33 protein-coding genes and 1 tRNA gene are annotated in these 42417 nt (G+C 59.7%); 21 read left to right on the top strand and 13 right to left on the bottom strand.

Going from position 1 to position 42417, the window contains the following annotated elements; translation table 11 throughout:
- Positions 1 to 40: 40 nt before the first annotated feature.
- The 3 genes from A6D6_RS16510 to A6D6_RS16500 are packed head-to-tail and all read right to left on the bottom strand — an operon-like array spanning position 41 to position 3317.
- Positions 41 to 460: a Zn-ribbon domain-containing OB-fold protein gene (locus A6D6_RS16510; protein ID WP_159661322.1), complete on the bottom strand. Its 420-nt coding sequence runs from the start codon at positions 458 to 460 to the stop codon at positions 41 to 43.
- 26 nt (positions 461 to 486) lie between these two features.
- The gene (locus A6D6_RS16505; RefSeq protein ID WP_159661321.1) at positions 487 to 1656 is read right to left on the bottom strand and encodes a thiolase C-terminal domain-containing protein; all 1170 of its coding nucleotides are present in this window, start codon (positions 1654 to 1656) and stop codon (positions 487 to 489) included.
- Positions 1653 to 3317, bottom strand: a complete 1665-nt coding sequence (locus A6D6_RS16500) for an AMP-binding protein (protein WP_159661320.1) — start codon at positions 3315 to 3317, stop codon at positions 1653 to 1655. The genes A6D6_RS16505 and A6D6_RS16500 overlap by 4 nt, the downstream gene beginning before the upstream one ends.
- 724 nt (positions 3318 to 4041) lie before the next feature.
- On the opposite strand from A6D6_RS16500, the gene galE reads away from it, so the two are divergent.
- The 4 genes from galE (at position 4042) to A6D6_RS16480 (ending at position 10091) form a co-directional block, all read left to right on the top strand.
- Positions 4042 to 5052, top strand: coding sequence for a UDP-glucose 4-epimerase GalE (galE, locus tag A6D6_RS16495; protein WP_133493103.1), 1011 nt, complete (start codon positions 4042 to 4044; stop codon positions 5050 to 5052).
- An 807-nt stretch (positions 5053 to 5859) separates the two neighbouring features.
- Positions 5860 to 6474: an acetyltransferase gene (locus tag A6D6_RS16490; protein WP_133493102.1), complete on the top strand. Its 615-nt coding sequence runs from the start codon at positions 5860 to 5862 to the stop codon at positions 6472 to 6474.
- Between the two features lie 18 nt (positions 6475 to 6492).
- Complete coding sequence (locus A6D6_RS16485; protein ID WP_159661319.1) at positions 6493 to 7269, top strand: ElyC/SanA/YdcF family protein; 777 nt, start codon at positions 6493 to 6495, stop codon at positions 7267 to 7269.
- Between the two features lie 848 nt (positions 7270 to 8117).
- A complete protein-coding gene (locus A6D6_RS16480) occupies positions 8118 to 10091 on the top strand; it encodes a polysaccharide biosynthesis protein (RefSeq protein ID WP_159661318.1) in 1974 nt (657 codons plus the stop codon).
- 92 nt (positions 10092 to 10183) lie between these two features.
- On the opposite strand, the gene A6D6_RS16475 is transcribed toward A6D6_RS16480, so the two are convergent.
- Positions 10184 to 11575 (bottom strand): aminotransferase-like domain-containing protein, encoded by a 1392-nt coding sequence (locus A6D6_RS16475; RefSeq protein WP_159661317.1) that lies wholly within the window; start codon positions 11573 to 11575, stop codon positions 10184 to 10186.
- 291 nt (positions 11576 to 11866) lie between these two features.
- Here A6D6_RS16475 and A6D6_RS16470 point away from each other — a divergent pair, with 291 nt between their 5' ends.
- From A6D6_RS16470 to A6D6_RS16420, 11 genes are all read left to right on the top strand, one after another.
- Positions 11867 to 13027 (top strand): MFS transporter, encoded by a 1161-nt coding sequence (locus A6D6_RS16470; protein WP_159661323.1) that lies wholly within the window; start codon positions 11867 to 11869, stop codon positions 13025 to 13027.
- A 314-nt stretch (positions 13028 to 13341) separates the two neighbouring features.
- A complete protein-coding gene (locus A6D6_RS16465; protein WP_133493098.1) occupies positions 13342 to 14223 on the top strand; it encodes a UTP--glucose-1-phosphate uridylyltransferase in 882 nt (293 codons plus the stop codon).
- Positions 14213 to 15493, top strand: a complete 1281-nt coding sequence (locus A6D6_RS16460; RefSeq protein WP_133493097.1) for a UDP-glucose dehydrogenase family protein — start codon at positions 14213 to 14215, stop codon at positions 15491 to 15493. The genes A6D6_RS16465 and A6D6_RS16460 overlap by 11 nt, the downstream gene beginning before the upstream one ends.
- A gap of 2 nt (positions 15494 to 15495) precedes the next feature.
- Positions 15496 to 17133, top strand: a complete 1638-nt coding sequence (pgi, locus tag A6D6_RS16455) for a glucose-6-phosphate isomerase (RefSeq protein ID WP_236564139.1) — start codon at positions 15496 to 15498, stop codon at positions 17131 to 17133.
- Positions 17134 to 17144: 11 nt separating this feature from the next.
- A complete protein-coding gene (locus A6D6_RS16450; RefSeq protein ID WP_159661316.1) occupies positions 17145 to 18518 on the top strand; it encodes a phosphomannomutase/phosphoglucomutase in 1374 nt (457 codons plus the stop codon).
- 14 nt (positions 18519 to 18532) lie between these two features.
- Positions 18533 to 20026 (top strand): ABC transporter permease, encoded by a 1494-nt coding sequence (locus A6D6_RS16445; RefSeq protein WP_236564138.1) that lies wholly within the window; start codon positions 18533 to 18535, stop codon positions 20024 to 20026.
- Positions 20023 to 20658, top strand: coding sequence for an ABC transporter ATP-binding protein (locus A6D6_RS16440; protein ID WP_133493095.1), 636 nt, complete (start codon positions 20023 to 20025; stop codon positions 20656 to 20658). Before A6D6_RS16445 ends, A6D6_RS16440 begins: the two co-directional genes overlap by 4 nt.
- A gap of 14 nt (positions 20659 to 20672) precedes the next feature.
- Entirely contained in the window at positions 20673 to 21764 is a 1092-nt protein-coding gene (locus tag A6D6_RS16435; protein WP_159661315.1) for a hypothetical protein, read from the top strand.
- A 131-nt stretch (positions 21765 to 21895) separates the two neighbouring features.
- Positions 21896 to 23521, top strand: a complete 1626-nt coding sequence (locus A6D6_RS16430; RefSeq protein WP_159661314.1) for a glycosyltransferase — start codon at positions 21896 to 21898, stop codon at positions 23519 to 23521.
- A 13-nt stretch (positions 23522 to 23534) separates the two neighbouring features.
- Positions 23535 to 24680 carry a UDP-galactopyranose mutase gene (glf, locus tag A6D6_RS16425; RefSeq protein WP_133493092.1) on the top strand — a complete coding sequence of 382 codons (1146 nt, stop codon included), beginning with the start codon at positions 23535 to 23537 and terminating at the stop codon, positions 24678 to 24680.
- A 13-nt stretch (positions 24681 to 24693) separates the two neighbouring features.
- Positions 24694 to 25668 (top strand): glycosyltransferase, encoded by a 975-nt coding sequence (locus A6D6_RS16420; protein WP_159661313.1) that lies wholly within the window; start codon positions 24694 to 24696, stop codon positions 25666 to 25668.
- On the opposite strand, the gene A6D6_RS16415 is transcribed toward A6D6_RS16420, so the two are convergent.
- From A6D6_RS16415 to A6D6_RS16405, 3 genes are all read right to left on the bottom strand, one after another.
- On the bottom strand, positions 25646 to 26962 hold the full coding sequence (locus tag A6D6_RS16415; protein WP_133493090.1) for a sugar transferase: 1317 nt from the start codon (positions 26960 to 26962) through the stop codon (positions 25646 to 25648). The genes A6D6_RS16420 and A6D6_RS16415 overlap by 23 nt on opposite strands.
- Before the next feature lie 274 nt (positions 26963 to 27236).
- Positions 27237 to 27312: transfer RNA gene (locus A6D6_RS16410), tRNA-Asn, on the bottom strand.
- 68 nt (positions 27313 to 27380) lie between these two features.
- On the bottom strand, positions 27381 to 28571 hold the full coding sequence (locus A6D6_RS16405) for a pyridoxal phosphate-dependent aminotransferase (RefSeq protein ID WP_133493089.1): 1191 nt from the start codon (positions 28569 to 28571) through the stop codon (positions 27381 to 27383).
- Between the two features lie 272 nt (positions 28572 to 28843).
- Here A6D6_RS16405 and uvrB point away from each other — a divergent pair, with 272 nt between their 5' ends.
- Positions 28844 to 30859, top strand: coding sequence for an excinuclease ABC subunit UvrB (gene uvrB, locus A6D6_RS16400; RefSeq protein ID WP_159661312.1), 2016 nt, complete (start codon positions 28844 to 28846; stop codon positions 30857 to 30859).
- Positions 30860 to 30952: 93 nt separating this feature from the next.
- On the opposite strand, the gene cysZ is transcribed toward uvrB, so the two are convergent.
- Positions 30953 to 31729, bottom strand: a complete 777-nt coding sequence (cysZ, locus tag A6D6_RS16395) for a sulfate transporter CysZ (protein ID WP_159661311.1) — start codon at positions 31727 to 31729, stop codon at positions 30953 to 30955.
- Positions 31730 to 31861: 132 nt separating this feature from the next.
- Between cysZ and A6D6_RS16390 the strand changes: the two genes are divergently transcribed.
- The gene (locus A6D6_RS16390) at positions 31862 to 32152 is read left to right on the top strand and encodes a hypothetical protein (RefSeq protein WP_159661310.1); all 291 of its coding nucleotides are present in this window, start codon (positions 31862 to 31864) and stop codon (positions 32150 to 32152) included.
- A gap of 6 nt (positions 32153 to 32158) precedes the next feature.
- Here the strand turns inward: A6D6_RS16390 and A6D6_RS16385 are convergent, their stop codons facing one another.
- On the bottom strand, positions 32159 to 32647 hold the full coding sequence (locus A6D6_RS16385; protein WP_159661309.1) for a GFA family protein: 489 nt from the start codon (positions 32645 to 32647) through the stop codon (positions 32159 to 32161).
- A gap of 133 nt (positions 32648 to 32780) precedes the next feature.
- Between A6D6_RS16385 and A6D6_RS16380 the strand changes: the two genes are divergently transcribed.
- Positions 32781 to 33398 (top strand): hypothetical protein, encoded by a 618-nt coding sequence (locus A6D6_RS16380; protein ID WP_159661308.1) that lies wholly within the window; start codon positions 32781 to 32783, stop codon positions 33396 to 33398.
- Between the two features lie 11 nt (positions 33399 to 33409).
- Here A6D6_RS16380 and A6D6_RS16375 read toward each other — a convergent pair whose 3' ends face one another.
- The 4 genes from A6D6_RS16375 to A6D6_RS16360 form a co-directional block, all read right to left on the bottom strand.
- Positions 33410 to 33844 (bottom strand): putative toxin-antitoxin system toxin component, PIN family, encoded by a 435-nt coding sequence (locus A6D6_RS16375; protein ID WP_201303820.1) that lies wholly within the window; start codon positions 33842 to 33844, stop codon positions 33410 to 33412.
- Positions 33841 to 34071: a ribbon-helix-helix protein, CopG family gene (locus A6D6_RS16370; protein ID WP_133493527.1), complete on the bottom strand. Its 231-nt coding sequence runs from the start codon at positions 34069 to 34071 to the stop codon at positions 33841 to 33843. Before A6D6_RS16370 ends, A6D6_RS16375 begins: the two co-directional genes overlap by 4 nt.
- A 100-nt stretch (positions 34072 to 34171) precedes the next feature.
- Positions 34172 to 34477: an addiction module antidote protein gene (locus tag A6D6_RS16365; protein ID WP_159661307.1), complete on the bottom strand. Its 306-nt coding sequence runs from the start codon at positions 34475 to 34477 to the stop codon at positions 34172 to 34174.
- On the bottom strand, positions 34464 to 34889 hold the full coding sequence (locus A6D6_RS16360; RefSeq protein ID WP_159661306.1) for a type II toxin-antitoxin system RelE/ParE family toxin: 426 nt from the start codon (positions 34887 to 34889) through the stop codon (positions 34464 to 34466). The genes A6D6_RS16365 and A6D6_RS16360 overlap by 14 nt, the downstream gene beginning before the upstream one ends.
- Positions 34890 to 35186: 297 nt before the next feature.
- Between A6D6_RS16360 and smc the strand changes: the two genes are divergently transcribed.
- From smc to ligA, 3 genes are all read left to right on the top strand, one after another.
- Positions 35187 to 38690, top strand: coding sequence for a chromosome segregation protein SMC (gene smc, locus A6D6_RS16355; RefSeq protein ID WP_159661305.1), 3504 nt, complete (start codon positions 35187 to 35189; stop codon positions 38688 to 38690).
- Positions 38691 to 38940: 250 nt separating this feature from the next.
- On the top strand, positions 38941 to 39882 hold the full coding sequence (gene zipA, locus A6D6_RS16350; RefSeq protein WP_133493530.1) for a cell division protein ZipA: 942 nt from the start codon (positions 38941 to 38943) through the stop codon (positions 39880 to 39882).
- Between the two features lie 178 nt (positions 39883 to 40060).
- Positions 40061 to 42376 (top strand): NAD-dependent DNA ligase LigA, encoded by a 2316-nt coding sequence (gene ligA, locus A6D6_RS16345; protein WP_159661304.1) that lies wholly within the window; start codon positions 40061 to 40063, stop codon positions 42374 to 42376.
- Positions 42377 to 42417 lie beyond the last annotated feature (41 nt).

Genomic DNA, 42417 nt, shown 5'->3' with positions numbered 1-42417 from the left:
TACGGCCTTCGGGGTTGCCCCATTCGCTTGCAGGGGGCGATCAGCACGTGGGCACCCACCGCAATAAGCAGACACCGCTGTCCTCATCGTGCTGGAAGTGCGCCTGCACGCGCTGGCCGCATTGAATCTTCTCCACGTCTTCGCCGAAGGCGTTGCCGAGCAGCCGCAAACCGTTTTCCAGCTCGGCGACGACAATGGCGTAGGGCAAGTGGTCCTTGAACCAGGGGTGCGGCGCGCGGTACACCACGGAGTAGGTGTAGACCACCGCCTGATCCGGCATCACCGGCCAGTGGAAGCGATCACCGTGGCACTGTTTGCACAGATCCCGGGGCGGCCATTGCAGTTGACCGCAGGCGTCGCACTGCTGCACCCGCAGCTGATTGTCTTTCAGGCCCTGAAAGTGCATTTGATAAAGCGGGTCGTTGACGTCGGGCAGGGGGCGTTGAACGGGGTTACCCATGGTGTCCTCGTTGGGTCCTGTGAACATTAGTTATGCAGGATGGCGATGGCGCCGTCGCCGAAATCGCCGTAGCCAGTGACCAGGCCAAGGTGAGCGCCGGCCACCTGGGCCTGGCCGGCGTCGCCGCGCAGCTGACGCACCGCCTCCACCACGTGGTTCATGCCGGAGATATGCGCCTGGGAGAGCAGCCCGCCGTGGGTGTTCAGTGGTAGTTCTCCACCCAGGGCGATGCGGCCGTTGGCGACGAAGTCCGGTGCTTCACCACGCTGGCAGAAGCCGATTTCCTCCAACTGCCGCAGTACGATGAAGGTGAAGCAGTCGTAGATCTCGGCGAAATCCAGCTCGTCCAGGTGGATGCCGGCGATGTCCAGCGCCCGTGGTGCCGCCTTGCCGATACCCATGCCGAGAATGTCCGGGCGGTTGCTGAGGTCGTCCGGCGAGTCCGGATGGCCTTCGGCGGTGGCCGCCACGTACACCGGCGGTTTGCCACCGGCGTGGCGCGCGGCGTCGGCGCGGGTCACCAGGATGGCGGCGGCGCCGTCGGTTTCCAGGCACACGTCGAGCAGTTTGAACGGCGTCACCAGCATCGGAGAGGCGTCGTAGTCTTCCCGGCTCATGGGGCGATCGCGGAACCAGGCGCGTGGATTGAGATGGGCGTGATGGCGGGTGTTCAAGGCCACCGTGGCCATGCCTTCGCGGCTGGCGTTGGTTTCATGGAACCAGCGGTTGGCGTGCAGGCTGTACCACTGCATCGGCGCGATCATGCCGTAGGGGTATTCCAGGTTGCGGCGGATGTCATCGCCGGGCCAGACCACCCGGGGACCGGCGTCGGTGGCGCCCAGGCGCATGCTGCTGTAGGCGTTGCGGCCAGCGCTGACCAGCACGCGTTCGGCGATGCCCGAGGCCACCGCGTGGCAGGCGAGGTGCAGCCCGGCCACCGGGCTGGCGCCGCCGATCTTGATGTGGGCGTGGAATTTCAGGTCGGTGATGCCGAGGCTGGCGACGAAGTCTTCGTTGGTGCCCACTCGCGAGGTCATTACCAGGCCGTCCACGGCGCCGCTTTCGATGCCGGCGTCGGCGCAGGCTTTCAGCGAGGCTTCCATCAGCAGTTGCAGGCCGCTCTTGTCGGTGCCCCGGGTGTATTCGGTTTCGCCGATGCCGGCGATGGCGGCGGCGTCCGGTTGATAGCCACTCATGAGGCGGCCCCGGTGTTCAGTCCCAGTTTGCGGATCGCCAGGGTGCGCAGGGCCGGCTTGTCGAACTTGCCGGTGAGCGTGATCGGCCATTCTTCCCGCGTTACCGGTACCAGGTGTTTGGGGATTTTGAAGCCGGCGATGCGTTCCTTGCAGAAGGTTTTCAGGGTTTCCAGTTCCAGTTCCTTGCCGGGGTGGGTTTCCACCACCGCGGTCACCGCTTCACCCCAGCGGTCGTCGGGGACGCCGACCACTTGCACGGTGGCGATGTGCGGGTGCTGTTCCAGGAACATTTCCACTTCCCGCTGGGACACGTTCTCGCCGCCGGTTTTCACCATCTGCTTGAACCTGCCCCGGTAATACACGTTGCCGGCGGCGTCTTTCCAACCATAGTCGCCGGTGTGGAAGAAGCCTTCGTCGTCCATGCTCTCGGCGGTTTGCTTTGGCATCTTGTAGTAGCCGAGAAACAGCGACCAGCCGCGCACGCAGATTTCTCCGGGCTCGTCGGCGCCGCATTCGCGGCCGGTTTCCGGGTGCACAATTTTTACTTCACAACCGGGGAAGGGGCGGCCGTTGCTGTTCTTGCGCACGACTTCGTCGTTTTCTTCCGGCGGCACCGCCACCGAGGTGCCTTCGGTAAAACCGTAGTGGTGGGTGACGGAAGTATGGCCAAAGCCCAGCTCACGGACTTTGTCGTACCACTCGGGGCCGCAGGCCAGCATGATGCGGTCGACCTTGCTGACGTCGGTATCGGCGAAGTCCGGGTGCGCCGACATGGCGCGGTAGTGAGTATCGAAGCCGCCCATGCAGGTGATGCCTTCCTCGCGGATCAGCTTCAGAGCGTGGCCGGCTTCGAAGTAGTCCATCAGCACCGTGGTGGCGCCGAACAGGGCGTTGCCCAGAGTGGTGTAGATGCAGCCGCCGACGTGGTAGAAGGGCGACATGCCGAGCTGGCGGTCGCCGGGTTGCAGGCGGAAGGTGGACTGGTAAAGGTGCCCGGCGATGGCGACGTTGCTGCCGTGGCTGCGCAGTGCTGGTTTTGGAAAGGCGGTGCTGCCGGAGGTGAACAGAATATAGGAGGGCGCGCTGGGCGAGAGCCGGGCGAACCAGGCTTCCACTTCCGCTGGCCGCACATGGGCGCCGGAACGCATCACGTCGTTGAAGTCGAAACAGCCGTCGTGGGTGCTGCCCGCCGGGCTCAGCGTTACCACGGTTTTCAGATGGGGGAAGCGTTGGCTGTGCAGGAAACCCGGCGCGGCGCCGACCCGTTCCGGCAGCAGTTCGGAGAACAGGGCCAGGTAGTCCACGTCGCGGAACTCATCCATGGTCACCAGCGCCTTGACGTCGGCGCAGCGCAGAACGTGTTCCAGTTCCTGGCGGCGGAATGTCACGTTGATCGGTACGATCACCGCCCCCAGCAGGGTGATGGCGTAGGATAGATAGAACCATTCCGGCCGGCCGCCGATCAGCGTGGCCACGTGATCGCCGGGCCCGATGCCCAGATTGCTCAGCCCCTTGGCCAGCGCGCAGGCCCTCTGGTACTGCTTGGCGAAGGTGATCGACTCTCCGTGATAACGCAGCGCGACGCCGTCCGGCCATTGCTCGGCCGCGTTCCGGGCTACCTCGGGAATGGTTTTGTTCAACAGAGACGGCTCGCTGGCCATGATCGGTTCTCCTTGTTGGCGGGGAGGGGCTGGCTCGACTGACCGGTCAGCCTAGAACGGGCGACACTCCTGTTCTTGCGTCAACTGGCTAGACGTTGTTGTGGGAAGCTTGCTGGCAAGCGAATTCTTTTACCCCCAAACCGGTACAACAATTCGCTTGCCAGCAAGCTTCCCACAGTGGCTTTGTGGTGCGGCTTTCCGTGGGAGCGGGCTTGCCAGCGAATACGGCGTTCGGTACTGCGCATTCGCTTGCCGGCAAGCTTCCCACAGTGGCTTTGTGGTGCGGCTTTCCGTGGGAGCGGGCTTGCCAGCGAATACGGCGTTCGGTACTGCGCATTCGCTTGCCGGCAAGCTTCCCACAGTGGCTTTGTGGTGCGGCTTTCCGTGGGAGCGGGCTTGCCAGCGAATACGGCGTTCGGTATTGCGCATTCGCTTGCCGGCAAGCTTCCCACAGTGGCTTTGTGGTGCGGCTTTCCGTGGGAGCGGGCTTGCCAGCGAATACGGCGTTCGGTATTGCGCATTCGCTTGCCGGCAAGCTTCCCACAGTGGCTTTGTGGTGCGGCTTTCCGTGGGAGCGGGCTTGCCAGCGAATACGGCGTTCGGTACTGCGCATTCGCTTGCCGGCAAGCTTCCCACGGCGGCTTCGTAGCCCTCTCCGTGGGAAACGATTAAGGTAGCAGCGACTCCAAGCATCCAGGACGTGTACGAAGGAGAAGGAATCAGTATGGCGACGGTATTGGTCACTGGCGGTGCCGGTTATATCGGCTCTCACACGGTGTTGCTGCTGCTGGAAGCGGGCCATCGGGTAGTGGTGGTGGACAACTTCAGCAACAGCAGCCCGGAGTCGTTGCGTCGAGTGGAAGCTCTGACCAGCCAAAGCGTGACGCTGGTGGAAGGGGATATCCGCGACGGCGAATTAATGGAACGTATTCTGCGGGATGAGCAGGTGGAAGCGGTGGTGCATTTCGCCGGCCTGAAGGCGGTGGGCGAGTCCGTGGCTCAGCCACTGCGTTATTACGACTGCAACGTGGTGGGCACGATCCGCTTGCTGGAGGCGATGGAGAAGGTTGGCGTGCGCCGTATGGTGTTCAGCTCCTCCGCCACCGTCTACGGTGATCCGGCCACGGTGCCGATCCGTGAAGATTTTCCGCTCAGCGCCACCAATCCCTATGGCGCCACCAAACTCCACATCGAGGACATGCTGCGGGATCTTTATCGTGCCGAGCCATCCTGGGGGCTGGCGTTGTTGCGCTATTTCAATCCGGTGGGGGCCCATGAGAGCGGTCGCATCGGTGAGGATCCCAACGGCGAGCCGAACAATCTGATGCCTTATATCGCCCAGGTGGCGGTGGGCAAGCGTGAGAAACTGCGTGTTTTCGGCGGCGATTACAACACGCCGGACGGTACTGGCGTGCGGGACTACATTCATGTCATGGATCTGGCCCAGGGCCATCTGGCGGCGCTGGAGGCGCTCACTGGTCCGGGGCTGATCACCACCAATCTGGGTACTGGCCAGGGTTACAGCGTGCTGGACATGGTGCGGGCCTTCGCCGGCGCCAGCGGCCGGGATATCCCTTATGACATCGTTGAACGCCGGCCTGGTGATGTGGCGGTGTGCTACGCGGACCCGGCCCACGCGGAGCGGGTGCTGGGCTGGAAAGCCACCCGTGGCGTGGACGCCATGTGCGCGGATCATTGGCGCTGGCAGGAGAGTAATCCCGACGGCTTTCGCTAGGGTATTCGCCAGCAGGCTGTCTTGTATGGTTTCCCGGCAAGTCTCCCACGCGTTCTATGAAGCCGCTGTGAGAAGCGGCCTTGGCCGCGAATGCGCCCCCAACTGCTGACATTCGCTTGCCAGCAAGCTTCCCACAGCGGCTTGTATGGTTTCCCGGCAAGTCTCCCACGTGTGCTATGAAGCCGCTGTGGGAAGCGGCCTTGGCCGCGAATGTGCCCTCAACTGCTGACAATTCGCTTGCCAGCAAGCTTCCCACAGCGGCTTGTATGGTTTCCCGGCAAGTCTCCCACGTGTGCTATGAAGCCGCTGTGGGAAGCGGCCTTGGCCGCGAATGTGCCCTCAACTGCTGACAATTCGCTTGCCAGCAAGCTTCCCACAGCGGCTTGTATGGTTTCCCGGCAAGTCTCCCACGTGTGCTATGAAGCCGCTGTGGGAAGCGGCCTTGGCCGCGAATGTGCCCTCAACTGCTGACAATTCGCTTGCCAGCAAGCTTCCCACAGCGGCTTGTATGGTTTCCCGGCAAGTCTCCCACGTGTGCTATGAAGCCGCTGTGGGAAGCGGCCTTGGCCGCGAATGCGCCCCCAACTGCTGCCATTCGCTTGCCAGCAAGCGTCCCACAGCGGCTTCGTGGTACGGCCTTCCCTGGGAGCGGTCTTGCCAGCGACTACAGTGTTCGGTATTGCGCTTCACTTGCGAGTAAGGCCCCCCACGGAACGCAATGGTGACGCCGTGATGTAATCCCCCTGGCGTGTGATGCGGGTCGGTGATACAAGGAAAGGACGCTTTGACCAGAGCAAGGAGGTTGCCATGACACGTTCGTTGGGGATTCTGGGAGCCGGGGGACACGGCAAAGTCATCGCCGATACCGCTATCGCGTCCGGGTGGCGAAAAATCGCTTTCTATGACGATGCCTGGCCCAAGAAACAGGACAACGGTCGTTGGCAGGTTTCCGGGCGCAGCGGCGAGCTGCTGGAGGAAATCAGCGCCATGGATTCGGTGACCGTCGGTATCGGGCGAAATAACATCCGCTTGCGGAAACTGTCGGAGTTACTGGAGTCGGGGGCGACCCTGGCGACCATCGTTCATCCCCACGCGTCGGTGAGCAGGTTCGCGGAAATGGGCGCGGGCAGCGTGGTTTTCGCCAACGCCGTGGTCAACGTGGATTGCGTGCTGGGCATGGGCTGTATCGTCAACACCGGGGCCACGGTGGACCGGGATTGCCGGCTGGCCGCCGGTGTCCATGTCTGTCCCGGCGTGCATCTGGCCAGTGATGTGACCGTGGGGGAGGGCAGCTTCATTGGTATCGGCGCGGTGGTGAAGGAGGGGGTCACCATTGGTGCGAACGTGGTGGTGGGCGCGGGGGCGGTGGTGCTCCACGATGTGCCCGACGGCGTCACCATCATGGGTGTGCCGGCACGATAAGGAGTCTGCTTTCCCCCGATGAATCTGGATACTTTTCAGTGGGCCAAGGTGGTGGCCTCATTGGCGATGCCGGTATCGCCGGTATTGCTGCTTCTGATCTGTGGCACGGTGTTGCTGTGGTGGGGCCGGGCGCGCCGCCTGGCGCTGGCCCTGGTCACCACTGGTACGGTGCTGTTGCTGTTGTTCACCCTGCCGGGCACCGCCCGCTGGCTCGGCGGCCCCCTTGAGCATGCCTACCCACCACTGACCGTGCCGCCACCGGCTCCCTGGGTGGTGGTGCTTGGCGGGGGGGCTCTGGACGACCCTGCCTTGCCGCCGCCTTCCCGATTGCGAGCCCATTCCCTTGCCCGTTTGGCCGAAGGGGTACGCCAGTTCCAGTTGCAGCCCGCGGCCAAGCTGATTGTGTCGGGAGGCGCACCGGACTCGACGCCGGAGAGCGTGACCTCGGCGGATGCCATGGCGGAGCTGGCGGTGGCTTGGGGGGTGCCGGAGGACGCGATCTGGCGCTCCCGCGATGCGCTGAATACGGAGCAGGAAGCCCGGGCGGTGGCCCGCTGGGTGCCACCGGAAGAGAAAGTGATCCTGGTGACATCGGCATTGCACATGCCCAGGGCGTTGGCGTTGTTTCGCCAGCATGGCATCAACGCGGTGCCGGCGCCGGCCGGGCCCTACTGGACGCCGGGGTTGGGGCGGGCGCACTGGGGAGACCGCTTGCCGGGAGCGGAGCCGCTCTATGTGCTGGAGATAAGCTGGTGGGAGAGACTGGGTGCCTGGTGGCAGGGTGACACGCCTTAAGGCGATGCTGGTATGGTTCGCTGCCAAGCAGAGCTGCCGTGGGGGCTTGCTTGCAAGCGAATCGCCAACGGCTGGGGAGTATTCGCGAGCAAGCTCGCTTCCCACAACGGCTTCGTGACAATCCCTGTGGGAAGCTTGCTTGCAAGCGAATGGGGCAACGCCGGAGGCTGTATTCGCTAGCAAGCTAGCTCCCACGGATCGTGCTACGAAGCCGCTGTGGGAAGCGGCCTTGGCCGCGAATGCAATACGAATTCGTGCTCCCATTGAACGGGTTGGCTATGGGCAATTAGCGGTGATATATCTACGGAGATATGAAATAAAATGCGCCTCTGGAAGAGGCGCGGAATGCGAAATCAAAAGGAGATAATGTCGTAAAGAAAGCTTTGATCATCACGCTCCGGCCACATCCATGTTGTTGTTCATCCATTGCGCGATGATTCGAGCATGCCGTGTCGCCTTGCTGATTACAATTACCAAATGTTGCGGAGTGTTGCTTCATGAGCCGAAGTTGCTCTTTCCCGGTTTACAAAAAAGTCGTTTCCGTGCGCTTCCTTTGGTATTAAACCTGCTATTATATCGCCCCTTCGCCGGAGGGATTCGGTCAGATGTTGTCAATCCCCTGAATGGGGTATTTTCCTGTTCGGCCGGTCGCTGTAAAAACGTTAAATTATTGCAAAAACAGCAGGGTGCCGTGGGTGCGTCACAATGAGTGTCATGCATTCACATTTACACTCGGTTTACCTAACGCGCGGGCTATAAAACGTTACGCGCGGGCCTGGAAGTGTGATTTGCATCACACGATAATGGCTCTCTTTTATTGACATTGAGACGACTAAGGACAGGGTCCTATGCATACCGCTTCTTCATCGCTGCAAAGTGCCGTGGCTCGGGTGCTCAAGTGCTCCCGCTGGCAAAAAAGGGCCATCATGCTGATGGCGGACGCGGTGGCACTGCCGGTAATGTTGTGGACCGCCTACGCTTTGCGCTTTGGCAATCTGTTCCCGCCGATCGAGGATCCCTGGTTATTTCCCCTGACCGTGCTGGTGGGGCTACCCGCGCTTTATCTTCTTGGATTTTACCGCTCCATCGTCCGTTATCTCGGCGCCGAGGTGGCCTGGTCGGTGGTGCTGGGCATGACCGCCACGGTGGTGGTTTTAGCGAGCCTTTCCTATATGGTGCCGGCGATGGTGCCGCGCTCCGTGTTTTTGATCTTCTGGGCCCTGGGTGTGCTGTATCTGGGATCCAGCCGGTTTTTGGCACGCCGGTTCCTGTATCGGGTCATGTCCGGCTATTTTACCACCGAACCGGTGGCGATTTATGGCGCTGGTGGTGCCGGCGGACAATTGGTGACCGCGTTACAGCAGGGGCGGGAACTGCACCCGGTTTTAGTGGTGGATGACGACCCGGGCAAACAGGGTACCTTGCTCTCCGGGGTGCCGGTGGTGGATCGCCTGACCTTGAAACAGGCGGTGGTGGATGAGCGTATCCGCACCGTGTTGCTGGCCATGCCAAACCTGTCCCGGCAGCGCCGCATGGCGGTGGTGAGCTGGCTGGAGAAGCTGGGAGTGCGGGTGCAGACGGTGCCGGCCTTTGCTGATATCGCCAGCGGCAAGGCGCGCCTGGAAGAGATTCAGGATGTCGCCATCGAGGATCTGCTCGGCCGTGACGCGGTGCCGCCCCGGCTGGATCTGTTGAGCCGCTGTATCAGCGGTAAGCATGTGATGGTGACTGGTGCCGGTGGCTCCATCGGTTCCGAAATGTGCCGCCAGATCCTGAAGCTGAACCCGAGCCGCCTGGTGCTGCTGGAGCAGAGCGAGGTGGCGCTGTACGACATCGAGCGGGAGTTGGGCGGCGTGCTGCGGGAAAGCGGCAAGGACATCGAACTGGTGCCGATGCTGGGCTCGGTGGTTAACCGTGGTCTGGTGAAGAGCCTGTGTCTGGAACACCGCATTGATACGCTCTATCACGCTGCTGCTTACAAGCACGTTCCCATTGTCGAGGCCAACCCGGACGCCGGGGTGCGCAACAACATTATCGGTACTCTGGCCGCCGCCGAAGGGGCGCGCGATGCCGGGGTGCGGCATTTCATTCTGATTTCCACCGACAAGGCGGTACGGCCCACCAACGTGATGGGGGCCACCAAGCGCTTCGCTGAACTGGTATTGCAGGCACTGGCCAGCACCAGTGACGGCACCATCTTTTCCATGGTGCGGTTTGGTAACGTGTTGGGGTCTTCAGGCTCGGTGGTACCGTTGTTCCGCAAACAGATCATGCAGGGCGGCCCGGTGACGGTGACCCACCCGGACGTGATTCGTTACTTCATGACCATTCCCGAGGCGGCCCAGTTGGTGATTCAGGCCGGCGCCATGGCCAAGGGTGGCGAGGTGTTCGTGCTCGACATGGGCGAGCCGGTACGGATCATGGATCTGGCCACCACCATGATTCGTTTGATGGGAATGAGTGTCCGTGACACCACCAACCCGGACGGCGACATCGAAGTGGTGTTCTCCGGCCTGCGCCCCGGTGAGAAGCTGTATGAGGAACTGTTGATCGGGGAATGCTCGATCCAGACCGAGCATGAAATGATCATGCAGGCCCATGAAGAGAAACTGGCGCCGGCGGAGATCAACCAGGCGCTGGATCGCTTCCGTACCGCGCTGGAACGTGGCGATCAGGATGCCTTGCGGGCGCTGCTGCGTGCTTATGTCAATGGCTACCAGCCGCGCCAGGACTACAATGATGCGCTGATTCTGCAGCCCACCGCCGATCAGCCTGCTCAAAAGGAAGCCGCTCCCTACAAGGCCCCTTCCCCGACACACTGATGCCGCACGCCGCTTCGCTGCCAAGGCAGCTTCCCACAGGGGGCTACGGAGCCGCCGTGGGAAGCGAGTTTGCTCGCGAATATAACGCGAATTCACATTCCCAGCGGATCGTTCAAAAAACGTATCGCCCGCCGATCCCGTGTATAGGCGACGTTGAGCCGCAGCCAGGGCGAGACTGTTTCATCGGGCAGGAACAGATGGCCCGGTGACAGGCTGACGCCGGATTGCCGCGCCAGGTCCACCAGTTTTTGCGAATCCGCCACGCCCGGATAGCGGGCCCAAATGAACATCCCTCCCGCCGGCTCGGAATGCACCTTCCAGCCCGCCGCCCGCACCAGATTGAGGGCGGTGACCATTTGCGAGGAGAGTCGCGTGCGCAACCGTTCCACCAGTTTGCGGTAGGCCCCGTTCTGCAGCATGGTCGTGACCACCTGCTCAGAGAAACGGGAGGCCGAAATGCTGGTCAGCATTTTGATGTCCACCAGCGGCTTGATTCGCGCCGGCGCCGCGGCGATAAACCCCACCCGCAAGGAGCTGGACAGGCTTTTCGAGAAGCTGCCGAGGTAGATCACTCGCCTGAGACCATCGAGCGAGGCCAGACGAAGTGTCGGTTCATGCTGGAAGTCCGCGTAGATGTCGTCCTCGACAATCTGGAAATCGTGCTGCTCCGCCAGTTGCAGGATACGGTGGGCAAAGGTCGGCGCCAGTGTGGTGCCGGTGGGATTCTGAAACACGCTGTTGGTGAAAAACAACTTGGGCTTGTGCTGTTTCAGCAGGTACGCCATGTGTTCCGGATCCGGTCCGCCGGGGAGGCGCGGCACGCCCACCACATGCACCTGTTGCAGCTTCAGCAGGCCGAGCAAATTGTAATAGCCTGGTGATTCCACGAACACAGTGTCGCCGGGTTTCAGTAACAGTCGCACCAGCAGATCCAGGGCATGACTGCCGCCGCCGGTAAGCAGGATCTGCTGCATGCTGGCGTCAATGCCAAGCAGGCGAATTCGCTCCCGTATCAGTAAGCGCAACTCCGGGGTGCCCATGGGCGTGCTGTAATCGAGGATGCCGGCGCTGTCCTGGCGGGTGACCTGGCGAATCGCGTAGGACAGGTCTTCCACTTCCAGCCAGCTGCCCGGCAGCCAGCCGCAACCGAGCTTCAAGGTGGAAGCGTCACTCTGGAACAGGCTCCAGCGATCATCGGCCACCTCTTCCTCACAAACCGGCTCGGTGCCGGTCAGCATTCTCACGGCGCCGTTGGTTACATAGAAGCCGGAGCCGGGTTTGGAGCGCACCAGTCCTTGGGCCATCAGACGTTCATAGGCCTCAATAGCGGCGTTGCGGCTCACGTGCAGCTCGCTGGACAGGCGGCGTATGGACGGTAGACGGCTGCCGCCACCGGCGCCGTTCCGCACGATCCAGTGGCGAATCCCGTCTTCGATTTGTTGTGCAATGGGCAGCCCCGAGTCCGGGTCCATATCCAGCTTCATGCCAAGTCCTTAAGGCCGCTGTGGGAAGCTTGCTTGCAAGCGAATTCTTGTGGAACCCCGATTCGCTTGCAAGCAAGCTTCCCGCAGCAGCTCCGCGGCCAGTGCATGACAGACCGCGATGCCCGCGACCGTTACCGGAAAACCCGGAACAGTTCATCAATAACCAGACCCAAGTGTACCTTACCGCCGAATCCGGCGAATACGACCATGGTGTGATCCCGCCCAGGCCGGGGCGCGCGCGTGCGTGCCCCGGCGAGGCGCCCCATGTATTCCTCTTTTTCAAGGTTCGTTATGCGCTGTTTCGACGCCCTGCGTTTGGCTTTTGCTCTGTGCATTATCACATCCGCCTCCAACCTCCAGGCGCCCCTGTACAGCGCACTGGCCGCCAAGGACGGCGTGGGCGTGGGCGTCACCACGGTGGCCTTCGCCTGCTACGTATTCGGCATCATTCCGGTGCTGCTGTCGTTGAACGGCTTGTCGGAGCGGGTAGGGCGCAAATCGCTGATCCTGACGGCTCTGGTATTGTGTCTGGTGGCAACGACACTGACCCTGGTCGCCCCGGGGATTCTGGCCCTGGGGATAGCCCGCTTCCTGGTTGGGGTGGCCACTGCGCTGGCCTCCAGCGTGGCACCGGGCTACATGCATGATCTGTTCTCCGGCGGCGACCATCGCCGTGCCGCCAACTGGGTGACCGCCGCCACCTCCCTCGGGTTCGGCCTGGGCCCGGCGGTGACCAGCCTGTTTTTGCTACGGGCCAGCAGCCTGACGCCGCCCAGCTTCCCGCTTTATCTGCTGGCCGCGGTGGTGGCTTTCGTGCTGGCCGCCGGCTTAAGGGATGACGCGCCCAGATCATGCCGGGCACCGTTGGCCCGATTACCGTTCTTCCCGGCGGGTTCGCTGATCTTCGGCTGGGCGATTCTGCTGGCCTGGGGCACGGTGGGCCTGGTCATCGCCATCCTGCCCTCGGCCCTGCAAAAGCACGGTCTGAGTGAGTGGTCCGGCTTCGCGGTCCTCGCCACCTGCAGCTGCGGCGTTCTGTTCCAGCCCCTGGCGCGGTTGCTGCCATCACGGACCTCCACCCGTATCGGATTGCTGATTCTGCCGGTGGCCTACGCTCTGATCGCCTGGGGGGCGCTGCACGGACAGTTTGCTGGCGTGTTAGCGGGCGCGGTGCTGGCGAGCAGCGCCTGCTATGGCTTCATTTACCTGGGCGGCCTCAGCGCCGTGCTGGCGCTGGCTGAAGAACGCCGCGCCGCCGCCAGCGCCGGGTTCTTTCTGATGGCGTACTTCGGCTTCATTCTGCCGGTGATGGTGACCGGGGTGCTGGTGGATTGGTTCGGTCACACGGTGGCGCTTTCCTGGTACGGTGGAGGTCTGATCTTCGGGGTAGTACTGGCGTTGGTCGGATTGCGGCGTAGCCGGCCGCGGAGCCAATACGCACAGGTGCGCTAAGGAGGGGGGGCTCTCCAGCGTGGATGCACTGCCTTTCTTGTTTTGTGATCCGTTTCAAAGAAAAAAACGCTCGCCGGTTTTTCATGTCTTTGTTTTAGCCGCCGGGACGGTCCTTTCGTGACAAACAGTAAAACTTGTTTGAATTGGTCGACTCGTTCCGCAGAGCTCGAGCGACAGCGTGAAATTTGTATGGTTAGAATCTGTTCATGCCTTGGAATCGGGGGGAGGGAAGTTGGAAGACTTCGAGACGTCTGTCGAAAATAAGGTGATGGATCCCGGATTCTTGCAGTAGCCATGATGAAGGACGGTGCCAGATGATTTCGAAAGTAGTGATCCCGGTCGCGGGATTGGGTACGCGCATGCTGCCCGCCTCTAAATCCATTCCCAAGGAAATGTTGCCGATCGTGGACCGCCCGGCCATTCATCTGGTGGTGGAGGAAGCGGTGAAAGCCGGCCTCAGTGAAATCATTCTGGTCAACCATGCCGCTAAAGGCGCGATCGAGGATTACTTCGATATCAACGCCGAGCTTGACGCGCAGTTACAGGCGAAAGGCAAGGAGAGTTTGCGGCAAAGCTTGCGCCAGATCCTTCCCGATCACGTCAGCGTCATTGGTGTTCGTCAGCGGGAACCGCTGGGGTTGGGCCATGCCATCCTTCAGGCAGCTCCGATTGTCGGCGACGAACCTTTCGTGGTGATGCTTCCGGATGTTCTGGTTGACACCGTTGGTGACCTGGCGGATTTGAGCGCTATGCTGGCACGATTCGAGTCTACCGGGGCTGCTCAGATCATGGTGGAGCCGGTGCAGATGAACAAGGTCGATCAGTATGGCGTGGTATCTATGTCCGGACCGGCGCCAACAGCGGGCAATGGCATTGCGATCCAGGGCCTCGTGGAAAAGCCCGCGCCCGAGTACGCGCCCTCTAATTTGTCGGTGGTTGGACGATATGTTCTGCCCGGCGAGATCATGGGCCTGCTTGCTGATACCCGCCCCGGTGCTGGCGGCGAGATTCAACTGACCGATGCCATTGCCGCGCTGCTGGAGCGCGCGCCAGTGGAAGCCTACGCCATGACCGGGCGTACTTTCGATTGCGGCAACAAAGCCGGTTATCTCGAAGCGTTCATTCACTTCGCGCTTGGCCACCCGGAACTGGCGGAATGCTCCCGGGCGCTCCTGGAGCAATACCGTGCGCGTTGATGTGGTTGGGGACACGCTATGTGCCGCGGTGACTGCATCGGCTCTGGCCCAAACCGGCCACACAGTGACTTGGTCCCTGCCTGAAGGGCGTTATTGGCAACAGCTGAGGGACGGCCGGGAAGCGTATCATGAACCTGGTCTTATGCCGCTGATTCGCGAGCAGATCGAAGCTGGCTATTTGTGGTGCCGGGATCTGGCGACACCGGCCCCTACTCCGGGCGAAGTGGTGTTTCTGGCGTTGCAGCCGGGGGAGCGCGATCAAGCCGACATCTTGCTGGATTGGATTGCAGGTGGCGAGCAGTGTGAGTTGCTGATCAATCAGAGTGTATTTCCGGTCGGGACGACCGAAGAGCTGCGGGAAGCATTGGCACAACGTGGGCGGACGGTGCCGGTGATTTGCCTGCCGGACACCTTGCAGGAAGGCCGGGCGTTAAATGACTTCACTCGCCCGGAACATATCCTGCTCGGCTGTGACGACCGTTCTGGTGAGATTCTGATCCGGGAAATACTGCGGCCCTTCAATCGGCGGCAGGATGTCATCCAGGTGATGCGTCCCCGTGAAGCGGAGTTCGCGAAGCTGGCTATCAGTGGCATGTTGGCGACCCGCCTGAGTTTCATGAATGACATGGTGATGCTGGCGGAAGAACTGGACGTGGATATTGAGGTGATTCGCCAGGGAGTCGGATCGGATCCTCGTATCGGTGACGCCTATCTGTATGCCGGTTGTGGTTTTGGTGGGCCGGGCTTCAGTCGTGATGTAATGAATCTGACTGATGCGTTGCGCAGCCGCCGAATCAATACCGAGCTGTTGGAGCAGGTCCTGCAGATCAATGAGCGGCAAAAGGAAGTGCTGTTCCGCAAGTTCTGGCGTCACTATGAAGGCGATGTGGCGAATAAGAAAGTGGCGCTTTGGGGCGCCGCGTTCAAGCCTGGCTCTGATCGTGTCGATAACGGCCCGGCGTTGCGCCTGATCGAGGCTCTTTGGGCGCAGGGCGTGGAGGTGCATGTGCACGATCCGCTGGCGTTGCCGGAACTGACACAGTGGGCCGACGGGCGCGGGCCCTTGTATACCCACCAGGACGGTTACCATGCGGCAAGGGACGTGGATGCGTTGATGATTGTGACTGAATGGAAAGAGTACTGGAGTCCCGATTGGGCCATGTTGAAAAATAAGATGAGCACGCCGCTGATTCTGGACGGTCGAAATATTTATGACCCCCGTTATGTCAAACATCAAGGGTTCACCTACTATGGCATTGGGAGATCCTGATCATGGCATTGCCGCTTATGGACACACTCATGGCGCGCCGGGCCGAGAAGGCGTTACGTGATGACGCTTATCGTTCGGGACGTGTTCATATCGCCGATTTGTTCGCCCAGGATGCACGACGTTTTGAACGTCTGAGCCTTTCCGCTTGTGGTCTGCTGGCGGACTTCAGCAAACAGAGAATTGCAGCGGGTACGCTGGAAAAGCTGCGGACGTTAGCCGAAGCGAGAGGTCTGGATGACTGGATTCGTTGCCTTTTTGATGGCGGTGAGGTGAATTGGACTGAGTCCCGTCCGGCAATGCATTGGCGCTTGCGCGAGTGCAAGAAAAATGCACCGGAGGTGCACGAGCAACTCACATTGATGGAGCATATCGTCAATCGGGTCCATTCCGGTCAATGGCGAGGGTGTCAGGGTGACGCGATCACCGACGTGGTCAATATCGGTGTGGGTGGCTCGGATCTGGGGCCGCTCATGGCATCGGTGGCATTGCACGAACACCACCCTGAAACGGGCGGGAGGCCACGTCTGCACTTCGTCTCTTCCATGGACGGCAGCCAGATCGCACCGCTGCTGGATGAATTGAACCCCGGCACTACGCTGGTGGTAATTTCCTCCAAGTCATTCACCACCATGGACACTTTGAGTAACGCGGCCACCACTCGCGCCTGGTTGGAACGGGCGTTTCCTGAGGTGAATGGCGCTTTGCTGCGCTGTCATTTCATCGGCGTTTCCGCCTGCTCTGAACGGATGACGGAGTGGGGGATTCATCAGGAAAACCAGCTCCGGCTGTGGGACTGGGTCGGTGGCCGTTATTCGCTGTGGTCTTGCATCGGCTTGCCGATCGCGCTGGCCATCGGCATGGATCAGTTCCGCGAATTTCTCGCCGGCGCTCACGATATGGACCAGCATTTCCGCAGCGCGCCCTGGGACGAAAATGTACCGGTCTCTCTGGGACTGGTGGATATATGGAACCTCAATTTCCTGAACATCACCGCCCGGGCCGTGCTGCCCTATGATGGCCGGCTGAAGCACCTCCCTGCTTATGTCGAACAGTTGGAGATGGAATCCAACGGCAAATCGGTGACTCGCTCCGGTGAGGCGGTCAAACATCACACTTGCCCGGTGATTTGGGGAGAGGTTGGCCCAAATGCCCAGCACGCGTTTTATCAGCTTCTTCATCAGGGTACTCAGCCCGTGGCCTGCGAATTCCTGGTGGCGGCGCGGCATGGCCGTCGCAACGGCAATAGCGCGGCACTGGAGCCGTTGGAAGACCAACATGGCCTGACCGTGGCCAACTGTCTGGCCCAATCACGGTTACTGGCATTTGGAGAGGCGGCGTTGACACCGGATCAGTCGTTACCGCCATTCATGCATTATCGCGGCAACCAACCCAGTACTACGCTGATGATGGACGAACTGTCGCCGCGGCAGTTAGGTGCGCTACTGGCGCTCTATGAACACAAGGTGTTCGTACAGGCAGTGATGTGGGGTATCAACCCGTTCGATCAATGGGGTGTCGAAATGGGCAAGCGTATCGCCATGGAGATGATAGACGTGCTTAATACTGGGGGCGGCATTAACGAGCTGGACGGCTCCAGCCGCGCCCTGGCCCGCTACGTTCGCGAGCGGCAACAGAACTGACGAGATTTCCCATGACGATAACGTTATCCGACACTTTATTCCGTGCTTACGACATTCGTGGCATCTTCGGCGACACGTTGACCATGGAGGCCGCCGAGCTGATCGGCCAGGCCATAGGTTCAGAGGTGTTGTCCCAGGGAGGCGGCAAGGTAGCCCTGGCGCGGGATGGGCGACTTTCCTCGCCGTCCTTGCATCAGGCTATTGGTCTTGGCCTGCGCTCCGCCGGCTGTGATGTGATCGATATTGGTTTGGTGCCGACTCCGGTTCTGTATTTCGCTACCCATCATTTTGACGGTGTCGACTCCGGAGTAATGATCACCGGTAGCCACAATCCGCCGGATTACAATGGTTTCAAGATCGTTATCAAGGGTACGGCACTATCCGGCGACGCCATCGTGGCGTTGAAAACGCGGATTCTGGACGGCGATCTGAGTCGGGGAGGAGGGCACCAGGAGCAGCGTGAGATCCTGCCTGCGTACCTGGATGCTTTGCGAGAACGGCACCAATTGGCTCGTCCGCTCAAGGTGGTGGTGGATTGCGGTAACGGTGCCGCCAGCGTCATCGCTCCGGAGGCTATCGCCGCGCTCGGGTGCGAGGTGCTGCCGCTCTATACTGAGGTGGATGGCACCTTTCCCAATCACCATCCGGATCCTGGCGATATAGAGACGCTGGCGGACTTGATGGCCATGGTTCAGGGTGAAAAGGCCGATCTCGGATTGGCCTTCGATGGTGATGGTGACCGTCTCGGCGTGGTGCTGCCAGACGGCAAGGTCGTATTCCCGGACATCTTGTTGATGGCACTGGCGGAAGATCTTCTGCGGCGTGTTCCAGGCTCGAGAGTGATCTTTGATGTCAAGTGTACGGGAGCTCTATTCGATGTGGTGCGCGCCGCTGGTGGTGAGCCGGAGATGTGGAAAACCGGTCATTCGCTGATGAAAGCCAGAATGAAGGAGACCGGTGCCCTGCTGGCAGGGGAGATGAGTGGCCACGTCTTTTTTGCTGAAGACTGGTTTGGCGTTGATGACGCGCTGGTGGCCGCGGCACGACTGCTGCGTATATTGAGCGGATACGATGATGACGCAGCGACTTTCTTCGGTCGTTACCCTGATTTGTGCACAACGCCCGAGATCACCATAACCGTTACCGAGGAAACCAAATTCGCCATCGTCGAGTACCTGCAGACCCACGCCGACCTGGGACAAGGTGAGCGCACGGTGATTGACGGTATTCGTATGGATTATGAGGACGGATGGGGACTGTGCCGTGCCTCGAACACTTCACCGAAACTGGTGACGCGTTATGAAGCCGTGGATGAGCCGGCCCTGGCACGGATCCAGCAGCGCTTCCAGGCTGCCATCGGCGACGCTGTCAACGCGGTTGGATAGTAGCGGATTCTCCGATGTCAAAACCTCAGATCGCCCATTCCAAGCGCCGCTCTGATCAGCTTCAACCACTGCCTGCCGAACGGGCGCTGGAGTGGGGCTGGGAGGCCATGCATGAGGGTCTGTGGCGTGAAGCCGTGCAGCGTTGGGCTACATTAAGGCTAGTGTACCCCGATCAGGGACCAGTTTGGATACAGGCGGGGGTGGCGCACCATCAGCTTGACGAGTACGAGTGTGCGGCGGGGTTGTTGGAGCAGGCGAGACTGCGTTTTCCAGATAACCCGAACGGCTGGATACGCGGCGCGCTGGTAGCGGCCGATGGCGGTATGACTGAGTCGGCGGTGATGCTGATGGAGCAGGCGCGTTATCGATTTCCCAATGACATCGATGTCTGGCTGACCAGTGCCGAAGTCTTGTTTCGCGCGGGAGAGCGGGCCCGGGCCGAGGCATTAAATGCTGAGGTCTGCCGGCGTTTTCCCAAGCAAGCGGCAGGTGGGTGTCAGTATGCTGAGTTTGCCATGAGGGATCATCGCTGGCAGGAAGCGCTGTCCCGCTGGACTCGGGTACGCGCGCAGTTTCCCGAACACCGGCAGGCATTTTTACGGGCTGCTGAGGCTGCTGAGCGTCTTGGCTGCGCCAGCGAGGCGAAAAAGTTGCGGATGGGCGCCAGCTTCGGTGCTGATTGGGTGAAGAGCCTGGAACAGACGGACCAACGCGATACGCAGATTCGACCCCCTGTTCGACGGAATTTAAGGGCGTTTGCTGATCTGGTGGTCACCAAGGCGCGCCTTAACCTTAAGGCGGAGGCCAACCAGAATCATTTGCGGTATCTATGGTGGATCATTGATCCACTGCTGTATATGGCGGTGTTTTATCTGGTCTTCGGTTTGCTACTGCAGCGAGGTGGTGATAACTATGTTATCTATCTATTGACTGGACTGGTGCCGTTTCAATGGTTCGCGAAGACGGTCCAGCACGCTGCGGCAACCATTATTCAAGGCCGTGGTTTGATGAACCTGGTGCGTGTTTCACCGCTATTCTTTCCGCTTGTAGCGGTAGCACAGAACACTGGAAAACAGATACCGGTGTTCATCATGCTCGTTGTTCTTCTGTTTGCCTGTGGATTTTATCCAACGGTGCACTGGCTGGCGCTGGTGCCGGTGGTTGCTATCCAACTGATGCTGATGGCGGCCATCGGCTGCCTGACGGCGATGATCATCCCGTTCTTGCGTGATCTGCTCAACCTGGTGCCCACAGGCCTGCAATTTATTCTATTCTGCAGCGGCGTGTTCTACACCGTTGATACTATCCCGGAACAATGGCACAGCTATTTTTTTGCCAATCCCATGGCTAACTTACTCCATCAGTATCGTCTGATACTGATGGAGCACCAGTGGCCGGATTGGGGAATGACGTGTTGGCTGGCGTTAGCCTGTATGGCGGGACTTGTTTTAGTGGCCTTAGTATATCGTCGGCTGGAGAGCGTGTTTCCACGGGTGGTGATCGAATGAGTGGAGACGCGATCATTTCTCTGCGTGATGTTGGCGTTCGTTATAAACGCCGTGGCGGCTTGTTTGTGCCTAGCCGGTATTATCAGGCGCTTGAAGGTATCACCTTTGATCTTTACCGAGGTGAAACTCTGGGAATCGTGGGTCGTAACGGTGCTGGAAAATCGACGCTGTTACGGCTGATCGCGGGCATAATCCAACCGGATAGTGGTCAGGTAATTAACCATGGTGTCACGGTATCGCTGCTCGCACTCCAAGCGGGTTTCGACGGGGAACTGTCCGGTATTGACAATGCGGTGATCAGCGGTATGTTGCTGGGCTACTCCCGATACCAAGTCGAAAGCCACCTCGACGAAATCGCTGCTTTCGCTGAGCTGGGTGACTTTATGGAAGAGCCGGTTAAGACCTATTCTTCGGGTATGCGATCTCGTCTTGGATTTGCGGTGGCTATCCATATGTCTCCGGATGTTCTGCTTTTGGATGAAGTTCTGAGCGTTGGTGATCAATCGTTCCGCCAAAAAGCAGAGAAAGCGATGATGAAGAAGATCTGTTCGGATCAATCGGTAGTGTTCGTATCCCACTCCGATGAGCAGATCAATCGCATCTCGGACAGAAAGATCTGTCTGGATCGATAGGGAGGAAAAAAGCTATGTGGATACGAAAACGCCGGAAAGGAAAGCGTCTCATACTGCATATCGGGCAACCCAAATCAGGAACCACTTCGATTCAGGATTTTCTTGCGTTCGATCGACAACGACTAGCGCGTCAGAATTACTTATATCCGGTCTTGGAGAACGTTGAAAATAGAAACGCGCATCATGCTTTGTCCTACTCCTTGAGAGAACGTGTCGAACGAGGGGTCCGTATTAAGGGACACGACGCGTCCCGTCAGGTCGATATCTGGGGAAGGTTGTCCGATCAGATCTCAGCAGACTGCTGCGGAACCGTGGTGCTGAGTTCCGAAGACTTCTATTTTTTGGACTATGGTGGTCGCCAGCATGGCTCGGCTATCCAGGAGCTTGGGAAATGGGCGGATCAACATTTCGATGAAGTGACCGTTCTGGCGTACCTAAATCGGCAGGATCGACACGTGGAGTCCTGGTGCAATGAGATTGTGAAACACGGTATAGACCAGACCACTCTCCCTATCGCTAAGATTGCTGACCGTCTTCCGAATTGCCATAGCAACTACGCCGGCCTCCGGAGCCGATGGATGAAAGTATTTGGTAACGGTGTGCAGTTTCGGCCATTTCAACGCTCCGCGTTAAAGGATGGTGATGCGGTCATGGATTTCTGTGATGTCATCGGCTATGAGCCGTCCACAGCAGTAAGGAATTTCGAGCGTAAAAATCTCAGAGTGACGCGCCTGGCTTTCGAAGTGCTCAGGAATGCGAATCGTTTCGAGCATAACCAGGAAGTGCATAGAGTTTGTGTAAAGGCGCTTCAAGAGATCGCTCCGGAAGATTCACGGGATGACCTAAAGGTCAACCCGGGACTCTTCTTCGAGGAGGCGATGCGGGAAAAATGGAGGGTTTCGAATGCGAAGTATGATATCGGGTTCGAAGATCCCGAGTTAAAGCAGGCGGTTGGTGACCCTGTGCCCTATTCGCTTTGGCAACCAGAGGACCTTGTTCCTGTCGAGGTGAAGGCGAGACATCTGATGGGATCGAATGAACGGAGAGTAGCGGCTGCGGGTGCGCTTCTGATGGCGGCGGTTGAGGTAATGAGGGCCACTGAATGAGTGTTTGTTTGCAGAATATTGTATTTCCCGACGCTGAGTTATGCGCTGAGCTTGACTTGTACCTACGGCTGGTTTCAGGCGCCACTTATTCCTACAGTTCGAAAGTGTTGATGCTGAAGAGCGGAAGCTCAGTGAGTTCGAACACTCTGTATGGTGCTTTCAGTGTTTGTAAATGGAGGGAATACACTGAGCTCAATCAGCTTTCCTTACAAATCAGGTTTCAAGGTGATCTGTTAATTCGAATCTGGGGAGCAAGCCAGCACTGCTCAAAAGAGTTGATTTTGGAGAAACGGGCCTCAACTCCAAGTTCTGGAGTGCAAAAAATAGAGATATCAAAGGCGCTATCAGAGCTTGAATATGATTCCTTGTATGTGGAGCTGGTCTCTTTATCGGAATCGGAAGTCTATTCCATGGAGTTCTGTACGCAACAGACTCCTTCTCAGGATGTCGCTCTCGCCATTGTGATCACCACATTTAATCGACCGAATGATATCAAAGCGACCGGAGCCAGACTTTCTCAGTTTCTTGAGCAGGTCAATCAGGAGGGGCTGTCGATCCAAACCTTTGTTATCAATAACGGTGATGAGATACCGGTTAATGAAACGCCTTACCTGAAGGTCATAAATAACCCGAATCTGGGGGGGGCGGGCGGTTTCTCTCGGGGGCTTGTGGAAGCTCGAAAAAACGCTTCGTTTACCCACTGTCTTTTCATGGATGATGATGCTTCTTGTGAGACCAGTTCGCTGGTACTGGCCTGTCGATTCCTGGCGTTTTCCAGATTTGATGATCTGGCATTGTCTGGAGCCATGTTGAAGAGCAACATAAAATACATGCAACACGAGGCTGGTGCACGGTTTCACGGCCTGGTAAAGCCACTAAAATCCAATCTTGACCTGCGCGGTTACTCCAATGTCATTTTCAATGATCTTCCGGAGCGTGTGGATTACGGTGCTTGGTGGTTCTTTTTATTTCCCCTGGATCGAGTCAAACATCTTGCCTTCCCTTTTTTTGTGCGTGGCGACGACATCGAATTTTCCCTAAGCCACGATTTCAGAATTATCACTTTAAATGGGGTGTCTACATGGCAGGATGACTTTGCCGAGAAATCAGGCCCTATGGTGACTTACCTTTCCACGCGTTCGACTTTGGTGACCTCGTTGCTACATGGCGGCTGGTTTAAGACGTGGTTGTGGTTCGCTGTGTCAGCACTGAAATCGGGGTTCGGCTTATGCTACGACCGAACCATGGCCCACTGCCAGGCGGCTGAGGATGTTCTTGATGGCACGGATTTCTGGTCCGAAAATGTGGATATGAAGGGGCGTCGCGCATTGATCAATGAGCAGACCCGGTATGAGCGAAATCTGGATGGAGGCTCCACTCCCAATGCAATGGGTCATTCGTTCAATAAGAAGGAGGGCGCCTTTCACAAGATGGCCCGATTCTTGACTTTGAACGGCCACCTGATTCCTGAATCCCTGTTCAGGCGTCCTGCTGTAGTCTCCTGTGATTTCTCGTTGTCGCCTTTCACGAGAGTATCTTTTCTTCGTCGGGAAGTTATTTATACGCGTCGAGGTCGGCCAGTGTTCATTGCCCGTCATGACAAACGGTATTTCTTTTTGGTAATGACCCGGGCCTTCTCTCTGTGGTGCAAGCTAGCCCTGCGCGGGAAGATATTACAGAAAAAGTATGGATCAGCGCATTCGGAATTAACCAGCGCTGCGTTTTGGCAGCGTCATTTCTTTCCCTCCGACAGATAATGGAGATGCCGTAATGAATATACTCATGGTTGGAGCCGGTTTCTCATGTGCGGTTGTCGCCAGGGAGCTGGCCAACGCTGGCCATAAGATCTCCATCGTGGAGCAACGCCCTCATATCGCCGGTAACTGCCACACCGAACGCGACGGTGAGACCGGGGTGATGGTGCACGTTTATGGACCCCATATCTTTCACACCGACGATGTGGAGGTGTGGGAGTATGTAAATCGCTTTTCGACCTTCAAACCTTATGTGAACCGGGTAAAAAGCACGGTTGGTGGCTCGGTGTTCTCTCTACCTATTAACCTTCATACCATCAATCAGTTCTTTGGAAAGACATTGCGGCCGGATGAAGCGAAGGCATTTATCCAGGCTCAGGCGGATACATCGATTGAGAATCCGCGGACCTTTGAAGAACAGGCATTGAAATTTGTCGGCGCTGATCTGTATGAAGCGTTCTTCAAAGGCTATACCAAGAAGCAGTGGGGTTGCGAGCCGTCGGAGCTGCCGGCCAGTATTCTCAAGCGCTTGCCAGTGCGTTTCAACTATAACGACAACTACTTCTTCCATCGCTTTCAAGGCATGCCGGAACATGGCTACACAGCCTTGATCGAAGGGATTCTCGACCACGAGAACATCAGTGTACGTCTCAATACGGCGTTTGAACGCGGTATGATGTCGACGTTCGACCACACCTTTTATTCAGGGCCTTTGGACGGCTATTTCGGTTATAGCGAAGGACGGCTTGGTTATCGGACATTGGATTTCGAGCGTTTTATCTATGATGGTGACTATCAGGGATGCGCAGTGATGAACTACGGTGAGGAGCGGGTGCCGTATACCCGTATCACCGAACATAAGCACTTCTCTCCTTGGGAAGAGCATGAGGGTAGCGTGTGTTACCGTGAGTACAGCCGGGCCTGTGGCGTCGATGATATTCCTTATTATCCGATCCGGTTGGTGGAGGAAAAGGCGATGCTGTCCCGTTACGTGGAATTGGCGGAAAGCGCGGAAGGCGTGACTTTTGTCGGGCGCCTCGGAACCTATCGCTATCTTGATATGGACGTCACCATCCGCGAAGCATTGGATACCGCGCGAGATTACCTGAGGGCACTGCGTGAGAATACCCGTGTCCCTGCGTTCTTCGTCAACCCAATCTGAGGAACTACCGCCCATGACCTCTCTGGTCGCCGTTGTCGTTACCTACAACAGGCTCGAGCATCTTAAAGTCGCGGTGTCCGCCCTGGAGCAGCAGCGCTGCGACGCCATTGTTGTGGTGGATAACTGTTCCACTGATGGTACCCGTGAGTGGCTGTGGCAAAGGGAGGGGGAAAGTGGCCGGTTGGATGTGGTCTTGGCACCGCGTAACCTTGGGGGCGCCGGTGGCTTCGAACTGGGTTTCGGCCACGCGCTGTCACGATATCGCCCGGATTGGCTGGTGTGCTTCGATGATGACGCTTATCCCATGCCCGGATCGTTTCAGGCGTTCCTGGAATCGGATCTGGACGGGATAGATGCTGCCGCGGCGGCGGTCTACTTTCCGGATGGGCGTATCTGTGAGATGAACCGCCCCAGCCTTAATCCATTCTGGCATCTGCCCCGCTTTATTCGCACTGTCTTGGGAGGTGGCCGGAAAGGGTTCCATATCGACGATGAGGCCTATCAAGCCGAGCAGCCTGTCCGTATCGATTCGACCTCCTTTGTCGGTTTCTTTGTTCGCAAGGAAATGGTGGAGCGTATCGGCTTACCGGAGGGTCGCTTATTTATCTATGGAGATGATGTTCTTTATACGCTGATGATTTCCCGTGCCGGAGGCCGTATTCGTTTCCTGCCCTGGGTGCGTTTTGCGCACGATTGTTCCACCTTCAATAATGGTGCCCGCACATATGCGCCTTTATGGAAGGCCTATTACACTTACAGGAACGGTTTGCGGGTATATCATACCGCGGCTGGTGCCCTATTCTGGTTGTTTGCTCCGATGAAGATCACCCAATGGCTGGCCCAGGCCCGCTTGTATGATCACCCCGGGGCTTACCTGAAGGTCACCCGGTTGGCGATTATGGATGCGCTAAAGCAGCGCTATGACCGGCCGCACGACTCAGTGGTTGCCTTGTGTCAGCAGGCATCTAGCGGGCGCCAAAACCGGTGAAGATGGTACGGATGGTTTTCAGCACGATGAGAACATCAAGACCGAAGCTCTGATGCTTGATGTAGTAAAAGTCGTGCTCCACTTTCTTGCGGGTCTCTTCCAGGCCGGCCACATAACCCTGTTGAACCTGGGCCCAACCCGAGATGCCGGGTTTGACGATGTGTCGGTAGCTGTAGAAGGGGACTTTCTTCTCGAACTCCTGCGCGAATGGTGGTTGCTCCGGGCGCGGGCCGATCAAGCTCATGTTCCCGATCAGAACATTCCACAGTTGTGGCAGCTCGTCCAGACGGCTGCGGCGTAGTGCTCGGCCCAGAGCAGTGATGCGATGTTCGTCTTCGTCGGCGAAGCGTGCCTGATCAGAGCAATTGTCGATGTTCATTGAACGGAACTTGAGCATTCGGAATGGGCAATTACCGACCCCCATTCTTTCCTGAATGAACAGTGCGGGCCCTTTACTCTCCAGTTTTACCGCGATACCGATCAGCAGACAAAGCGGTACGACAAGGGGGGCGAGCAGCAGTGTGCCGCTGATGTCCATGAGGCGCTTGCCCAGCAGGTACAGAGGGTTGGGTTGGAAGGCCGTGAAATCAGAACTGTTCAACATGTCCAGGTTAACACTCCCGCTCACTGCTTCCTGGAGTGAACGACGGTTGAAAACCGGGATGCGGCGGCTGTGGTGCCGGGCAATGAATCGTACCCATTCATCGCTCAGAGGGGTGTCCATATCCACCACCAGTGCGTCGAAGCGGCGCGGATCATCCGCATCACACAGGTATAGAAACCGGAAATGCTCATCGTCATTATGGCATTCCAGTAGCTGGGTGCCCGGTACCACCGCCAATTTCATATAGCGGAAGCGGGCTTTTACCGCCACGGCCAATATCTGCTGTAGCAGGATCAGTGTAAAGCCGAGAAACAGGGGCAGTCGCGCATAGCCCAGACGCAGGGCCAGCACCGCGAGGGTCGCGAATCCAAGGGTGATGCCGGTGACGCTGAGCTGGTAGGGCAGTAAATAGCCTCCAGGATATTGACTAAGTGCACGGGAGAAACAGAGGTTGGCACTGAAGGCGGCCGCCAGAATGAAAAGAGTGGTGACTTGATTGTCGTCGGTTGGCAACCAGGTGTGGTAAGCGAGCCAGAAAGGAGCGAGCAAAACCAGGCAGAAAGAGACGCAGTGCCAGAGAGGAGCGTTGAGCAGAATGCGCTCGTACCAGCGTTGGTGCCTCGTGGGCTCAAGCAGGTAGCGATGGCTGGATTCAAGTTGCTGGGCGATGCCGCCCTGGCTCGTGCTCATCTGACCCTCATGTCATCCCGCGGATAGCGCCGGAGTTCGTTGGTTGCTCGCCGAAACCGGCGAAAGGCTGCCGTTGAGGGATTGAGTCATTTTTGAGGGCGTATTGCTTTGTGCTCTTCCCCAAATAGAAACAATTTTACCAATGGGTGTTGACCCCGGTGGATCGGGGCAGGAAGAGTGGAGGAGAGGTGATGAGGAGGGCTTATCGTCCGGCCGCTCAATCCGCGCACAAAGAAAAAGGGCCTATCCGATGATGGATAGGCCCCTTTCTATTTGGCTCCGCCTGCTGGGCTCGAACCAGCGACCCGCTGATTAACAGTCAGCTGCTCTACCAACTGAGCTAAGGCGGAATGTCTTGAGGCCGCGTATATTAGTGGCGACCCTCGGGGGCGTCAACACCCCCGAGTCCGTTTGTTGCTTATTTGTTCAATGCCTGCTCGATACGGCGCACGGCTTCCTTCAGGGTGTCGAGGCCGACGGCGAAGGACAGGCGCATGCAGCCGGGGGCGCCGAAGGCGGAACCCGGTACCAGGGCGACGCCGGCGGTGTCGAGCAGCTTGGTGGCAAGCTCGGTGCAGCTGGAGACGTCGTCCATCTCGGCGATGGCGCTGGAGAAGTCCGGGAAGGCATAGAAAGTGCCGTCACCGGGGGCGCAGCTCACGCCGGGCAGCTTGTTCAGCGCGTCCACCAGGTAGTCGTGACGCTCCTTGAACGCCTTGACCATGTCCGCCACGCATTGCTGATCGCCGGCCAGGGCCGCTTCGGCGGCGGCCTGACTGATGGAGGCCGGGTTGGAGGTGCTCTGGCTCTGCACCTTCTTCATGGCGCCAATCAGCTTCTGCGGGCCGGCGGCGTAGCCGATCCGCCAACCGGTCATGGAATAGGCCTTGGAGACGCCGTTCATGACCACAGTGCGGTCGTACAGGTCCGGGCAGGCGTTGACGATGTTCACGAACGGCTGGCCAGTCCAGAGGATGTGCTCGTACATGTCGTCGGTGGCGACCACGATGTCCGGGTGCTGCTTAAGCACTTCACCCAGCGCCGCCAGCTCTTCCTTGGTGTAGGCCATGCCGGACGGGTTGGACGGGCTGTTGATCACGAACAGGCGGGTTTTCGGCGTGATCGCCGCGGCCAGCTGCTCCGGGGTGATCTTGAAGCGGTTTTCCAGTGTGGTTTCCAGGATCACCGGTACGCCACCAGCCACTTTCACCATGTCCGGGTAGCTGACCCAGTAAGGGGCCGGGATGATCGCTTCGTCGCCGTCGTTGAACAGGGCCAGGGCCATGTTGAAGAAGCTCTGCTTGCCGCCGCTGGAGACCAGCACCTGAGCGGGTTCGTAGCTCAGACCGTTCTCACGCTTGAACTTGTCGACGATGGCCTGTTTCAGGCCGGGAGTGCCGTCCACCGCGGTGTATTTGGTCTTGCCGGCATGGATCGCCTCAATGGCGGCCTGTTTGATATGATCCGGGGTATCGAAATCCGGCTCACCGGCGCCCAGTCCAATAATGTCCTTGCCCTGAGCACGCAGTTCGGCGGCCTTGGAGGTCACCGCCAGGGTCGGGGAAGGCTTGATACGTTGGACGCGGTCGGAAAGGTTGATATCGGACATGCACTCCTCATCTATCGGATGATGATTGGAACCCGGTTTTGACACGGACCGGGGCACGCAATATTACCGCATCCGGCCCGGATCTCATAGGGTGGCGCCACCATATGGGACCGGTGGGCAGTCCGTGATAGCGTGGCCCGCGGCCGCTCCCACGGCCCCCTGACCAACGGGTCAATCACTACTGACAAAGGCTGTCGGGAGGCGGGCGGATACTGGCTCGCGCCGCTCTTACCCTACAGCAGTACAGCCCCACAGCAGGACAGCGATACACCATGGCAGACACCGCGTTCAAGTTGCACTCGGATTACCAGCCCTCCGGGGATCAGCCCACCGCCATCGCGCAGTTGGTGGAGGGCCTGGAGGATGGGCTCGGTCATCAGACCCTGCTCGGGGTGACCGGGTCGGGCAAGACGTTCACCATGGCCAACGTGATCCAGCAGGTGCAGCGTCCGACCCTGGTGATGGCGCACAACAAGACCCTGGCCGCCCAGCTGTATGGCGAGTTCAAGGCGTTTTTCCCGGAAAACTCAGTGGAGTACTTCGTTTCCTATTACGACTACTACCAGCCGGAAGCCTACGTGCCCAGCTCGGACACCTTTATCGACAAGGATTCCTCGGTGAACGAGCACATCGAGCAGATGCGCCTGTCCGCCACCAAGGCCATTATCGAGCGTCCGGACACCATCATCGTCGCCACGGTATCCGCCATATACGGTCTGGGCGATCCGGCCAGCTACCACGCCATGGTGCTGCATCTGGTGCGTGGTGATCATATCGATCAGCGCGACCTGCTGCGGCGCCTGGCGGAGCTGCAGTACACCCGCAACGAGATGGACTTCCGCCGCGCCACCTACCGGGTGCGCGGCGACGTGATCGACATTTTCCCGGCGGAGGAAGAGAGCTCGGCGGTGCGCCTGGAGCTGTTCGACGACGAGATCGAGGACATCAGTATCTTCGATCCGCTCACTGGCGAGGTGATCAAGCGGGTGGGGCGCGTCACCATTTACCCCAAGAGCCACTATGTGACGCCCCGGGAGACCGTGCTCAAGGCCATCGAGATGATAAAGGAGGAGCTGGCCGACCGCCTCAAGCTGTTGCGGGACAGCAACAAGCTGGTGGAGGCACAACGGCTGGAGCAGCGCACCCGTTTCGATATCGAGATGCTTCAGGAACTGGGCTACTGCAATGGCGTGGAGAACTACTCGCGGCTGTTTTCCGGCCGTCAGCCCGGCGAGGCGCCGCCGACGCTGTTTGATTATCTGCCGTCGGATTCGTTGTTGATCATGGATGAGTCCCATGTCACCGTGCCGCAGCTGGGTGCCATGTACAAAGGCGACCGCTCCCGCAAGGAAACCCTGGTGGAATACGGCTTCCGGCTGCCCTCGGCGCTGGACAACCGGCCCCTCAAGTTCGAGGAATGGGAGCGGCTGGCGCCGCAGATGGTGTTCGTCTCCGCCACGCCGGGCCCCTACGAGGAAAAACACGCCGGCCAGGTGGTGGAGCAGGTGGTGCGGCCCACCGGCCTGGTGGACCCGGCCATCGAGATCCGCCCCGCCGGCAGTCAGGTGGACGACCTGCTGGGCGAGGCCCGGGAATGCATCGCCAAGGGCGAACGGGTACTGGTAACCACGCTGACCAAACGGATGGCGGAAGACCTCACCGAATACCTGAACGAAAACGGCATCAAGGTGCGCTACCTGCACTCCGACATCGACACCGTGGAGCGGGTGGAAATCATCCGCGACCTGCGTCTGGGCAAGTTCGACGTGCTGGTGGGGATCAACCTGTTGCGTGAGGGCCTGGATATGCCGGAAGTGGCGCTGGTCGCCATTCTCGACGCCGACAAGGAAGGCTTCCTGCGTTCCGACCGCTCCCTGATCCAGACCATCGGCCGGGCGGCGCGCAACATCCATGGCCGGGCCATCCTCTACGCCGATCAGGTCACCGGCTCCATGCGCCGCGCCATCGGCGAAACCGAGCGCCGCCGGACCAAACAGATCGAACACAACGAGGCACACGGCATCACCCCGCAAGGATTGACCAAGCAGGTGCGGGACATCATGGATGACGCTTACACCACTGGCGCCGGCCAGCCGGAGCGCAAGCGCACCCGCAAGGTGGCGGAGGACCGCGAGAAATATGTGGCTCGCTCACCGGCGGAGGTGGCCAAGGAAATCGATCAGTTGGAAGCGAAGATGATGGAGCACGCCAAGAACCTGGAGTTCGAACAGGCCGCCGCTCTGCGCGACCGCATCCACCGCCTGCGGGAAGAAGGCTTCATGCGGTGAGTTCCTTCGCCTGCAAGCAGGCTTCCCACAGCGGCGCTGTAGACGGGCTGTGGGAAGCCTGCTTGCAGGCGAATCGTTGGCAGCGACGTCTCGCTACCCCACCTCCGGCATCACCTCCGGGCTCAACTCCTTCACCCAGATCAGCGTCCCGGCGATCACCGCCACCGGCATGATGAACAGATTCACCAGCGGCAGCATGGTCAGCCCCATCACCAGCGAGCCGAACGTCAGCACCAGCCAGCGCTTGCGCTTGAGCCGCGCCAGCATTTCCTCGAACGAGATCTGACGGTTATCCGCGCCATAATCAATGTACTGCATGCCCAGCAGCCAGCCGGACCACAGGAACCACACCGCCGACGCGAAGACATTCACCACTGGGATAAAATAAAGCACCACCACCACGAACAGTACCAGTAGCGCCCGCCACAGCCAGTACAGGGTCTTGCGGATTTCCCGTTTGAAGGTCCGCCAGATCATGGCGCCGATGGACTCGTCCGGCATCGGCCGATTGGTGACCTGGATATCCACCTTCTCCGCCAGAAACCCCATGAACGGCGCGGCGATCAGCTGTACGCCCAGGGTGAAGACGCTGGCGAACACCCCCAATAACAGAATCCACACCAGCACCACCGCCGCGTTGGCCAGAAACTGAATCAGCCCGTTGAGAAAGCTCAACCCGCCATCGAGCGCCCAACCCGCGGTCACCGCCGAAATCCAGCCCCCGATCCAGGTCGCGGAAAGCCAGTACAGCACCCCGAACACCAGCACGTTAAAGGCCATCGGCACCATGACATACCAACGCAGGCCTGGGCTGCGCGCCAGACTGAAGGCCTGACTCAAATAGGAAAACGCACGACTGATCTGCTGCACGGTCCACCCTGTCTTCGGCTACGGAAACACCGCGGAGTCTAACGGGGTGGGGGAGGGGTGCCAATGGCAACGGAGTGGTGAGATGATCGAGTGCAAAGAGGCGTAAGTCTTGACTGGTATGAAGAAACGAGTATGACTATGGAAAAGGCGGCTGCGCTATTTTTTGCCCTTGGCGTTCTGGGGGCTCTTATATCCGTACACGTATACACACGCTCAGAACTGAAGAAAATGGGCAGTGACATGACCATGAGGGATTTTGAAAGGCATCTCTCTTGGCTCTCTATAGGGCGAAATAATCTGGTCGGCACGAATCTGAATGATAAAGAGAAAGAACTGATTTTAAAGATTTTCAGGCGTTTCAGGTTTATGATTAGCGGTGTCGCTTTTGTGTTTTTTCTTCTTTTTTTGTTTAAAGTGTTTTAGACAGAGCTAGCCCTCCTTATCCTCCAACCCCAACCTCTGATGCCATTCGGCAATACTCTCCTCGGGATAGCCGTCAAAACATTTGTCGTGCTTGCCGGCTTCCACCTCCACCCAGTTGGCTTTGCTGTCCAGTAGCAGATGAACCCGTTCGGGCGGAATCGGCAGGTCGGTGTCGATGGCCGAGGCGAACGGATGGACCAGTTCCGGCCAGCGCGGATCGTATACCCACAGGGTGCTGGCGCAATGCCGGCAGAAGTGACGCTCTCCCGGGCTTTTCTCTCCGTTCTCTCCGTCGATGACGGCATGGTAGATGCTCTTGTGCTCGGCGCCTTCCACGGAAAGGGTTTCGGCGTGGCCGCTGAGGTTGATGGCGTAGCCGCCACCGCCGGCGGTTTTGCGGCAGATGGAGCAGTAGCAGCGTTGGTAGGGGTAAGGGTGCGGTGACTCGACACTGAAACGTACCGCGCCGCAGTGGCAGGAACCTTGAAGCAACATGATCTGGCCTCCTGAAGTCTGTCCGGGCTGGATTGAGGGTAGGATCGTTGGTCTGGGTGGGCAACAGGCGGTCCCCAATCCGATACCCGGATGATAGGATGCGTGGCCCCACGAACGTATTGATGGAGCGCCGATGTTGTCGCAACGGACTTTGCTGTTTCCTCTTGCCTGCCTGATCACCCTGATTCCGCTCAGTGCCGAAGCGGCGCCGGAATGGGCGGACCCGGATCATCCGGAGATCGACTACAGCGGCACCTATGGCATGCTCGCCAGTGAAAACGGCTTCAAGGAGATGATGGGCTGGTGGGCCTATGGCGAAAGCGGGGCCGCGTACAGCAACATTGAATCCCTGAAGAGCGCCGCCAATCAATCCGTGCTCATGCGCGAGCACGATCACACCCGGTTCGAAGCCGAATGTGTGGATGGCAAACTGGCCTTGGTGGTGACTCATGCGCCGGGTATGGGCAAGGGGCCGGATGCTTTCGCCGTCACCGACAGTGGCGATATCGAGGTGGTTTACAGCGTCGATGGTGGTGAGGCGCATAAAACCACCTGGCCCGATCTGTTCGAGGGGACATCCGCCGGGCTGCGTCAGGATGAGGCGTATCGGTTCATGAAGGTCTTGGAAAAGGCGGATGACCTGGTCTTGAGGATGCACAGCTCCGACGGCTCTCCGCTGGAGCTGAATTTCGCCCTGGCCGGTGCGGAAGAGGCCTTTGCTCCGGTTCTGGAGGCTTGTGGTTACGAGTAGAGGGGAAAGAACTACAGGAAACTTTTCACCATCGTCGCGGGTGAGATTATCGAGCTTTCCGCTGGTGGCCGGTCCCGTAGTAGTCCGTCGCCTGTGATCAGAATCGCCCCGTGCTCCGAGGACAGAAGATCCCAGAGATGATTATCGCCAGGGTCGGGAGCGTCTCCGCCTATTCCTGATGTGGGGTCGTGCCAAACCGCATTGGCCGTGATAACCGTTAAAAGATCATCAATCTCAGATTCTTTCAGGCCATGCAGGCGTACTAGTTTTGGCCTTAGTAATACGGCCCTGTATTCCTGTAATAGGGCAGGGGAAATCAGGTAAATAATATTCCCTGCCAACATGGCATCGACGATGCGAGCCGTCGCGCTGGAGGTGACGGCGGTTATCAGCCCGGCGACCAGCACATTGGTATCAACAATAAACACTCGTTTGACTGTTATCACCGTTGCGTCCGGGTCTCTTCAACGGCGAGAAGTAACGCTTCTTCCTCGTTGAGCTGCGCGTTGGTTCTTGCTTTTGCCACCAGGGCGCGGGCATCCGCCAGTGGTTTGATACCTCTGAGGATAAGACTTTCTTCAATGATCTGACCGATGCTTCGGCCCTGCCGCGCGGCGGTTTCTTTGAGAGCCTGATGAAGGCTGTCGTCCAGTGTGATGGTTAGTCTGCTCATTGATGCTTTCTCACAATATCACCATAACACCAGTGTAGTTTCTGAACGCGAAGTTCAGCAAGGTCATTTTCCAGGCCCGGCTCCAGAAGGCCCCCCCCCCTCACACGGAAATCCTCAACTCCACTCCCAGCGCTTTTAATACCCGCACCACAGTGTCGAACCGCGGCTTGGCGCCGGGGCTGAGGGCCTTGTACAGGCTCTCCCGGCCCAGCCCCGAGGCACGGGCGATTTCACTCATGCCCTTGGCACGGGCCACATGGCCGATGGCATCGATCAGTTCGTTGTGGTCGCCGCTGGCCAGAACCTGGGACAGGTATTCGGCAATGGTGGCCTCGCTGTCCAGGTGGCGAGCGAGGTCAAAAGGTCGGACGCCGAGGTCTTTCAGTGTGCTGTCATGGTGTTTCATGATGGCCACCTTGCTGTTGTCTTCTGATGAGCTTTGCCAGCGCCTGGGCGCGCCGGATATCGCGCTCTTGTGATGCCTTGGTGCCGCCGGTCAGTAACAGGCAGGTACCTGGGGCCGGATACATGTAATAGATGCGATAGCCGGGCCCCAGGTGCAGGCGTATTTCGTGGAGCCGGTTTCCCAAGTATTTATGATCGCCGATCTGCCCGTTGCGCAAACGATCCAGCCGGCGAAGCAACGCCGCCTTGCCAACGGGGTCTCTCACTTTGGACAGCCAGAGGCGAAACTCCTGAGTGTCCAGTATGGTATAAGTCTGGATTGTATCCTTTTGGATACGATTGTCAAGGCTGAGATGTTCGGAAGCGGAAGAGGCTTTCCCACCAGGGGAACCGGAGGCGTCGGGGGCGTTCATGGCAAGTGCTCGCTGACAGGGGCCTGTTTTTAGTATTGAGGGGGAGGGCCAGCGGGTCTGTCGGCCAGATCGGAAAGGTCTGTAAGCTGAGTGCGTGCAAAGGGTAAGCCAGGCACCAGATGATATGTGTTTTTATGCGCAAATAGAGGTTTTGATACCCATTCCGTCCCCTAAGTCCTTTGCGTGATGAATTCAGGGCGGCATGTCGCTAGACTAACCGGTTTAGACGGTTTGTCCGTGGCCGGCGATGGTGTGGCCGGGCAGGGACGGTTCGCGGGAAGCGAGTAGCGCACTCTTATGAGACTGAAAAGCATCAAGCTGGCGGGGTTCAAATCGTTCGTGGATCCCACGACGGCCTTGTTCCCGGATAACCTCACCGCCGTGGTGGGGCCCAATGGCTGTGGCAAGTCCAATATCATCGACGCCGTGCGCTGGGTGATGGGGGAGTCCTCCGCCAAGCATTTGCGTGGCGAGTCCATGGCGGACGTGATCTTCAATGGCTCCAACTCCCGCAAACCGGTGGCGCAGGCCTCCATCGAGCTGGTGTTCGATAACGCCGAAGGCAAGGTTCAGGGCGAATACGGCAAGTTCAGCGAAATCTCGGTGCGGCGTCTGGTGACCCGGGACGGCCAGTCCAATTACTTCCTCAACGGCGCCAAATGCCGCCGCAAGGACATCTCCGATATCTTCATGGGCACCGGTCTCGGCCCGCGCAGTTACGCCATTATCGAGCAGGGCATGATCTCCCGGTTGATCGAGGCGAAGCCGGAAGAGCTGAGGGTGTACATCGAGGAGGCCGCCGGCATCTCCAAGTACAAGGCCCGCCGCCGCGAGACCGAGAACCGCATGCGCCGCACCCGGGAGAACCTGGAGCGCCTGACCGACATTCGTGACGAACTGGAACGGCAGCTGGAGCGCCTCAGCCGCCAGGCCGCCGCGGCGGAGAAATACAAACAGTACAAGGAAGAGGAGCGGCACAAGAGTGCCCAGCTCAAGGCCCTGCGCTGGCAGGGGCTGGACCATCAGGTCAAGCAGCTGGATCTGGTGATCGGCGAGTTGGACGTGAGCATGGAGGCCAAGGTGGCCGAGCAGCGCCACGTGGACGCCGAGATCGAGCGGTTGCGCGAGGGGCATAACGAGGCGCAGGAGCACTTCAATCAGGTGCAGCAGCACTTTTATGCGCTCGGCGCCGAGGTGGCGCGGCTGGAGCAGAGCATCCAGCATCAGCGCGAGCGCCACCAGCAGTTGCATGAGGAGTTCGAGCAGGTCCGGGCCAGTTGGAAAGAGGCCGATGAGCACCAGCGTCTGGATGGCGAAAAGCTGGCCATGCTGGAGGAGCAACTGGCGGAGCTGGAGCCACGCCTGGAAGAGAGCGGCGAGTTGCAGGACAGCGCCACCGAGGCGCTGACCCTGGCCGAGGAGGCCATGCAGGAGTGGCAGCAGCAATGGGAAACCTTCAATAACCGGGCCGGCGAGTCCCGCCGCCAGGCGGAGGTGGAACAGTCCCGCATCCAGCATCTGGAGAAATCCATCGAGCGCCTGCGCGACCGCATGGGGCGGCTCGAAAAGGAGCAGGAGTCCCTGGACTCCGGCCCGCTGGCCACCGAGATGCGTGAGTTTCAGGAGCAGGTGGCCGAGCTGCGGATGCAGCGCGAAGAAAGCGAGATGAGCAGCGAGCGGCTGCAGGAAGAGATCAACCAGCTGCGCCGCCAGAACGGTGATCGCGGCCGTGAGCTGGATGACGCCCGTGAGCGGCTGCAAACCCTGCGTGGCCGGCATACTTCCCTGGAGGCGCTGCAGAAGGCGGCGATGGGGGATGACGGCGCGGTGAGTGAATGGCTCACCCGCCACGAGTTGGATGACCATCCGCGTCTGGCGGACCGCATCAACGTGGCCGAGGGCTGGGAAAAAGCCGTGGAAGCGGTGCTCGGCGATGCCCTGCAGGCGGTGGCCGTGGAAGGGCTGGAGCGGGTCGGCGACTGGCTGGCGGACCTGACCCATGGCCGCGTTGCCATGGTGCAGCCGGGATTGGCGGGTGCCGCCGCGGATAACAAAGGCACGCCGTTACGGGACAAGGTCTCCGGCACTGCCCCGGAAGGGCTGTTGGCCGGAGTGTACGTGGTGGAGGATTTGCCCGGGGCGCTGTCCCTGCGCGGGCAATTGAGTCCCGGTGAGTCGGTGGTCACCCGCGACGGCATCTGGCTGGGGCCGGACTGGCTGCGTGTGGTGCGGGAAGAGGACCAGGAAGCGGGCATCCTGGAACGCCGCCGGCAGCTGGAAGAACTGGAACAGCAGATCGAGACTCTGACCACCACGGTGGATGACCTCAAGGCACGCCTGGAAGAGAACCGCGAGCAGGTGGCGGCGCTGGAGGAAGAGCGCGAGGAGACCCAGCGCCAGGGCAGCCGGCTGAGCCGGGAACTGGGGGAAGTCAACGCCCAGGTCAGCGCCCGCCAGGTACGCCTGGAACAGATCACCATGCGCCAGGAACGGCTCGGCCGCGAGCTGGAGGAAACCCGCGGTCAGCTCGAACAGGAACAGGAGCAGATCAAGGAAGCACGGACGGTGCTGGCGGAAGCTCTGGACGCCATGGAGCAAGACTCCGGTGAGCGCGAGGCGCTGCTGTCGCGGCGCGACGATTACCGTCTGCGTCTGGACGAAGCCCGGCAGCAGGCGCGGCAACATCGCGATCAGGCCCACCAACTGGCCATGGAGGCCCAGGGCGCCCGTACCCAGGCGGATGCTCTGCGCCAGAACCTGGCCCGTCTGGAAGGGCAGGTGGCCAGCCTGGCGGAGCGTAAAGCGTCTCTGGAAAGCCAGCTCAGCGAGGGCGGCGACGATCTCGGCCTGGAGCTGCAACAGCAGTTGGAAGAAAAACTGGAGCTGCGTCTGGAAGCGGAACAGAAGCTGGCCGATGCCCGCCGGAGTCTGGAAGACGTGGAACACCAGATGCGCGATCTGGAAGGCCGCCGTGGCCAGTTCGAACGTCAGGCCCAGGAAGTGCGTGACGCCATCAACCAGAAGCGCATGCTATGGCAGGAACTGAGCACCCGCCGGCAGACCGTGGCCGAGCAGCTCGGCGAGCAGCACTTCGATCTGGAGACGGTGCTGGCCAATCTGCCGGAGGACGCCGACGAGCAGGCCTGGAATCAGGATCTGGAGCAAATTGCCCAGCGCATTGCCCGGCTCGGCCAGATCAACCTGGCCGCCATCGACGAATACCAGCAACAATCCGAGCGCAAGCAGTATCTGGATCAGCAAAACGAGGATCTGGAAGACGCGCTGCGCACCTTGGATAACGCCATTCGCAAGATCGATCGTGAGACGCGGACCCGCTTCAAGGAATACTTCGACCGTATCAACAAGGGGCTGCAGGCGCTGTTCCCGAAGGTGTTCGGCGGCGGGCACGCCTACCTGGAGCTGACCGGCGAGGACCTGCTGGATACCGGCGTGGCGATCATGGCGCGGCCGCCGGGTAAGCGCAACAGCACCATCCACCTGCTGTCCGGGGGCGAAAAGGCGCTTACCGCCTTGTCGCTGGTGTTCAGTATTTTTGAACTCAACCCGGCACCGTTCTGTCTGTTGGATGAGGTGGACGCGCCTCTGGATGATGCCAACGTGGGTCGCTTCTGTAATCTGGTGCAGGAAATGTCGTCCCGGGTGCAGTTCATTTATATCACCCACAACAAGATCGCCATGGAAATGGCCCATGCTCTGATGGGCGTGACCATGCACGAGCCCGGCGCCTCGCGTCTGGTCTCGGTGGATGTGGAAGAGGCGGCCGAGATGGCGGCCATGTAGCCGTGGCCACGTAACCGCGATGATGATGTAACAAGAGACAAACAGGCCCGGGGCAATCGGGCCGCTAAACTGCTTATATTTTTATGTAACCAGGACACGCTCTAAAGAAGTTTTACCTTATCGGCGTGAATCGCCCGGCTTCCGTGCCGATAGCGCTTTGACAGCGGCGGGCGTGTAGCGAATGATTATCTGAACTGACGTTTAACCCTAATGTGGTGCTCGTGTGGGGCACACGCTAAGGAAGGGGCAAATGGGCCTGAATTTGGAAACACTGATCGGCATTCTGGTTATTCTGATTCTGCTGATTCTGGCCGACGGTGTGCGAAGAATGATCCGCGAACGGCATGGGCGCTTGCGTATGCGCATCGATCGCCGTTTCCGCCGTCCGACGGGCGAAGAAGATGAAGAAGACGACTTTCTCGAAAGCAACCCGGAAGTGATCGGCCGCCCCCGGGTGGTCAGCCGTGGCGCCGATGGCGCGCCGTTGCCGGAGGATCGCGAGGATCCGCCGATCATGATGGAAGAGGACGACCCGCTGGACGAGGACGGCCGGCGGGCCGAGCAGCAGAACCTGTTCGATGATGAGCCGGAAATGGCATCGGATCCGGACCGGAGCCGGGAAGAGGGGCTGCCGTCCATGCGCGCCAGCCGGGAGCCGCCGGAGGACGAACTGGAAGCCGAGCCGCAACCGGCTGGTGAGGCGCCCCGGACCCGCTCCGAAGCCCGCCAGCCCCGTCGCGAGGCGCCGCCGCCGGACCGGCAGGTGCAGGAAGTGATCGTATTCCATCTGATCTCTCGCCGTCCGGACCGTTTCGACGGCGAGGCGATGCTGCGCTATCTGCTGGAATGCGGACTGCGCTTCGGCGAAATGAACATCTTCCATCGTCACCGGGAAGGGGACGAGTATCCGGAATTCTCCGTGGCCAACGCCGTGGAGCCTGGAACCTTTGATATCCAGACCATGGAAGAGCAGGAGTTCGCCGGCATCACGTTCTTCATGCAATTGCCGGGGCCACAGGATCCGCTGGCGTCCCTGGATCGCATGCTCACCACTGGCCGGCGCATGGCGGAAGGGCTGTACGGTGACCTGCGTGATGAACAACACAGCGTATTGACGCCGCAGACCATGGAACACCTGCGCCAGCGTGTGCAGGAGTTCGAACGGCGCCAGCGCGTTTCTCATAGCGGTTGATGGCGGTTCCTGGACCGCTGCTGTCCCACGGTTGTGGGACGGCCCGTTACGCGCAACACATTGATTCGCTGCCCAGGCAGCTTCCCACAGCGGTTCCGTTGCTCTCTGTGGGAAGCTGCCTGGGCAGCGAATCGGCACCGTCCCCCAGCGCCTGTCGAAAGCAAGGACTCACCCCACCGTGACCTCGAAGAACATCCCGTCTCCCGCCGAGCAAATCAAACAACTGCGGGATCAGCTCAACGACTGGTCCTACCGGTATTACGTACTGGACGATCCGGCCGTTCCCGACGCGGAATACGATCGCCTGTTCCGCCAGTTGCAGGCATTGGAAAGCGAGCATCCGGATCTGGTCAGCCCGGATTCGCCAACCCAGAGGGTAGGGGATGTGCCGCTGGAAGGCTTCAATGAAGTGCGTCATGCCGTGCCCATGCTGAGTCTGGGCAACGCGTTCAGTGACGACGAACTGCGCGACTTCGATCAGCGCGTTCATGAGCGTTTGGACGTGAGCGGCGGTATCGATTACGTGGCCGAGCCCAAACTCGATGGTCTGGCGGTGTCGCTGGTCTATGAGAATGGTGAACTGGTGCGCGGCGCCACCCGCGGCGACGGTGAGACCGGCGAGGACATCACCGCCAACGTGCGCACCATCAAGTCGATCCCGCTGCGCCTGCGTGGCGAGAATCCGCCGGCCTTGATGGAAGTGCGTGGCGAGGTGGTGATGACCCATCACGGCTTCGCCGAGCTGAACCGGCGTCAGGCGGAGGCGGAGCAGAAAACCTTCGCCAACCCCCGCAACGCCGCCGCCGGCAGCCTGCGGCAACTGGATTCGCGTATTACCGCCCAGCGCCCGCTGGAGTTCTACGCCTATTCCCTGGCACAGCTGGACGGCGAATCCTGGCCGGATCGCCATTCCGCCATCCTTGAGCGGTTGCGCCAATGGGGGCTGCGGGTGAACCCGGAAGTGAAGCTTTGCGATGGCGTGGACGCCTTGCTGGCCTTCTACCACGACATCCTGGAACGTCGGGATCAACTGGATTATGACATCGACGGCGTGGTCTACAAAGTGGACCGGCTCGACTGGCAGCGTGACCTGGGCTTCGTCAGCCGCGCGCCGCGCTGGGCCGTCGCGCACAAGTTCCCGGCGCAGGAAGAGATTACCGTCCTCAACGGGGTGGACTGGCAGGTGGGGCGCACCGGGGCGCTGACGCCGGTGGCGAAACTGGAGCCGGTGCAGGTGGGCGGCGTCACCGTCAGCAACGCCACCCTGCACAACATCGATGAAATCCGCCGTCTGGATATCCGGGTCGGCGACACCGTGGTGGTGTACCGGGCCGGCGACGTGATTCCCAAGGTGGTGCGGGCGGTGCCCGAGCGGCGGCCGGATAACGCCGAGGAAATTGATTTGCCAGCCGCATGTCCGGTGTGCGGCAGCGATATCTTTCGCGCCGAGGGCGGTGTGGTGGCGCGCTGCACCGGTGGCCTGATCTGCGGTGCCCAGCAACGGGAAGCGATCAAACACTTCGCCTCGCGGCGGGCCATGGATATCGAGGGGCTGGGCGAGAAGTTGGTGGACGCATTGGTGGACCAGCAACTGATCGCCACCGTGGCCGATCTGTACCGGCTGCAAGCGGAGCCGGTGGCGGACCTGGAGCGCATGGGCGAGAAGTCCGCCGCCAATCTGATCGAGGCGTTGGAGCATTCCAAATCCGTGAGTCTGGAGCGCTTCCTGTTCGCCCTTGGCATCCTGCAGATCGGCGAGGAAACCGCCAAGGCACTGGCCGATTGCTTCGGCGATCTGGATACCATCCGGCGGGCGCCACTGCTGTTGTTCCTGGCGGTGCCGGACGTGGGGCTGGAAGTGGCCAAAGCGATTCATGCCTTCTTCCGTGAGCAACACAACGAGGACGTCATCGACGGTCTGCTGGCGGAAGGCGTCCAGCCGCGCGCCAATGGTCATCCCTCCGCGGCCTTCGTGCGGGAACTGACGCTCGGGTACTTCCTCAAGGCGGCCAAGCGCCTCGGCATGGCGCTGGACGGCGTCGGAGAAAAGTCCCTGGAAACCCTGGGCGGCCATTATAAGACCGTGGCGGCTCTCGCCGAGGCCGATGCCGATGAGGCACCGGTTCGCCCGGCCATGCTGGCGCAGGTGCACAACGCGCTGAAACAGGACGATTGGCGGCAGCGGCTGGAGCAGGCCGAGGCGCAGGCCGCCGGGTTGTCCGCAAAGGCGCCTCGGGAAGTGGCGGAGCAGGCCCTGGAAGGGCAGACCTGGGTACTGACTGGTACCTTGTCCCGGCTGACCCGTGACCAGGCCAAGGCCCATCTGCAAAGCCTGGGTGCCAAGGTGGCCGGCAGTGTATCGAAGAAAACCCATTGCGTGGTGGCCGGCGAGGCCGCCGGTTCCAAGCTCACCAAGGCGGAAGAGCTCGGGGTGGCGGTGATGGATGAGGACACCTTCGTCGATTTTCTCGCCGGCCATGGCATCGTTGTGTAAGGCGGGAATTGGTACATTCGCTTGCCAGCAAGTTTCCCACA

It is taken from the genome of Alcanivorax xiamenensis (assembly GCF_009846745.1).
Lineage (GTDB): Bacteria > Pseudomonadota > Gammaproteobacteria > Pseudomonadales > Alcanivoracaceae > Alloalcanivorax > Alloalcanivorax xiamenensis.
The sequence above is the reverse complement of the archived record's forward strand: the minus strand, read 5'-3'. Positions and strand labels throughout refer to the sequence as shown.

Excerpts from the sequence above, each read along its gene's own strand:
- A6D6_RS16510 (WP_159661322.1), bottom strand. The coding sequence starts at position 460 with ATGGGTAACCCCGTTCAACGCCCCCTGCCCGACGTCAACGACCCGCTT.
- A6D6_RS16505 (WP_159661321.1), bottom strand. The coding sequence starts at position 1,656 with ATGAGTGGCTATCAACCGGACGCCGCCGCCATCGCCGGCATCGGCGAA.
- A6D6_RS16500 (WP_159661320.1), bottom strand. The coding sequence starts at position 3,317 with ATGGCCAGCGAGCCGTCTCTGTTGAACAAAACCATTCCCGAGGTAGCC.
- galE (WP_133493103.1), top strand. The coding sequence starts at position 4,042 with ATGGCGACGGTATTGGTCACTGGCGGTGCCGGTTATATCGGCTCTCAC.
- A6D6_RS16490 (WP_133493102.1), top strand. The coding sequence starts at position 5,860 with ATGACACGTTCGTTGGGGATTCTGGGAGCCGGGGGACACGGCAAAGTC.
- A6D6_RS16485 (WP_159661319.1), top strand. The coding sequence starts at position 6,493 with ATGAATCTGGATACTTTTCAGTGGGCCAAGGTGGTGGCCTCATTGGCG.
- A6D6_RS16480 (WP_159661318.1), top strand. The coding sequence starts at position 8,118 with ATGCATACCGCTTCTTCATCGCTGCAAAGTGCCGTGGCTCGGGTGCTC.
- A6D6_RS16475 (WP_159661317.1), bottom strand. The coding sequence starts at position 11,575 with ATGAAGCTGGATATGGACCCGGACTCGGGGCTGCCCATTGCACAACAA.
- A6D6_RS16470 (WP_159661323.1), top strand. The coding sequence starts at position 11,867 with ATGCGCTGTTTCGACGCCCTGCGTTTGGCTTTTGCTCTGTGCATTATC.
- A6D6_RS16465 (WP_133493098.1), top strand. The coding sequence starts at position 13,342 with ATGATTTCGAAAGTAGTGATCCCGGTCGCGGGATTGGGTACGCGCATG.
- pgi (WP_236564139.1), top strand. The coding sequence starts at position 15,496 with ATGGCATTGCCGCTTATGGACACACTCATGGCGCGCCGGGCCGAGAAG.
- A6D6_RS16450 (WP_159661316.1), top strand. The coding sequence starts at position 17,145 with ATGACGATAACGTTATCCGACACTTTATTCCGTGCTTACGACATTCGT.
- A6D6_RS16445 (WP_236564138.1), top strand. The coding sequence starts at position 18,533 with ATGTCAAAACCTCAGATCGCCCATTCCAAGCGCCGCTCTGATCAGCTT.
- A6D6_RS16440 (WP_133493095.1), top strand. The coding sequence starts at position 20,023 with ATGAGTGGAGACGCGATCATTTCTCTGCGTGATGTTGGCGTTCGTTAT.
- A6D6_RS16435 (WP_159661315.1), top strand. The coding sequence starts at position 20,673 with ATGTGGATACGAAAACGCCGGAAAGGAAAGCGTCTCATACTGCATATC.
- glf (WP_133493092.1), top strand. The coding sequence starts at position 23,535 with ATGAATATACTCATGGTTGGAGCCGGTTTCTCATGTGCGGTTGTCGCC.
- A6D6_RS16420 (WP_159661313.1), top strand. The coding sequence starts at position 24,694 with ATGACCTCTCTGGTCGCCGTTGTCGTTACCTACAACAGGCTCGAGCAT.
- A6D6_RS16415 (WP_133493090.1), bottom strand. The coding sequence starts at position 26,962 with ATGAGCACGAGCCAGGGCGGCATCGCCCAGCAACTTGAATCCAGCCAT.
- A6D6_RS16405 (WP_133493089.1), bottom strand. The coding sequence starts at position 28,571 with ATGTCCGATATCAACCTTTCCGACCGCGTCCAACGTATCAAGCCTTCC.
- uvrB (WP_159661312.1), top strand. The coding sequence starts at position 28,844 with ATGGCAGACACCGCGTTCAAGTTGCACTCGGATTACCAGCCCTCCGGG.
- A6D6_RS16390 (WP_159661310.1), top strand. The coding sequence starts at position 31,862 with ATGACTATGGAAAAGGCGGCTGCGCTATTTTTTGCCCTTGGCGTTCTG.
- A6D6_RS16385 (WP_159661309.1), bottom strand. The coding sequence starts at position 32,647 with ATGTTGCTTCAAGGTTCCTGCCACTGCGGCGCGGTACGTTTCAGTGTC.
- A6D6_RS16380 (WP_159661308.1), top strand. The coding sequence starts at position 32,781 with ATGTTGTCGCAACGGACTTTGCTGTTTCCTCTTGCCTGCCTGATCACC.
- A6D6_RS16370 (WP_133493527.1), bottom strand. The coding sequence starts at position 34,071 with ATGAGCAGACTAACCATCACACTGGACGACAGCCTTCATCAGGCTCTC.
- A6D6_RS16365 (WP_159661307.1), bottom strand. The coding sequence starts at position 34,477 with ATGAAACACCATGACAGCACACTGAAAGACCTCGGCGTCCGACCTTTT.
- A6D6_RS16360 (WP_159661306.1), bottom strand. The coding sequence starts at position 34,889 with ATGAACGCCCCCGACGCCTCCGGTTCCCCTGGTGGGAAAGCCTCTTCC.
- smc (WP_159661305.1), top strand. The coding sequence starts at position 35,187 with ATGAGACTGAAAAGCATCAAGCTGGCGGGGTTCAAATCGTTCGTGGAT.
- zipA (WP_133493530.1), top strand. The coding sequence starts at position 38,941 with ATGGGCCTGAATTTGGAAACACTGATCGGCATTCTGGTTATTCTGATT.